The organism is Streptomyces sp. NPDC027962, from assembly GCF_055566095.1.
This window is the reverse complement of the sequence record NZ_JBVHTA010000013.1, coordinates 129,657-172,129: the sequence shown is the minus strand read 5'-3', so window position 1 is coordinate 172,129 and position 42,473 is coordinate 129,657. Positions and strand designations below refer to the sequence as shown.

At 70.6% G+C, this 42,473-nt stretch carries 39 protein-coding genes and 7 tRNA genes; 14 read left to right on the top strand and 32 right to left on the bottom strand.

Annotated elements, in window-relative coordinates; genetic code table 11:
* Positions 1–133: 133 nt before the first annotated feature.
* The 4 genes from ACZ4SA_RS15495 to ACZ4SA_RS15480 all read right to left on the bottom strand — a co-directional run bounded on the left by ACZ4SA_RS15495 (position 134) and on the right by ACZ4SA_RS15480 (position 4,320).
* Positions 134–1,489, bottom strand: coding sequence for a replication-associated recombination protein A (locus tag ACZ4SA_RS15495; protein ID WP_468274247.1), 1,356 nt, complete (start codon positions 1,487–1,489; stop codon positions 134–136).
* 42 nt (positions 1,490–1,531) lie between these two features.
* Entirely contained in the window at positions 1,532–2,164 is a 633-nt protein-coding gene (locus tag ACZ4SA_RS15490; RefSeq protein WP_468274245.1) for a vitamin K epoxide reductase family protein, read from the bottom strand.
* 169 nt (positions 2,165–2,333) lie between these two features.
* Complete coding sequence (hisS, locus tag ACZ4SA_RS15485; RefSeq protein ID WP_468274242.1) at positions 2,334–3,596, bottom strand: histidine--tRNA ligase; 1,263 nt, start codon at positions 3,594–3,596, stop codon at positions 2,334–2,336.
* A gap of 13 nt (positions 3,597–3,609) precedes the next feature.
* Entirely contained in the window at positions 3,610–4,320 is a 711-nt protein-coding gene (locus ACZ4SA_RS15480; protein WP_468274240.1) for an MBL fold metallo-hydrolase, read from the bottom strand.
* A gap of 162 nt (positions 4,321–4,482) precedes the next feature.
* Here ACZ4SA_RS15480 and ACZ4SA_RS15475 point away from each other — a divergent pair, with 162 nt between their 5' ends.
* Positions 4,483–5,262 carry a peptidylprolyl isomerase gene (locus ACZ4SA_RS15475; protein ID WP_468274237.1) on the top strand — a complete coding sequence of 260 codons (780 nt, stop codon included), beginning with the start codon at positions 4,483–4,485 and terminating at the stop codon, positions 5,260–5,262.
* Positions 5,263–5,435: 173 nt separating this feature from the next.
* The gene (locus ACZ4SA_RS15470; RefSeq protein WP_468274235.1) at positions 5,436–6,665 is read left to right on the top strand and encodes a DUF349 domain-containing protein; all 1,230 of its coding nucleotides are present in this window, start codon (positions 5,436–5,438) and stop codon (positions 6,663–6,665) included.
* Between the two features lie 75 nt (positions 6,666–6,740).
* Here ACZ4SA_RS15470 and ACZ4SA_RS15465 read toward each other — a convergent pair whose 3' ends face one another.
* The 15 genes from ACZ4SA_RS15465 to pgsA form a co-directional block, all read right to left on the bottom strand.
* Positions 6,741–9,224: a RelA/SpoT family protein gene (locus ACZ4SA_RS15465; RefSeq protein WP_468274233.1), complete on the bottom strand. Its 2,484-nt coding sequence runs from the start codon at positions 9,222–9,224 to the stop codon at positions 6,741–6,743.
* Between the two features lie 191 nt (positions 9,225–9,415).
* On the bottom strand, positions 9,416–9,958 hold the full coding sequence (locus ACZ4SA_RS15460; RefSeq protein WP_468274230.1) for an adenine phosphoribosyltransferase: 543 nt from the start codon (positions 9,956–9,958) through the stop codon (positions 9,416–9,418).
* A complete protein-coding gene (secF, locus tag ACZ4SA_RS15455) occupies positions 9,955–11,064 on the bottom strand; it encodes a protein translocase subunit SecF (RefSeq protein WP_468274227.1) in 1,110 nt (369 codons plus the stop codon). The genes ACZ4SA_RS15460 and secF overlap by 4 nt, the downstream gene beginning before the upstream one ends.
* 1 nt (position 11,065) lies before the next feature.
* Entirely contained in the window at positions 11,066–12,847 is a 1,782-nt protein-coding gene (gene secD, locus ACZ4SA_RS15450) for a protein translocase subunit SecD (RefSeq protein WP_468274225.1), read from the bottom strand.
* 150 nt (positions 12,848–12,997) lie between these two features.
* Positions 12,998–13,465, bottom strand: a complete 468-nt coding sequence (gene yajC / locus ACZ4SA_RS15445; protein WP_468274223.1) for a preprotein translocase subunit YajC — start codon at positions 13,463–13,465, stop codon at positions 12,998–13,000.
* Positions 13,466–13,638: 173 nt separating this feature from the next.
* Positions 13,639–14,709: a Holliday junction branch migration DNA helicase RuvB gene (ruvB, locus tag ACZ4SA_RS15440; protein ID WP_468274221.1), complete on the bottom strand. Its 1,071-nt coding sequence runs from the start codon at positions 14,707–14,709 to the stop codon at positions 13,639–13,641.
* A gap of 285 nt (positions 14,710–14,994) precedes the next feature.
* Positions 14,995–15,603, bottom strand: coding sequence for a Holliday junction branch migration protein RuvA (ruvA, locus tag ACZ4SA_RS15435; RefSeq protein WP_468274219.1), 609 nt, complete (start codon positions 15,601–15,603; stop codon positions 14,995–14,997).
* Positions 15,600–16,145, bottom strand: a complete 546-nt coding sequence (gene ruvC / locus ACZ4SA_RS15430) for a crossover junction endodeoxyribonuclease RuvC (RefSeq protein WP_468274216.1) — start codon at positions 16,143–16,145, stop codon at positions 15,600–15,602. The genes ruvA and ruvC overlap by 4 nt, the downstream gene beginning before the upstream one ends.
* Before the next feature lie 129 nt (positions 16,146–16,274).
* A complete protein-coding gene (locus ACZ4SA_RS15425) occupies positions 16,275–17,027 on the bottom strand; it encodes a YebC/PmpR family DNA-binding transcriptional regulator (RefSeq protein ID WP_468274213.1) in 753 nt (250 codons plus the stop codon).
* Between the two features lie 62 nt (positions 17,028–17,089).
* The gene (pdxT, locus tag ACZ4SA_RS15420) at positions 17,090–17,707 is read right to left on the bottom strand and encodes a pyridoxal 5'-phosphate synthase glutaminase subunit PdxT (RefSeq protein WP_468274210.1); all 618 of its coding nucleotides are present in this window, start codon (positions 17,705–17,707) and stop codon (positions 17,090–17,092) included.
* Positions 17,707–18,615: a pyridoxal 5'-phosphate synthase lyase subunit PdxS gene (pdxS, locus tag ACZ4SA_RS15415; RefSeq protein WP_403868095.1), complete on the bottom strand. Its 909-nt coding sequence runs from the start codon at positions 18,613–18,615 to the stop codon at positions 17,707–17,709. Before pdxS ends, pdxT begins: the two co-directional genes overlap by 1 nt.
* A 96-nt stretch (positions 18,616–18,711) precedes the next feature.
* Positions 18,712–19,206 carry a hypothetical protein gene (locus ACZ4SA_RS15410; protein WP_468274276.1) on the bottom strand — a complete coding sequence of 165 codons (495 nt, stop codon included), beginning with the start codon at positions 19,204–19,206 and terminating at the stop codon, positions 18,712–18,714.
* Positions 19,207–19,699: 493 nt separating this feature from the next.
* On the bottom strand, positions 19,700–20,863 hold the full coding sequence (locus ACZ4SA_RS15405) for a glycosyltransferase family 4 protein (protein ID WP_468274206.1): 1,164 nt from the start codon (positions 20,861–20,863) through the stop codon (positions 19,700–19,702).
* Entirely contained in the window at positions 20,860–21,756 is an 897-nt protein-coding gene (locus tag ACZ4SA_RS15400) for a phosphatidylinositol mannoside acyltransferase (protein ID WP_468274204.1), read from the bottom strand. Before ACZ4SA_RS15400 ends, ACZ4SA_RS15405 begins: the two co-directional genes overlap by 4 nt.
* Positions 21,756–22,421, bottom strand: a complete 666-nt coding sequence (gene pgsA, locus ACZ4SA_RS15395) for a phosphatidylinositol phosphate synthase (RefSeq protein ID WP_468274201.1) — start codon at positions 22,419–22,421, stop codon at positions 21,756–21,758. The genes ACZ4SA_RS15400 and pgsA overlap by 1 nt, the downstream gene beginning before the upstream one ends.
* A 268-nt stretch (positions 22,422–22,689) precedes the next feature.
* Here pgsA and ACZ4SA_RS15390 point away from each other — a divergent pair, with 268 nt between their 5' ends.
* Complete coding sequence (locus ACZ4SA_RS15390) at positions 22,690–24,897, top strand: elongation factor G-like protein EF-G2 (protein WP_468274198.1); 2,208 nt, start codon at positions 22,690–22,692, stop codon at positions 24,895–24,897.
* A gap of 178 nt (positions 24,898–25,075) precedes the next feature.
* Positions 25,076–26,731 carry a hypothetical protein gene (locus ACZ4SA_RS15385; RefSeq protein ID WP_468274195.1) on the top strand — a complete coding sequence of 552 codons (1,656 nt, stop codon included), beginning with the start codon at positions 25,076–25,078 and terminating at the stop codon, positions 26,729–26,731.
* A 3-nt stretch (positions 26,732–26,734) separates the two neighbouring features.
* Here ACZ4SA_RS15385 and ACZ4SA_RS15380 read toward each other — a convergent pair whose 3' ends face one another.
* The 4 genes from ACZ4SA_RS15380 to ACZ4SA_RS15365 form a co-directional block, all read right to left on the bottom strand.
* Entirely contained in the window at positions 26,735–27,295 is a 561-nt protein-coding gene (locus tag ACZ4SA_RS15380; protein WP_468274193.1) for an HIT family protein, read from the bottom strand.
* Between the two features lie 147 nt (positions 27,296–27,442).
* Positions 27,443–29,416 carry a threonine--tRNA ligase gene (gene thrS, locus ACZ4SA_RS15375; protein ID WP_468274191.1) on the bottom strand — a complete coding sequence of 658 codons (1,974 nt, stop codon included), beginning with the start codon at positions 29,414–29,416 and terminating at the stop codon, positions 27,443–27,445.
* A 93-nt stretch (positions 29,417–29,509) separates the two neighbouring features.
* Positions 29,510–30,766, bottom strand: coding sequence for a hypothetical protein (locus ACZ4SA_RS15370; RefSeq protein WP_468274189.1), 1,257 nt, complete (start codon positions 30,764–30,766; stop codon positions 29,510–29,512).
* Complete coding sequence (locus tag ACZ4SA_RS15365) at positions 30,766–31,332, bottom strand: DUF4365 domain-containing protein (protein ID WP_468274188.1); 567 nt, start codon at positions 31,330–31,332, stop codon at positions 30,766–30,768. Before ACZ4SA_RS15365 ends, ACZ4SA_RS15370 begins: the two co-directional genes overlap by 1 nt.
* A gap of 121 nt (positions 31,333–31,453) precedes the next feature.
* On the opposite strand from ACZ4SA_RS15365, the gene ACZ4SA_RS15360 reads away from it, so the two are divergent.
* On the top strand, positions 31,454–32,179 hold the full coding sequence (locus tag ACZ4SA_RS15360; protein ID WP_468274186.1) for an exonuclease domain-containing protein: 726 nt from the start codon (positions 31,454–31,456) through the stop codon (positions 32,177–32,179).
* Between the two features lie 58 nt (positions 32,180–32,237).
* Here the strand turns inward: ACZ4SA_RS15360 and ACZ4SA_RS15355 are convergent.
* A tRNA-Val gene (locus ACZ4SA_RS15355) sits at positions 32,238–32,309 on the bottom strand.
* 39 nt (positions 32,310–32,348) lie between these two features.
* Positions 32,349–32,813 carry an SRPBCC family protein gene (locus ACZ4SA_RS15350; RefSeq protein WP_468274183.1) on the bottom strand — a complete coding sequence of 155 codons (465 nt, stop codon included), beginning with the start codon at positions 32,811–32,813 and terminating at the stop codon, positions 32,349–32,351.
* 103 nt (positions 32,814–32,916) lie between these two features.
* On the opposite strand from ACZ4SA_RS15350, the gene ACZ4SA_RS15345 reads away from it, so the two are divergent.
* A complete protein-coding gene (locus ACZ4SA_RS15345) occupies positions 32,917–35,376 on the top strand; it encodes an SCO7613 C-terminal domain-containing membrane protein (RefSeq protein WP_468274180.1) in 2,460 nt (819 codons plus the stop codon).
* 59 nt (positions 35,377–35,435) lie between these two features.
* On the opposite strand, the gene ACZ4SA_RS15340 is transcribed toward ACZ4SA_RS15345, so the two are convergent.
* Both ACZ4SA_RS15340 and ACZ4SA_RS15335 read right to left on the bottom strand, forming a co-directional pair.
* Positions 35,436–35,507 (bottom strand) — tRNA-Val (locus ACZ4SA_RS15340).
* Between the two features lie 54 nt (positions 35,508–35,561).
* Complete coding sequence (locus ACZ4SA_RS15335) at positions 35,562–36,050, bottom strand: TIGR02611 family protein (protein WP_468274178.1); 489 nt, start codon at positions 36,048–36,050, stop codon at positions 35,562–35,564.
* A 190-nt stretch (positions 36,051–36,240) separates the two neighbouring features.
* Between ACZ4SA_RS15335 and ACZ4SA_RS15330 the strand changes: the two genes are divergently transcribed.
* Both ACZ4SA_RS15330 and ACZ4SA_RS15325 read left to right on the top strand, forming a co-directional pair.
* A complete protein-coding gene (locus ACZ4SA_RS15330; RefSeq protein ID WP_003959770.1) occupies positions 36,241–36,654 on the top strand; it encodes an SsgA family sporulation/cell division regulator in 414 nt (137 codons plus the stop codon).
* Between the two features lie 203 nt (positions 36,655–36,857).
* Positions 36,858–37,412, top strand: a complete 555-nt coding sequence (locus tag ACZ4SA_RS15325; RefSeq protein WP_468274176.1) for a CGNR zinc finger domain-containing protein — start codon at positions 36,858–36,860, stop codon at positions 37,410–37,412.
* A gap of 26 nt (positions 37,413–37,438) precedes the next feature.
* On the opposite strand, the gene ACZ4SA_RS15320 is transcribed toward ACZ4SA_RS15325, so the two are convergent.
* Both ACZ4SA_RS15320 and ACZ4SA_RS15315 read right to left on the bottom strand, forming a co-directional pair.
* Positions 37,439–37,645, bottom strand: coding sequence for a hypothetical protein (locus ACZ4SA_RS15320; protein ID WP_468274278.1), 207 nt, complete (start codon positions 37,643–37,645; stop codon positions 37,439–37,441).
* A gap of 131 nt (positions 37,646–37,776) precedes the next feature.
* Positions 37,777–38,229 (bottom strand): hypothetical protein, encoded by a 453-nt coding sequence (locus tag ACZ4SA_RS15315; RefSeq protein WP_468274274.1) that lies wholly within the window; start codon positions 38,227–38,229, stop codon positions 37,777–37,779.
* 179 nt (positions 38,230–38,408) lie between these two features.
* Here ACZ4SA_RS15315 and ACZ4SA_RS15310 point away from each other — a divergent pair, with 179 nt between their 5' ends.
* Positions 38,409–38,924 (top strand): DsbA family protein, encoded by a 516-nt coding sequence (locus ACZ4SA_RS15310; protein WP_468274174.1) that lies wholly within the window; start codon positions 38,409–38,411, stop codon positions 38,922–38,924.
* A 12-nt stretch (positions 38,925–38,936) separates the two neighbouring features.
* Here ACZ4SA_RS15310 and ACZ4SA_RS15305 read toward each other — a convergent pair whose 3' ends face one another.
* The 3 genes from ACZ4SA_RS15305 to ACZ4SA_RS15295 all read right to left on the bottom strand — a co-directional run bounded on the left by ACZ4SA_RS15305 (position 38,937) and on the right by ACZ4SA_RS15295 (position 41,727).
* Positions 38,937–39,776, bottom strand: coding sequence for a GNAT family N-acetyltransferase (locus ACZ4SA_RS15305; RefSeq protein ID WP_468274172.1), 840 nt, complete (start codon positions 39,774–39,776; stop codon positions 38,937–38,939).
* A gap of 62 nt (positions 39,777–39,838) precedes the next feature.
* Entirely contained in the window at positions 39,839–40,669 is an 831-nt protein-coding gene (locus ACZ4SA_RS15300) for an aminotransferase class IV (protein WP_468274271.1), read from the bottom strand.
* Positions 40,670–40,677: 8 nt separating this feature from the next.
* The gene (locus tag ACZ4SA_RS15295) at positions 40,678–41,727 is read right to left on the bottom strand and encodes a chorismate-binding protein (protein WP_468274170.1); all 1,050 of its coding nucleotides are present in this window, start codon (positions 41,725–41,727) and stop codon (positions 40,678–40,680) included.
* Between the two features lie 211 nt (positions 41,728–41,938).
* Here ACZ4SA_RS15295 and ACZ4SA_RS15290 point away from each other — a divergent pair.
* The 5 genes from ACZ4SA_RS15290 to ACZ4SA_RS15270 all read left to right on the top strand — a co-directional run bounded on the left by ACZ4SA_RS15290 (position 41,939) and on the right by ACZ4SA_RS15270 (position 42,397).
* Positions 41,939–42,011: transfer RNA gene (locus ACZ4SA_RS15290), tRNA-Gly, on the top strand.
* Positions 42,012–42,046: 35 nt separating this feature from the next.
* Positions 42,047–42,120, top strand: a tRNA-Cys gene (locus ACZ4SA_RS15285).
* A 1-nt stretch (position 42,121) separates the two neighbouring features.
* A tRNA-Val gene (locus tag ACZ4SA_RS15280) sits at positions 42,122–42,193 on the top strand.
* A gap of 20 nt (positions 42,194–42,213) precedes the next feature.
* Positions 42,214–42,285: transfer RNA gene (locus ACZ4SA_RS15275), tRNA-Val, on the top strand.
* Positions 42,286–42,325: 40 nt separating this feature from the next.
* A tRNA-Val gene (locus tag ACZ4SA_RS15270) sits at positions 42,326–42,397 on the top strand.
* Positions 42,398–42,473 lie beyond the last annotated feature (76 nt).

Sequence of the window (42,473 nt, the reverse complement as noted above, 5' to 3'; positions counted from 1 at the left end):
ACGCACACTCGCTGCGTTGTCGGAGTCATCCAAGTACGTCCAGTACGAGGATGATCCTCCGCCTTGCGATTGCACGCACCAGACGCCGCGGGCCCCGCCCTGCGGGCGGACGACGCTACTTTCGAAACACGCCCTAGCCGTCCTCGCCGCGCAGCCGCTCCCGTACCTTCTCCACCACGTCCGCGTACCGCGCCTCCGCGCCGTAACGCGTCGGCTCGTAGTAGCGCCTGCCGTGCACCGCGTCCGGCGCGTACCGCTGCGCGGCGATACCGCCCGGGACGTCGTGCGGATACACATATCCCTGGGCATGGCCGAGCTTGGCCGCGCCCTTGTAGTGGCCGTCGCGCAGGTGCGGCGGGACAGGGCCGGCCAGGCCGTTGCGCACGTCCTGCTGGGCGGCGGAGATCGCCGTCGTCGCCGCGTTCGACTTCGGAGCGAGCGCCAGCGCGATGGTGGCGTGGCTGAGGGTGAGCGCCGCCTCCGGGAAGCCGATCATGGCGACGGCCTGCGCCGCGGCCACGGCGGTCGGCAGGGCGGTCGGATCGGCGAGCCCGATGTCCTCGCTTGCCGAGATCATCAGCCGCCGGGCGATGAACCGCGGGTCCTCCCCCGCCTCGATCATCCGCGCCAGGTAGTGCAGCGCGGCGTCCACGTCGGAGCCGCGGATCGACTTGATGAGCGCGCTGGCGACGTCGTAGTGCTGGTCGCCGTCGCGGTCGTACTTCACCGCCGCGCGATCGACCGTCTCCTCCACGGTCTCGAGCGTGATCTCGCCCTCGCCCTTGTCGAGAGCCGCGCCCGCGGCGGCCTCCAGGGCCGTCAGTGCCCGGCGGGCGTCGCCGCCCGCGATGCGCAGCAGATGGGCCTCCGCGTCCTCGATGAGCGACACCGCGCCGCCCAGCCCCCGGTCCTCGGCGAGCGCACGCCGCAGCAGGCCGCGGACGTCGTCGTCGGTCAGTGACTCGAGAGTGAGCAGCAGGGAGCGGGAGAGCAGCGGGGAGATCACCGAGAAGTAGGGATTCTCCGTGGTGGCGGCGATCAGGGTCACCCAGCGGTTCTCGACCGCGGGCAGCAGGGAGTCCTGCTGGGCCTTGGAGAAACGGTGGATCTCGTCGAGGAAGAGGACGGTGTCCTTGCCGAAGCCGCCCGATGCGCGCCGGGCTCCGTCGATGACCGCGCGGACCTCCTTGACGCCGGCGGTGATCGCCGAGAGCTCAACGAAGCGCTTGTTGGTCGCCTTGGAGACCACATACGCCAGGGTGGTCTTGCCGGTGCCCGGCGGGCCCCAGAGGATCACGGAGGAGGCCCCGGCCGGTCCCGGCCCGCCCTCGCCGACGAGCCTGCGCAGCGGGGAGCCGGGCTTGAGCAGATGCTGCTGACCAACCACCTCGTCCAGGGTGCGCGGACGCATCCGGACGGCCAGGGGGCTGCTGGTCGGGTCCTTCTCCTGGCGTTCTTCGGCTGCGGCGGTAAACAGGTCGGGCTCCACGCTGTGCAGCCTATGTCAGCCCACTGACATCGCCGGGGCCGGTCAGCCGGTCCAGAAATCCCACCAGCGGGTCAGGATCAGCATCCCGATCACGCCCGTGTGCATCACGGGCAGGACCCAGGTGAACTCGTCGAGGAAGCCGCGCAGCCAGGCCGGGGCGCGCAGCAGCCCGTTGCGGATGTTGTGCGAGGTCACGTACCAGAACATGAAGATCGTGGCGACCCAGGCCAGACAGCACCACAGGCAGAGGGCGTTGATCTCGTACAGCGACTGGTACTGGAGCCAGGTGCAGAAGCCGACGCCGAACAGGCAGCCGGCGTTCAGACCGAGCCAGTACCAACGGCGGTAGCGGGCGCCCGCGAAGAGGGCCATGCCGATGGCGATCACCATGCCGTAGGTGACCAGGCCCAGCATCGGGTTGGGGAACCCGAAGACGGCGGCCTGGTCGCTCTCCATGATGTTGCCGCACGAGACAACGGGGTTGAGGCTGCACCCCGGTGTGAAGGAGGGGTCCTCCAGCAGCTTGAACTTGTCGATCGTGATGACCCACGCGGCGAGGAGCCCGGCGGCGCCGGTGACCACCAGCAGCCAGGCGAGACCCTTGCTGCCACCGACCGTGCGGGCGCCGGGCGCGCCGTGGTCGGTGGACATGTCGCTGGCCGCTGAACTCGTCATATCGCCGTTCCATCTCCGGGGCTGCTGAGGTCACGGTCATTGTGCCGCACCGGCACGGGTCCGCTCCGTTCGCTCCGGATAAGGAACACCCGAAAGCGGCGGCACAACGGCGCGGGAGGCCGGGGCAGTTGATCGCTCCGGGCCCCCGTCACCGCTGTGGCTGCCCGTGTCAGGCCAGCTTGGCCCGCATCTCGTCGACCACATCGGCCAGGGCCACGGGAGCCTGCTCACCGGACTCCATGTCCTTGAGCTGGACGACGCCGTCGGCGAGATCGCGCTCGCCGGCGACCATCGCGTACCGGGCGCCGCTGCGGTTGGCGTTCTTCATCGCGCCCTTGAGGCCCTTCCCGCCGTACGAGAAGTCCGCGGCGACGCCTGCCTTGCGCAGCTCGGTCACGACGCCGAACAGCACGCGCCGCGCCTCCTCGCCCAGCGGGACCGCGTACACGCTGGTGGCGGCCGGGATGTCGAGCTCGACGCCCTCCGCCTCCAAGGCCAGCACCGTGCGGTCCACGCCGAGCGCCCAGCCGACGGACGGCAGCGCCGGGCCACCGATCATCTCGGACAGGCCGTCGTAGCGGCCGCCGCCGCCCACCGCGGACTGCGAGCCGAGGCCGTCGTGGACGAACTCGAAGGTCGTGCGCGTGTAGTAGTCGAGACCGCGCACGAGCTTCTCGTCGTCCTGGAACGCGACGCCCGCCGCGCCCAGCAGCTCGCGCACCTGCTCGTGGTACGCCTTGCACGCGTCGCACAGGTAGTCGCGCAGCATCGGGGCGCCGGTCAGCTGCTTCTGCACCGCGTCGCGCTTGTCGTCGAGCACCCGTAGCGGGTTGATCTCGATACGGCGGCGGGTGTCGTCGTCGAGGTCGAGGTCGCGCAGGAAGGTCTGCAGCGCCTCGCGGTAGACGGGACGGCACTCCTTGTCGCCCAGGGAGTTCAGCAGGATGCGGAAGTTCCGCAGGCCCAGCGAGCGGTACGCCTGGTCGGCGAGGATGATCAACTCGGCGTCCAGTGCCGGGTCCTCCACGCCGATGGCCTCGGCACCGACCTGGGAGAAGTGCCGGTAGCGGCCCGCCTGCGGCCGTTCGTAGCGGTAGTACGAGCCCGAGTACCAGAGCTTCACGGGCAGGTTGCCGGCCTTGTGGAGGTTGGCCTCCAGCGCCGCGCGCAGGACGGACGCGGTGCCCTCGGGGCGCAGGGCGAGCTTGTCGCCGCCCTTGGTCTCGAAGGCGTACATCTCCTTGGTGACGATGTCGGTGGACTCACCGACACCGCGCGCGAAGAGTTCCACGTTCTCGAAGCCGGGCGTCTCGATGTAACCGTAGCCGGAGTTCTTCAGCGGGGTGGAGATCGCGTCGCGGACCGCGAGGTACGTCGCGGACCGCGGGGGGATCAGGTCGTACGTGCCCTTGGGGGCCTGGAAGGTACTCACGTGAGAAGTCTCGTCACATTCCTCGTCGGGGAGCGGGCGATACGCTCCCGAGGCCGGCGGCCACCTCGCGCAGATACGGGTTGGTGGCGCGCTCGCGGCCGATGGTCGTCTGGGGGCCGTGGCCGGACAGCACCACGGTCGAGTCGTCGAGCGGCAGGCACACCCGTGCCAGCGACCCGAGCATCTCGTCCATGTCGCCGCCGGGCAGGTCCGTACGTCCGATGGAGCCGGCGAACAGCAGGTCGCCCGAGAAGAAGACGGACGGAACGTCCGCCGACTCGGGCATCTGGAAGGTCACCGACCCCTTGGTATGGCCGGGCGCGTGCGAGACGGAGAAATCGAGACCGGCCAGACTCAGCGCCGCGCCGTCGGTGAGCTCCTTGACGTCGTCGGGCTCCCCGACGGTGATCTCGCCCATGAGCGGCATCCCGATGCTGCGGCCCAGCGCCTTCTCCGGGTCGCTCATCATGTAGCGGTCCGAAGGGTGGATCCAGGCCGGCACGTCGTGGGCCCCGCACACGGGGACAACGGAGGCGACGTGGTCGATGTGCCCGTGGGTGAGGACGACGGCGACAGGCTTGAGCCGATGCTTCTTCAGCGCGTCCTCGACACCCTCGGCGGCCTGGTGGCCCGGGTCGATGATCACGCACTCCTCGCCTGCGGCGGGGGCGACCAGATAGCAGTTGGTCCCCCAGGCCCCGGCGGGGAACCCGGCAATAAGCACGATCGTCCTCAGTTCGGTCGTCGTCGGACAGCTGCCTCACGTCGATTGCAGCAGATCAGAGCCTACCGGCGCTGCTCATCACACAGCCAACCCGTATACGGTACGGGCAGGCTCGGCGGTTATCACTACGCGACGTATTCGAACGTACAAGGAGAAGACCCGGTGGTCAGCAGCGATCAGCGGCGGCGGCAGCTCGCCAGGGAGAAGTTCGAGCGCCAGCAGCAGCGTCGGGAGCAGGCACGTCAGAAGGCCAGGCGGCGCAACGCGATCATCGCGTCGGCGCTCGCCGTGGTGCTCGCCGCGGGCGGTGGCGTGTACGCGATGGGCCTCGCCGGTGACACGAAGGACGACGCGGCACCCCTCGACGTACCACCGAGCGCCTCCCCCTCCGAGAGCAAAGCGCCCGAGCCTGCCATGTCGATCGACAAGAAGGCCAAGTACACGTACGCGCTGAAGACCAACCAGGGCGCGATCACGATCGCCATGGACGCCGCGAAGACGCCGCACACGGTGAACTCGTTCAAGTCGCTGGCGGACAAGGGCTACTTCGACGGCACGAAGTGTCACCGCCTGACCACACAGGGCATCTTCGTACTGCAGTGCGGCGACCCGAAGGGCGACGGCACCGGCGGCCCCGAGTACACGATCCCCGACGAGAACCTGGCCGGCCTCGGCAAGCCGGGCGCCGACGGCTCGGTCACGTACAAGGCGGGCACGGTGGCCATGGCCAACACCGGCCAGCCGAACTCGGGCGGCAGCCAGTTCTTCCTCGTCTACAAGGACAGCAAACTGCCCCCCACCTATACGCCGTTCGGCACCATGGACGCCAAGAGCCTGAAGGTCGTGCAGGGCGTGGGCAAGGCCGGGGCCCAGGGAGGCGCACCGGACGGGGCGCCCAAGAAGGCCGTCACCGTGCAGAAGGCCACGGTCACAAAGGTGTGAGCCGGGCAATTTCGGCCGCGCTGAGTGCGGACAGCCGGGCGGCCGGTCGCCTAGATTGGCGTTGTGCAGCGCGCTGCATTCGCGTTGTGAGGGGCGGGCGAGGCCCGTCCAGGAAACTGTGGACGATGCCCGGGGGGACAAAACCCTCGCCGGCATCAGGTTGAGGAGGCGCTGTGAGCAGCGACCCGTGGGGCCGTGTCGATGAGACGGGCACCGTGTACGTGCGAACGGCCGAGGGCGAGCAGGTCGTCGGATCGTGGCAGGCCGGGACTCCGGAGGAGGCTCTGGCCTACTTCGAGCGCAAGTACGAGGGCCTGGTGGTCGAGATCGGCCTCCTCGAGCGGCGGGTGAAGACGACCGACCTGTCGGCGAAGGACGCCCAGGCCGCCATCGACCATCTGCGTCAGCAGGTGGAGGAGCACCATGCGGTGGGTGACCTCGACGCGCTGCGGGTACGGCTCGACGCGCTGGTGGCGACGGTCGAGAAGCGTCGCGAGGAGCGCAAGGCCCAGAGGGCGAAGCAGAACGACGAGGCGCGGCAGGCCAAGGAGGAGCTGGTCACCGAGGCCGAGGAGCTGGCGCAGAGCGAGCAGTGGCGCGCCGCCGGCGAGCGGCTGCGCGCGCTGGTGGACACCTGGAAGGGCCTGCCGAGGCTCGACCGGAAGTCGGACGACGAGCTGTGGCACCGCTTCTCGCACGCGCGCTCCGCGTTCTCCAAGCGCCGCAAGGCGCACTTCGCCTCGCTGGACGCCCAGCGCGAGGAGGCGCGGCAGACCAAGGAGAAGCTGGTCGCCGAGGCCCAGGCGCTCTCCGGATCCACGGACTGGGGTGTCACCGCGGCCCGCTACCGCGACCTGATGACCCAGTGGAAGGCCGCGGGCCGTGCCCAGCGCGAGGCGGAGGACGACCTGTGGAACCGCTTCCGCGGCGCCCAGGACGTCTTCTTCGCGGCGCGCAGCGGGGTGTTCGCCGAGCGCGACGCAGAGCAGGCGGAGAACCTCAAGCTCAAGGAGGAGCTCGCCACCGAGGCCGAGAAGCTGGTGCCGGTGACCGATCTCAAGGCCGCCCGCGCCGCCTTCCGTTCGATCAACGAGCGCTGGGAGGCCATCGGCCATGTGCCTCGCGACGCCCGGCCCAAGGTCGAGGGCCGGATGCAGGCGGTGGAGCGGGCTCTTCAGGAGTCCGAGGAGAACGAGTGGCGCCGTACGAACCCGGAGGCGCGTGCGCGTGCCGAGGGTCTGACGGGTCAGCTGCAGGCGGCCGTCGACAAGCTGCGCGGGCAGATCGACACGGCCCGCGCACAGGGCAACAACGCCCGCGCCGACAAGCTGGCCAAGGAGCTCGAGGGCCGTCAGGCGCTGCTGGACCAGGCGGTGAAGGGTCTGCAGGAGTTCGGCGGCTAGTTCTTCGCCGTAGCTCGTGACGAAGGGGCCCCCGCCGGTGGCGGGGGCCCCTTCGTCACGAGCTACGGCGATCCGTCAGGGTCGTCGCGCCGAGGTCACGCGGTAGACGTCGTAGACGCCCTCCACGCCCCGAACGGCCTTCAGGACGTGGCCGAGGTGCTTGGGGTCGCCCATCTCGAAGGTGAAGCGCGAGGTGGCCACCCGGTCGCGGGAGGTCTGCACGGCCGCCGACAGGATGTTGACGTGCTGGTCGGACAGGACCCGGGTCACGTCGGACAGCAGGCGCGAGCGGTCGAGCGCCTCGACCTGGATGGCGACGAGGAAGACCGACGACTGCGTCGGGGCCCACTCGACGTCGAGGATCCGTTCGGGCTGCTGCGACAGCGAATCGACGTTGACGCAGTCCGCGCGGTGCACCGAGACGCCGCTGCCGCGGGTGACGAAGCCGATGATCGGGTCGCCCGGCACCGGCGTACAACAGCGGGCCAGCTTGACCCACACGTCCTCGACGCCCTTGACCACCACGCCTGGGTCGGCGTTCTTGCGGCGCTTGGTGCGGCTGCGCGAGGGCGGGATGGACTCGGCGATGTCCTCGTTGGCGGCTTCCTCGCCGCCGAGGGCCTGCACCAGTTTCTGCACGACGCCCTGTGCGGCGACATGTCCCTCGCCGATCGCCGCGTACAGGGACGAGATGTCGGGGTAGCGCATCTCGTGTGCCAGGGTGACCAGCGAGTCCCCGGTGAGGATGCGCTGGATCGGCAGGTTCTGCTTGCGCATGGCCCGCGCGATGGCGTCCTTGCCCTGCTCGATGGCCTCGTCGCGGCGCTCCTTGGAGAACCAGGCGCGGATCTTGTTGCGCGCCCGCGGCGACTTGACGAAGCCCAGCCAGTCGCGGGAGGGGCCCGCGCCCTCGGCCTTGGACGTGAAGACCTCGACCAGGTCGCCGTTGTCGAGGGTCGACTCGAGCGGTACGAGCCGGCCGTTGACCCGTGCGCCTATGGTGCGGTGGCCCACTTCGGTGTGCACCGCGTAGGCGAAGTCGACGGGCGTGGCGCCCGCGGGGAGCGCTATCACGTCGCCCTTGGGCGTGAAGACGAAGACCTCGTTGCGCGACAGGTCGAAGCGCAGGGACTCCAGGAACTCCCCGGGGTCCTCCGTCTCCTTCTGCCAGTCCAGCAACTGCCGCAGCCAGGCCATGTCGTTGACGGTGTCCTGCCCAGCGGTGCCCTTGCCGGCCTTGGGCACGTCCGTGCGGATCTTGGACGCGCCGGCGACGGTCTCCTGCTTGTACTTCCAGTGCGCCGCGATGCCGTACTCGGCGCGGCGGTGCATGTCGAAGGTGCGGATCTGCAGCTCGACCGGCTTGCCGTTGGGGCCGATGACCGTCGTGTGCAGCGACTGGTACATGTTGAACTTGGGCATCGCGATGTAGTCCTTGAACCGGCCGGGGACCGGATTCCATCGCGCGTGCACCGTGCCGAGGGCGGCGTAGCAGTCGCGGACCGTGTCGACGAGGACGCGGATGCCCACCAGGTCGTAGATCTCCGCGAAGTCACGGCCGCGGACGATCATCTTCTGATAGACGCTGTAGTAGTGCTTGGGGCGGCCGGTGACGGTGGCCTTGATGCGGGCGGCGCGCAGGTCGGACTGGACCTCGTCGGTCACTATGGCGAGATACTCGTCGCGCTTGGGCGCCCGTTCGGCGACGAGGCGGACGATCTCGTCGTACATCTTGGGGTAGAGGATCGCGAACGCGAGGTCCTCGAGCTCCCACTTGATGGTGTTCATGCCGAGGCGATGGGCCAGCGGCGCATAGATCTCGAGGGTCTCGCGGGCCTTCTTCTCCTGCTTCTCCCGCTTGAGATAGCGCATGGTGCGCATGTTGTGCAGGCGGTCGGCGAGCTTGATGACCAGGACCCTCGGGTCCTTGGCCATGGCGACGACCATCTTGCGGACGGTCTCCGCCTGCGCCGCCTCGCCGAACTTGACCTTGTCCAGCTTGGTGACGCCGTCGACCAGCAGCGCCACGGAGTCGCCGAAGTCGCGGCGCAGCTGCTCCAGGCCGTACTCGGTGTCCTCGACCGTGTCGTGCAGCAGTCCGGCCATCAGCGTCGCCGGGTCCATGCCGAGCTCGGCGAGGATGGTCGTGACCGCGAGCGGATGCGTGATGTACGGGTCGCCGCTCTTGCGCTTCTGGCCGCGGTGCCAGCGCTCGGCGACCTGGTAGGCGCGCTCGACCTGGCGGAGCGTGGACGTCTCGATCTTGGGGTCGTTGCTGCGCACGATCCGCAGCAGGGGCTCCAGCACCGGGTTGTACGGCGAGGAGCGCTGCACGCCCAGGCGCGCGAGACGGGCGCGCACACGGTTCGAGGAGCCGCCGCTGCGGGGCCCGGTGGGCGGCATGGGCTTGGGGGCGGTGACGGGGACCGGGCGCACTCGCTCGGGCACGGCGGGCTCCGCCCGCTGTGTCTGCTTCGGCTCGGGCGTGACAGGGGCTGCCGCGGCCTTTTCGGCCTTCTTGTCGGGCTGCGCGGCGGCGGGCTGGGCCTCGTCTGGCAAGAGCGCTCCTCGTGCGGGTCCGGGTCCCCGGTCAGGCCCCGGAAAGCCCATCGTATCGACCTTGGCCGTCCCGATCGCGTCCGGAGGGGAGGCTGCTCACAACGCGAGACGGGCACCCGGTTGTTCCCGGGTGCCCGTCTCGGCGGTCGGCAGACCTCGAACCGGTGGACAATCCACTGGTCAGGGCGGCGTCAGAGGGTGATCAGGGCCTCCATGGGCGCCCCGTCGAGCGCCGGCTCGAGCCGTGCCCGGCCGCCCAGGAATCCCAGTTCCATCAGGACCGCGACGCCCGCCACCTCGGCACCGGCCCTGCGGATCAGCTCCAGGGAAGCCTCCGCGGTACCGCCGGTGGCAAGGACGTCGTCGATGACCATGACGCGGTCGCCCGCGCTGAGGTCCTCGGCGTGCACCTCGATCTCCGCCGTGCCGTACTCCAGCTCGTACGCCTGCGACAGCGTCGCTCCGGGGAGCTTGCCCGCCTTGCGCACCGGGATGAACCCGATGCCGGCGCGGACGGCCACCGGCGCGGCCAGGATGAAACCGCGGGCCTCGAGGCCCACGATCTTCGTCGCACCGTGCCGGACGCAGTAGTCGGTCAGGACATCGGTCAGCGCGGTGAACGCAACCGGGTCCGCGAGCAGCGGCGTGATGTCCTTGAACATCACCCCCGGCTTCGGATAGTCGGCGACGTCGCGGATGCGGCTGAGCAGGAGCTCCTGGGTGGTGGCCGTCATCGGCGCCTTCCCGAGGGGCGGCCCCGGCCGCGGCCGCGGGGGCCGACGACCGCGGCGGCGGGAGCTGCGTCGCCCGGCTCCTCGTCGTGCGGCTCACCCACCCCGTCACCCTCGTCCTGCCCGCTCCCGCCCTTGGCGGCAGCGGCAGCGCGCTTGGCGAGCACCCGCTTCTTCAGGGCCTTCATCTGCGGGTCGCGTTCCTTGAGGTCGGCGACGAGCGGGGTGGCGATGAAGATCGACGAGTAGGCACCGGCCGCGAGACCGACGAACAGCGACAGAGAGATGTCGTTGAGCATGCCCGCACCGAGGAAACCGCCGCCGATGAAGAGCAGGCCGGCGACCGGCAGCAGCGCGACGACGGTGGTGTTGATGGAGCGCACCAGGGTGCTGTTGATGCTGCGGTTGGCGATCTCGCTGTAGGTGAAGCGGGTCTGCTTGGTGATGTCCTTCTGGCCCTCCTTGAGGCTGTCGAAGACGACCACCGTGTCGTACAGCGAGTAACCGAGGATCGTCAGCAGACCGATGACCGTACCGACGGTGACCTCGAACCCGACGAGGGAGTAGATACCGACCGTGATGGTGATGTCGTGGATCAGCGCGACCAGGGCCGCCACCGCCATGCGCCACTCGAAGGCGATGGCGAGGTAGATCACGACGAGGAGCATGAAGATGCCGAGGCCGGTCCAGGCCTTGTTGGCGATCTGCTCACCCCAGCTGGGTCCGACGAGCTCGGAAGCGATGGTGTTCGCGGGGATGCCGAGCTCCTGGGCGATGTCCTTGCCCACCTGATCGGCCTCACCGGGGCCCACACCGCTGATCTGGATGCGCAGACCACCGGTGCCCAGCTCCTGCACGATCGGGATGTGCTCGGAGACGGATCCCGCCGCCTCCGTGGCCCGGCTGACGCTGACGTCCGCCTTCGGCGTCGTGAAGACCGCGCCGCCCTTGAACTCGATGCCCATGTTCAGGCCCTGAACGGCGAGGGCGACGATCGCGGTGATCGTGATCAGGATGGAGACGCCGTACCAGAGCTTGCGCTTGCCGACGAAGTCGTACCCGACCTCGCCCTGGTAGAGCCTGGCGCCGAGATTGCCGAGTCGGGACATCTCACGCCTCCTTCGGGTCGGTCGTCGGGGCGGTGGTGCGGCGCGAACGCCGCAGCGGAGGCTTGGCGCCGAGCCGCTTCGGGTCGAGTCCGGACCACGGGTGGCCGTCGGAGAAGAACTTCCGGCGGGCCAGCATCGTCATCACCGGCTTGGTGAAGAGGAACACCACGACCACGTCGAGGAGGGTGGTGAGGCCCAGCGTGAACGCGAAGCCCTTGACCTTGCCGACGGTGACCGCGAAAAGCACCGCGGCGGCGAGGAACGACACGAAGTCGGAGACCAGGACGGTGCGGCGGGCACGCGGCCAGGCCCGCTCGACGGCCGGGCGCAGGGTGCGGCCTTCCCGGATCTCGTCCCGGATGCGTTCGAAGTAGACGATGAACGAGTCCGCCGTGATACCGATGGCGACGATCGCGCCGCAGACGGCCGGCAGGTTCAGCGCGAAGCCGATGGTAGGCCCGAGCAAGGTCATGATCGTGTACGTCAGGATCGCGGACGCGCCGAGGCTGAGCAGAGCGATCAGCGACAGACCGCGGTAGTAGACGACCAGGTAGATCACGACGAGGGCGAGACCGATCGCACCGGCGATCAGACCGGCCTTGAGCTGCTCGCCACCGAGGGCGGCAGTCACGGTGGTGACGCTGTCCTCCTCGAAGGACAGCGGCAGCGCGCCGTACGACAGGATGTTGCCCAGGTTCTGGGCGGACTCCTGGTCGAAGCTGCCGGTGATCTCGGCGCTGGCGCTCAGCGTCTGGTTGACCTGCGGGGCCGAGACCACTTCACCGTCGAGGACGATGGCGAACTGGTTCATCGGGGGCTGCTGCTGCGACAGACGGCTGGTGATCTTCTGGAACTTCTTGGCACCGGCGTCGGTGAAGTCCATCGTCACGATCCACATGCCGCGCTGCTGGTCGAGCTGGCCCTTGGCGTCGTCGACGTCCCTGCCGTCCACCTCGGCGGGACCAAGGATGTACTTCTCCCACTGGCCGGCGCTGTTCTCGCCGCAGGCAACGGTCGTGTCGGACGGCTTGACGTCGTCGCCGAGCTTGCCGCGGGCCTTGGGGTCGGTGCAGTCGAGAGCGGTGAACTGCTTCTCGAGCGCGCCGGTGGCGGGGTCGTCGGACGGCTTCGGCTCGGGGCTCTCACCCGGCTTGGGGCTCTCGGAGCCCTTCGGCTCCTCGGAGCCGGAAGGGCTCGGGCTCGCGGCGGGAGCCTTGAGGCCGTCGGTGACCGCGCGGCCCTGGGTGGTGGCGCTGGGCGAGGGGTTGCCGGACGGGGAGCCCGTCGGCGGGGTGGCCGTCTCCTTGCCCTTGTCCTCCTTCGCCTTGTCGCTGCCCGACGCACTCGGCGAGGGCTCCGGGGCGGCGGGGCCACCGGGTGCGACGGTCAGCACCGGCCGGAAGAACAGCTGGGCGGTGGTGCCGACCTGCTGCCGGGCCTGCTCCGAGTTCGTGCCCTTGGGGATGTTCACAATGATGTGGTTGTCACCCTGGGTCTGAACCTCGGCCTCGGAGACACCGAGACCGTTGACACGGCGCTCGATGATGCCGACCGCCGTGTTCATGTTTGTCTCGTTGACCGCGTCCTTCTGGCCGGGCAGGCTCTTGGCCTGGAGCGTGATGGACGTACCGCCCGCCAGGTCGATGCCCAGACGGGGCGTGAACTCGCCCGCTGCGAACATCCCGCCCGTGAGCGCGACCATGGCGATCAGGATCAGAGCCAGGGCACGCCCCGGCTTGCCCTGAGCCCCCGCGGGCCTTCGGCCCCTGTTCGGTGCTGCCACCTTCTCGTTTCTCCCTGTCCAACCGCCCACGGCGCCGGGTGTGCGCCCGTGACGGCCACGAAGTGTTGTGGGGACCTGCCCCCGCGATCAGTCGACACGCCACGGGACCGCCCGGCGCCTGCCCGGCGCCACCGCGGTCCCCGATCGTGACTACTTCGCGTCGGCCTCGCCGTCGGCCTTGCCGTCCTTGGGCTCGTCGGCCTTGTCGGTCTTCTTGCCGAGGTCGAGCTTGGCGTCGTCCGAGGAGACCGCGCCCTCGTCGACGTCCGCGGCGTCGGCGTCGGTCAGCGAGGAAGCGTCGTCCGGAACGGCCGGAGCGTCGGACTTGAGGTCGTCGTCGCCGTGGACGATGCGGTTGTACTCCTCGTCGGAGAGCACGGCGCCGATGGCGTTCTTCGCGAACACCAGGTGGACGCCGGGTGCGGCCTCGAGGAGGACCGTGTCGTCTGTGACCTCCTTGACGGTGGCATAAAGGCCCCCAATGGTCCGCACTCCGGTGCCGGGCTGCATCTGGTCGCGCATGTTGGCGGCAGCCTGCTGCTTCTTCTTGGCGGAGCGGGTCATCAGGAACATGGCCCCGATGAGCACGATGAAGGGGAGGAGGGTCAAGATATCCACGGGGGAATTCCTTCGCATGACCGCGTGAGCGAGCGGCCTGATCTACGGGGGTGGGCACGCCGACCTGTACGGGCGGCATCGGCGGAGTCTAAGCGAGTCCGCATCGATGGAACAACGCCCAGCATCCCACTGTGGTTCCTGGCCGGGCGAGTCTCCTCGCCGTCCCACCCCCGTCACGTCCCGAACAGACCCTGTTGTCCGCTTGCACCCTGCGCCTGCTGGGGCGGGGTCAAACCGAGGTGGGCCCACGCAGCGGGAGTGGCGATCCGGCCACGGGGTGTGCGTGCCAGCAGGCCCTCCCGTACGAGGAACGGCTCGGCGACCTCCTCGACGGTCTCGCGCTCCTCCCCCACCGCGACCGCGAGTGTCGACAAGCCGACCGGGCCGCCGCCGAACAGCTTCAGCAGCGCCTGGAGCACGGCGCGGTCGAGCCGGTCGAGACCACGGCTGTCCACCTCGTACACCTGCAGTGCCGCGGCGGCGATCTCCCGGTTGATCACTCCGTCGGCCTTCACCTGCGCGTAGTCCCGGACGCGGCGCAGCAGACGGTTGGCGATACGGGGCGTGCCGCGCGAACGGCCCGCGATCTCGGCGGCGCCGTCGGTGTCGACCTCCAGGTCGAGGAGCTGGGCTGAGCGGTGGATGACACGCTCGAGCTCGGCGGGCTCGTAGAACTCCATGTGCGCGGTGAAGCCGAAGCGGTCACGCAGCGGCGGCGGCAGCAGTCCGGCCCGCGTGGTGGCACCGACGAGGGTGAACGGGGGCAACTCCAGCGGGATGGCGGTGGCGCCCGGGCCCTTGCCGACGATCACGTCGACCCGGAAGTCCTCCATCGCCATGTACAGCATCTCCTCGGCGGGCCGGGACATGCGGTGGATCTCGTCCAGGAAGAGGACCTCGCCCTCCTGGAGGGAGGACAGGATCGCGGCCAGGTCGCCGGCGTGCTGGATGGCGGGGCCCGAGGTGATGCGGATCGGCGCGTTCATCTCCGACGCGATGATCATGGACAGGGTGGTCTTGCCGAGACCGGGCGCACCGGAGAGCAGGACGTGGTCGGCGGTGGCGCCACGGGCGAGTGCGGCCTTCAGCACGAGGTCCAGCTGCTCGCGGACGCGCTCCTGGCCGACGAACTCGGCGAGCGACTTGGGGCGCAGGGCCGCCTCGACGGCCTGGTCCTCGCCGTCGGCGGCACCGCCGACCAGCCGTGGTTCCGCCTCGGCGGTGGTCTCGTCGTCCCAGTTCACGTGGTGTCTGCCTTCTCGGTTCGTACGGTTGTCGGCGGGCGGGGGCGCGGCCGCTGCGTGGGGCGTGGTCCCCCACCCTCCCCCAACGGCCTGACGGCCGTGGGAGGCACCCCACCCCGATACCGGAGGCGGGCCCCGGACCCGGACCTGGCTTCGTGCAGTGCCCTCGATCTCCCCTACGGCCCGGCGGCCGCGGGAGGGACCCGGCGGGCTGCGTACGCGGCGTCGGAGGTGCGGGGCCCGGGTCGACGCTCCCCCGGCGCAAGGTCTCCCCGCGGGGACACCTCAGCGTGCCCGGTTCAGGGTCTGGAGCGCCGCCCGCAGCAGCGGCCCCACCTCCGGTGCCGCGCCCATCGTCTCCGCCTGCGGCGCCACCGCCGTGACCGCCTCGTCCGCCTCGCGCGTCGCATAGCCGAGGCCGATCAGCGCGGCGTGGAGCTGGTCGCGCCAGGACTGGCTGACCGGAGCACCGACCCCGGGGCTCGCGCCGAGCGGCTCGCCGAGGCGGTCCTTCAGCTCCAGCAGCAGCTTCTGGGCGCCCTTCCTGCCGATGCCGGGCACCGCGGTCAACGCCTTCTCGTCGCCGGTGGCGACGGCGATCCGCAGGGCGTCGGGGCTGTGCACCGCGAGCATGGCCTGGGCGAGCCGCGGCCCGACCCCGCTGGCGGTCTGCAGCAGCTCGAACACCTGGCGTTCGTCGTCGTCCGCGAAGCCGTACAGGGTGAGCGAGTCCTCCCGCACGACCAGCGAGGTGGCGAGCTTTGCGGCCTGGCCGATGCGCAGCTCCGACAGGGTGTTCGGTGTGCACTGGAGGGCCATGCCGATGCCGCCGACCTCGATCACGGCCGTGGTCGGGGCGAGCGCGGCGACGGGGCCGCTCACGAAGGCGATCATGCGGTGCGGCCTTTCGATGCGTACGTCGACGAGCGGTGCGCGGCGACGGCCTGCTGGAGTCGGTTCCGGGCGGGGGCCCGCCAGATGTGACAGATGGCGAGGGCCAGCGCGTCGGCGGCGTCGGCCGGCTTGGGCGGGGCGTCGAGCCGCAGCAGCCGCGTCACCATCGCCCCCACCTGTGCCTTGTCGGCCCGGCCGTTGCCGCTGACGGCGGCCTTGACCTCGCTCGGGGTGTGCAGGGCCACGGGGATGCCGCGGCGGGACGCGCAGAGCATGGCGACGGCGCTGGCCTGGGCCGTGCCCATCACCGTGCGGACGTTGTGCTGGCTGAAGACCCGCTCCACGGCGACGAATTGGGGCCGGTGCTCGTCGAGCCACTGCTCGATGCCCTGCTCGATGGCGACCAGCCGGATGCCCAGCTCGGCGTCGGCCGGGCTTCGCACGACCCCCACGCCGAGCATGGTCAGCGGCCGGCCTGCCACGCCCTCGACGACGCCCACGCCGCACCGGGTCAGCCCCGGGTCCACCCCCAGCACGCGCACGCCACCACATCCTTCGCTCAACTGTTTGTGCAGGCTATCGGCTGCCACTGACATCGCGCGCGACGCACGGACGGGCCGACCGGGAGCGTGTCCCCGTCGGCCCGTCGTGTACGCCGATTTGAGTGGGCGTCAGGCGTCGACCTTCTCCATGACCTCGTCCGAGACGTCGAAGTTGGCGAAGACGTTCTGCACGTCGTCGCTGTCCTCGAGCGCGTCGATGAGCTTGAAGATCTTGCGCGCGCCCTCCTCGTCCAGCTCGACCTGCATGGTCGGGACGAAGTTGGCCTCGGCGGAGTCGTAGTCGATGCCGCCGTCCTGGAGGGCGGTGCGGACCGCGACCAGGTCGGTGGCCTCGCTGAGCACCTCGAAGGAGTCACCGAGGTCGTTGACCTCCTCCGCGCCGGCGTCGAGGACGGCTCCGAGGACGTCGTCCTCGGTGAGCTCGCCCTTGGGGACGATGACGACACCCTTGCGGTTGAAGAGGTACGACACCGAGCCCGGGTCGGCCATGGACCCGCCGTTGCGGGTCATGGCGACGCGCACGTCGGAGGCGGCGCGGTTGCGGTTGTCGGTGAGGCACTCGATGAGCACCGCGACACCGTTCGGCCCGTAACCCTCGTACATGATGGTCTCGTAGTCGACGCCGCCGGCCTCGAGACCGCCACCTCGCTTGACCGCGGAGTCGATGTTCTTGTTCGGCACCGAGCTCTTCTTGGCCTTCTGGATGGCGTCGAAGAGGGTCGGGTTGCCGTCCACGTCCGCACCGCCGGTGCGGGCCGCAACCTCGATGTTCTTGATCAGCTTCGCGAAGAGCTTGCCGCGCTTGGCATCGATCACGGCCTTCTTGTGCTTCGTCGTAGCCCATTTAGAGTGGCCGGACATCTGCCTGTCTCCTTCGCGTAACCCTTTACTGAACGAACCCCAGAGATCCTACCGGGATCCCTTCAGGCCGCTGCGCGCACCATGTCCACGAAAAGGCCGTGGACGCGGTGGTCGCCGGTCAGTTCCGGGTGGAAGGAGGTCGCGAGGACGGTGCCCTGCCGCACGGCCACGATGTGGCCGCCGTACTCCGCGAGGACCTCGACCTCCGCGCCGACCGACTCGACCCACGGCGCGCGGATGAAGACGCCCTCCACGGGGGCACCCTCGACGCCCTTCAGTTCGACGGCCGCCTCGAAGGACTCGTTCTGCCGCCCGAAGGCATTACGACGGACGATCATGTCGATGCCGCCGAACGTCTCCTGGCCCGACCGCGGGTCGAGGATCTTGTCAGCGAGCATGATCAGCCCGGCGCAGGTGCCGTACACCGGCATGCCCGCGCGCAGCCGCTCGCGCAGCGGCTCCATCATGCCGAACAGAACCGCCAGCTTGGAGATGGTGGTGGACTCGCCACCCGGGATCACCAGGGCGTCGACCTCTGCCAGCTCCTCGGGGCGCCGGACCGGCCTGGCCACGGCATCGGCCGCGGCCAGGGCGATCAGATGCTCCCGTACGTCGCCCTGGAGCGCCAGGACGCCGATCACGGGGGAAGCCTCCGCCGAAGGCAGGTGGTGCGTGGTCATTACCAGCCTCGGTTGGCGTAGCGCTCGGCCTCGGGGAGCGTGTCGCAGTTGATGCCGACCATGGCCTCGCCCAGGTTGCGGGAGGCGTCCGCGATGATCTTCGGGTCGTCGAAGAAGGTCGTGGCCCGCACGATGGCCGCGGCACGCTTGGCCGGGTCGCCCGACTTGAAGATGCCGGAGCCGACGAAGACACCCTCGGCACCGAGCTGGCGCATCAGCGCGGCGTCCGCGGGGGTGGCCACACCGCCGGCGGAGAACAGCACGACCGGCAGCTTGCCGAGCTCGGAGACCTCCTTGACGAGCTCGTAGGGGGCGCGCAGCTCCTTTGCGGCGGCGTACAGCTCGTTGTTGTCGAAGCCGCGCAGCTTGGCGATCTCGTTCTTGATCTGACGCAGGTGGCGGACGGCCTCGACGACGTTGCCCGTGCCGGCCTCGCCCTTGGAGCGGATCATTGCCGCGCCCTCGGCGATACGGCGCAGGGCCTCACCCAGGTTGGTGGCGCCGCACACGAACGGGGTCGTGAACGCCCACTTGTCGCTGTGGTTGACCTCGTCGGCCGGGGTCAGCACCTCGGATTCGTCGATGTAGTCCACGCCGAGGCTCTGCAGCACCTGGGCCTCGACGAAGTGGCCGATGCGGGACTTGGCCATGACCGGGATGGAGACCGCTTCGATGATCTCCTCGATCATGTTCGGGTCGGACATCCGCGCCACGCCGCCGTCCTTGCGGATGTCGGCGGGCACGCGCTCCAGGGCCATGACGGCGACGGCGCCCGCGTCCTCGGCGATCTTCGCCTGCTCGGCGTCGACCACGTCCATGATCACGCCGCCCTTGAGCTGCTCGGCCATGCCGCGCTTCACGCGCGCGGTGCCGGTCTCGGGGGTCTGCGGGGTGGGGGTGCTGGACACGGGGACCTCACTTGATGACGACGTTGTGATGCGTCACCGATGGAACCCCCGCCGACCAGGCCACTGCAAGGGCCAATGGACACCCGGTGGATCGTTTTAGCCGGGCCTGTCCGCGAGCGCCGCCGGCGGCTCGTCGTCCATCTCGAAGGCCAGCGGGAACGGAGCATGGCCCGCGAGCCGGAACCAGCGGACCTTCCGGTGCCGCCGCAGCGCCCGCGCGGCGCGCACGGCGTCGTTGTGGAACCGCCGCGCCATGGGCACGCGGCGCACGGCCTGTGCGAGCTCCTCCGCGGCTTCCTCGCCGCCCGGAACCTGCCGCACCGCCTCGACCTGCTCGCTCTCCCCGAACACGGCCCGCAGCGCCGCGCTCAACTCGCTCTCCGCGACCTCTCGTTGCTCCTCCTCCGCCTGACGGGCGTCATGGGCGGCCTCGTACAGCACGATCGACGCGGCGGGATCGAGTACGCCGGAGGTGGCGAGCTCCTGCGCGACCGAGGCCCGCCGCAGCAACTGCGCGTCGAGGGCGGCACGGGCCGCGTCGATCCGGGCGTGCAACCGGTCGAGCCGGCCGGCGGTCCAGCTGAGGTACATGCCGATGGCGACGAGGGCGACGACGATCCAGATCAGGGTGCTCACGGGCGGTAAGGCTACCGGTGCGGTCCGCGGGTGCTGGCGTGGCCACTACCCGGGGCCGCTACCCCGCCCCCGGCCCCTCCGGCCTGGCGGCCGTGGGGGACCCCAGACCGGGGGCACCGCTGAGGCAGGGGCTTCGCGGAGCGAAATCGGGCCCGTCCGCGTCCACCCCTACGCCTGGCGGCGTGGGAGACACCCACGGGCCGCCCGGCGACAAGTGGAGAGGGAGGACGGACACGGCGCGAAGGGCGGTACCGGATCCGGGTGTTGCCCGGCCCGGGAACCGGCGCGGCGAGAGCCTCGACGCTGCTGCCGAGTGCGAGTGGGGCCGCCACGGCCACAAGACCGCAGAAGCCGGGCCGGGCCACCACGCCCGCCAAGCCGCAGGGGGCCGGGCCACCACGCCCGCAAGGCCGCAGAAGCCGCGGCGGGGAGCAAGCCCCCGCAGGCGTCATCCCGAGCGGGCCGGGCCGAAGCGCGCCCGGAAGCCCTGGCGTTCGTCCGTCGCGACCGACGCCGCCCCGTCCGTCACCGTCTCGTACACGGCCAGGATGTCCGCCCCCACCGTCGACCAGTCGAACCGCCGCACATGCGCGCTGCCCCGCACCCGCAGCTCTGCCCGGCGTTCGGGGTCCCGCAGCAGGCGGATCGCCGCGGCGGCCAGCGCGCCCGAGTCCTCGTTGGCGAACAGCTCGCCCGCCGCCCCCTGGTCGAGGACCTGGGCGAACGCGTCCAGGTCGGAGGCGAGCACCGGCGCGCCCGCCGACATCGCCTCGACGAGGATGATGCCGAAGCTCTCACCGCCGGTGTTGGGCGCCACGTACACGTCGACGCTGCGCAGCAGTCGCGCCTTGTCCTCGTCGCTGACCATGCCGAGGAACTCGACGCGCCGGCGCATGTCGACCGGCAGGGAGGCCACGGCCTCCTCCTCGTCGCCGCGTCCCGCGACGAGCAGCCGGGTGTCCGGGCACTCTTCCAGGATCGCGGGGAGTGCCTTCATCAGCACCGGCAGTCCCTTGCGGGGCTCGTCGATCCGGCCGATGAAGCCGATCGTGTTGCCCTGCCATTCCTTCTTCGCCTCCGCCTTCTCGAAGAAGGAGACGTCGACGCCGTTGGGGATGACGACGGCATCGCCGCCGAGATGCTCGACGAGGGTGCGCCGCGCGTACTCGCTGACCGCGATGCGGGCGCTGATCTTCTCCAGGGCGGGCTGCAGGATCGGATACGCGGCGATCATGGCCCGTGAGCGCGGGTTCGACGTGTGGAAGGTGGCCACGATCGGTCCCTGCGCCGCCCAGCAGGACAGCAGTCCCAGCGACGGCGAGGCGGGCTCATGGATGTGGATCACGTCGAAGGTGCCGTCGTGCAGCCACCGCCGCACCCGGGCCGCGGAGAGGAAGCCGAAGTTCAGGCGCGCCACGGAGCCGTTGTACGGGACGGGCACGGCCCGGCCCGCGGAGACGACGTACGGCGGCAACGGCGTCTCGTCGTCGGCCGGGGCCAGCACGGACACGTCGTGGCCGAGCCGGATCAGATGGTCGGCGAGATCCCTGATGTGGAACTGCACGCCCCCCGGCACATCCCAGGAGTACGGACAGACGATGCCGATCTTCACGTCCTGCGCTCCTCGAGATCGGCGAGCCACAGCCGCTGCAACATGTGCCAGTCCTCCGGGTGTTCGGCGATACCAGCGGCGTAGGCATCGGCCAGCGCCTGTGTCATGGAGGAGGTCTTCTCGGCGCGTGTACCTGTCTCAGGGACCTCGACGGGCGCGTGGACGCGCCCGTGCATCATCGGTTCCTCGCCGTACCAGAGAGTCACGGGCAGCAGCAGCGCCCCGGTCTGCTGTGCGAGCAGCGCCGGGCCCGCCGGCATGCGTGCGCTCTCGCCGAAGTACTTGACCTCGACGCCGGACGCCGACAGGTCGCGGTCGGCGACCAGACAGACCAGGCCCCCGGAGCGCAGCCGGCGCGCGAGGGTACCGAAGGCGGCGCCGCCCGAGTGCGGCAGCACCTCCATGCCGAGGCTCTCGCGGTAGGCGACGAACCGGTCGTACAGCGACTCGGGCCGCAGACGCTCGGCGACCGTCGTGAACGGCACGCCCAGGGACCTGGTCGCCCACACACCCGCGAGGTCCCAGTTGGCCAGGTGAGGCAGCGCGAGGATCACACCCCGCCCGGAGGCGAGGCCGTCGGTCAGGCGGTGCACGTCCTGGATCTCGACGCTGCGTGCGACCTGCTCCTGGCTCCAGGCGGGCAGCCGGAACGACTCCATCCAGTACCGCATGTACGAGCGCATTCCGGCCTTGGACAGTTCCGCGAGCCGCTCGGGACCCGCGTCGGGCACCACCCTGGCGAGGTTGGACTCCAGCCGCAGCACACCCTTGCCGCGCCGCTTCCAGGCGGTGTCGGCGATGGTCCGGCCGAGCCTGGCCGCAGCCGGCTCCGGCAGCTTCTTGACGGCGCTCCAGCCCAGTCCGTAGAGCGCGTCGGTCAGTTTGTCCCGCATCACGCTGCCCCCGCCCCGGGCTCTTGCGACGCGGCCGCGTCCGCCTCTGCCGACTCGCGCCGCACTGTCACCACCCGCTGCCCCAGTGTCACCAGGCTGCCGACGGCCACGATCCACAGCGCGATGGGCAGCAGGACGTTGATGCCGGGCACGCCGAATGCGTGCAGTCCGGCGAGCCCTGCGGCCACCAGCGAGATCACGAGCCGCTCAGCACGCTCGACGAGCCCGTTGACGGCGACCGGCAGGCCGATCGATTCTCCGCGCGCCTTGGTGTACGAGACGACCTGGCCACTCGCGAGACAGAAGATCGCGACCGCGCACAGCACGTTGTCGTCGCCCCCGCCCGCGTACCAGAGGGCGAACCCGCCGAAGATCGCTGCGTCGGCGACCCGGTCGAGCGTCGAGTCGAGGAAGGCGCCCCACCGGCTGGAAATCCCCGCTTGACGTGCCATGTTGCCGTCGACGAGGTCGGAGAAGACGAACAGCGTGATGACGATCGTGCCCCAGAAGAACTCCCCACGGGGGAAGAAGACCAGCGCTCCCGCCATCACTCCGGCCGTGCCGATGAGGGTGACCGCGTCCGGGCTGACCCCGCGGCGGAGCAGAAACGCGGCGAACGGTGTGAGGACACGCGTGAAAAATGCACGCGCGTACTTGTTCAGCATGGCCTTCCCGAGGGTCCGGTGTGCCGCGTGGCCCCTACGGCCACCGGCTGGCCCATCGTAGCCACGACCGCAGCACCGCAGCGCCGGGCACCCGTCCGGGGAGGCGGCGTCCGACGTATGGACGCACGGTGACGGGAGTGGAAAGCTCGAAAGACCACCGCGGGCATCGCCGGAGCTGCCCCGGACGACCCCTGAGGGAAGCCCTCACCGCTCCCCGCGCTCCCGCGGATCCCCCTCCTCGCCGTGCAATCGATCGGGAGGCAAGATCATGGGCGACAAGGCACATGCACACCCCGGAGCCGCCGGCAGAGCAGTAACGGCCGACCACCCCGCATCCGTACGGAATGTGGTGCTGGTCGGCCACAGCGGATCCGGCAAGACGACCCTGGTCGAGGCGCTGGCTCTGGCCGCGGGAGCGGTCAACCGGGCAGGCCGGGTCGAGGACGGCGCGACGCTCTCCGACCACGACGAGATCGAGCACCGCCAGCAACGCTCCGTACAGCTCTCCCTCGTCCCCCTGGAATGGGGCGGGTGCAAGATCAACCTGCTGGACACCCCCGGATACGCCGACTTCGTCGGTGAGCTCAGGGCCGGTCTGCGAGCCGCGGACGCGGCCCTCTTCGTCGTGTCCGCCGCACAGGAGGCCGATGCCGTGGCCGGCGCCACCCGCGCGGTCTGGGAGGAGTGCGCGGCGGTCGGCATGCCCCGCGCGATCGTCGTGACCCACCTGGAGACCGCGCGGACCGGCTTCGACGAACTCACCGCCGTCTGCGCCGGCATCTTCGGCGGCGACGACCCCGACGCCGTACTGCCGCTCTACCTGCCGCAGTACGGCCCACAGCACGCCGACGGGCACGCGCCGGTCACCGGCCTGGTCGGCCTGCTCAGCCAGACGATCTTCGACTACTCCTCGGGCGAACGGAAGGAAACCCCGCCGGACCCCGCCCAGACGCCCCGCATCGACGAGGCCCGCAACCGTCTGATCGAAGGGATCATCGCCGAGAGCGAGGACGAGACCCTCATGGACCGCTACCTCGGCGGTGAGGAGATCGACCTCAAAACCCTCATCGGCGACCTGGAGAAGGCCGTCGCCCGCGGCACCTTCCACCCGGTCCTCGCCGCCGCCCCCGCCGGCAACGGCTCCAAGCAGGGCCTCGGCACCGTCGAACTGCTGGAGCTCATCACCGGCGGCTTCCCCACGCCGCTCGAACCCCCGGCGCCCGCCGTCACCTCTCCCGACGGCCTGCCGCGCCCGCAGATCAGCTGCGACCCAGCCGGTCCCCTCGTCGCCGAGGTCGTCAAGACCGCCTCCGACCCCTACGTCGGCCGGATCTCGCTCGTCCGGGTCTTCTCAGGAACCATCCGCCCCGACGAGACGGTGCACGTGTCCGGGCACGGCCTTGCCGACCGCGGCCACGAGGACCACGACGTCGACGAACGCGTCGGCGCCCTGTCCGCCCCCTTCGGCAAACAGCAGCGCCCGCTCCCGCATGTGATCGCCGGCGACCTGGCCTGCGTCGCGAAGCTGTCCCGCGCCGAGACCGGAGACACGCTGTCCGCCAAGGACAACCCGCTCCTCATGGAGCCATGGGCCATGCCCGACCCACTGCTGCCGCTGGCCATCCAGGCCCACAGCAAGGCGGACGAGGACCGGCTCTCCCAGGGGCTCGCACGCCTGGTGGCCGAGGACCCCACCATGCGGCTCGAACAGAACCAGGCCACCCACCAGGTCGTCCTGTGGTGCCTGGGCGAGGCACACGCCGATGTCGCTCTCGAACGGCTGCGCAGCCGCTACGGCGTGCAGGTGGACGTCGTCCCGCACAAGGTGTCGCTGCGCGAGACCTTCGCCGACGGCTCCGCGGGCCGCGGCCGTCACGTCAAACAGTCCGGCGGGCACGGCCAGTACGCGATCTGCGAGATCGACGTGGAACCGCTGCCGCCCGGCTCCGGCATCGAGTTCGTCGACAAGGTCGTCGGCGGGGCGGTGCCGCGCCAGTTCATCCCGTCCGTGGAGAAGGGCGTACGCGCCCAGGCCGCCCGCGGTGTCGCGGCCGGCTACCCCCTCGTCGACGTACGGGTCACCCTCAGGGACGGCAAGGCCCACTCCGTGGACTCCTCCGACGCCGCCTTCCAGACCGCCGGCGCCCTCGCCCTGCGCGAAGCCGCCGCCGACGCCCGCATCAATCTGCTCGAGCCCGTCGCCGAACTGCAGGTGCTCGTCTCTGACGAGTACGTGGGAGCGGTGATGAGCGACCTGTCGGGCCGCCGCGGCAGAGTCGTCGGCACCGAACAGGTCAGCGGGTCTCGCACCCTGGTCCGAGCGGAGGTGCCGGAGATCGAGATCGGCAGGTACGCGGTGGACATCCGCTCCCTCTCCCACGGCACCGGGCAGTTCAGCCGCTGTTACGCACGCCATGAGGCCATGCCCCAGCAGGTCGCCGACAGAATGCGCGAACAGGCCGCGGCCACCGCCTAGTTGTGTCCGCCGCCCGCCCGGACCCTCCGCGGCGGGCGGCGGCCCCACGCCCACTGACGCGACGGCCACAGCCTCGATACGCTGGGCAACGAACCGGGCGGCCCAGTTCAGAAGGTGTGCCGGGCACGGTAGTTGGGAACAGGCCGCAGAGCGGAAGCGCGCGGCGATGGGGGCGGTAGTGGCGAACGACGCATTCGATTTCACCCCCGGGGCTCAGGTCCCGCTCATGGGGTCGGCCGGACAGACCGCGGCGACGCATGCGCTCGCGTCGGCCGCGTACCGGGACAGCGAGCTCAAGGAGATCCTCAAGGCCAACAGCGAGTGGCACAAATCCGAGGTGAAGCCGGGCAAGCTCTCGCTCCTGGAGCCCAATCTCGGAGAAGCCTTCGCCAGAGCCGTCCAGGTCCGCATGCTGGGCGGCGCCCGCGCGCCCCTGGTCCAGTCCTTCGGCACGGAGCCCCAGGCCGTCGTCGAGCACTGCCTCGCCGCCACCCGCCTGCGCCGCGAACGCGACAGCAGACTCACCACCGTCATGGGCCTGTGCGGACTGCTCTTCCTGCCGGGACTACTCCTGTGGCTGGGCGTCTTCCAGCTCCGCCGCACCCTCGCCGGCTCGCAGAACAGGACCGCCGGAGCGATCGGCAGCCTGCTGCTGGTGGCCATCGGGATCCTGGTCGTGCTCTTCCTCGTCCGCCTCCCCTTCGGCGGCTTCTGGGCGTACTACGTCCGGGCCATGCTCATCGCTCCGGTCATCGGCTGGTTCCTGGCCAAACGCATCTGCGAGTCCTCCGCCAAGGACATGCGTGCCCGCTGGGACGCTCTGCTGTCGGGCGGCGGCATCGGCGCCAAGGTGCCGGAGGCCGTCCCCGGGAACCCGGGCGACGCCGCCCGTGAGCAGCTCCGCCAGGGCCTCGAGAAACTCACCGCGGAGCAGCGGTCCAACGTCGTCTTCTACGCCGGCCCCAAGGGCATACTCGGCATGGGAACCCGCTGGGGCAGCTGGCAGATGGCGGAGGAACTCGTCTCCGACGACCCCGGCAAGGAGATCAACCAGTTCCGCAGCTGGGACGTCATCAGGGCCATCCACGACAAGCTCAAGCTCCTGGAGCGCGGCCCGCTCAACTCGGGCGGCTTCCCCGCGCCCTCGGTCACGCACTGGATCGTCTCCCCCGTCGGCGAGAACGCCGGCGCCGTCGCCCGGCCCGAGGGCCAGGAGGTCGAGACCTTCCAGATCAAGGGCCACGAGATACAGCGCATCTGCAACCACCAGCAGTTCGGCAGCGGAAACCGCCACTACCTGGGCGTGCAGTTCACCCTCTGGGACGGACAGCTGGTCATCACCATGATGATCACCGTGACCGTGCTCCACGAGACCCTGCGCCTCGAGGTCACCGGCCACGCACTCGGCCCGGTCCACTCCCTCTTCACCACGAAGCCGGAGCCCAAGACCGTCACGGTCAGCAAGACCTTCCGGTTCTGGGAGACCGTCGACCGCGTGCTGCCCCTCGTCGAGGCACGGGAGGTCGTACGGCTCGCCGCGCGCGCCCCGTTCACCTGGTATCCGCCGCTGCTCGACTACCTCGGCGGCAAGCTGGTGCTCCCCGAGCCCTTCGGCCTGCGGCACGCCTGGGCGGAGAAGCCGTGGCGGCACCGGTTCATGGCGGACGACGCCATGCGCGCGGCCACGCCCGTACTGCGCGTGGCCCACGCGGCCGCCATGAAAGTGCTCGAGGACAACGGCGTCGACACGGAACGCTTCAACAACCGCGCCTCCGTGGTCAGCACCTTCGTCCAGGACCCCAGCCCGCGCAAGGCGGACGTCTACGACGCGTAGGCCTTACGCGGGCCAGGCCTCCGCGAGCATTTTGCGGGTGTCGCCGAGCAGTTGCGGCAACACCTTGGTGTTGCCCACGACCGGCATGAAATTGGTGTCGCCGCCCCAGCGGGGCACGATGTGCTGGTGCAGGTGGGCGGCGATACCGGCACCGGCGGCGGAGCCCTGGTTGAGGCCCACATTGAATCCGTGCGCACCGGAGGCCGTACGCAGGGCTGTCATGGCGCGCTTGGTGAACTCGGCCAGCTCAAGGGTCTCGGCGTCATCCAGATCCGTGTAGTCGGCGACGTGCCGGAACGGAACGATCATGGTATGGCCGCCGTTGTACGGGTAGAGATTGAGCACGGCATACACGCGTTCGCCGCGGGCGATGACCAGACCGTCCTCGTCGGACTTCGCCGGGATCGAGCAGAACGGGCAGCCGTCGCCCGAGCCCGGGCCGGTGGGCTTGTTCTCACCCTGGATGTACGCCATCCGATGAGGCGTCCACAGTCGCTGGAACGCGTCCGGCGTCCCGACCCCGATCTGCTGCTCCGGCTGCTCTGTCGTCATGCGGGCCAGCATATTCGGCCTGGGTGGAGGCATGCTGCGAGGGGCGGCCCCGGGGAAGGGGCCGCCCCTCGCTCATCCCCGCGGAGGCGGGGAGCAAGGCACCTTGATCTTGTGCTGTTTCCGGATCCTGGGACCATCCCCGCTCACGCGGGGACCACGTCACACCTGCACGCGACGCTCGACCACATCAACGAGTTTGGCAAGCGCCTCGTCACGGGGAACCCCGTTCTCCTGCGAGCCGTCGCGGTAGCGGAAGGAGACCGTGCCGGCGTTCATGTCGTCGTCGCCGACGATGATCATGAACGGGACCTTCTGCCGCTGCTGGTTCCTGATCTTCTTCTGCATGCGGTCCGAGGACGAGTCCACCTCGACCCGCAGGCCCTTCTTCTTCGCCTCCGCGGCGAACTCCTGCAGGTACTCGACGTGCGCGTCACCGATCGGGATGCCCACCGCCTGCACCGGCGCCAGCCACGGCGGCATCGCACCCGCGTAGTGCTCCAGCAGCACCGCGAAGAACCGCTCGATGCTTCCGAACAGCGCGCGGTGGATCATCACCGGACGGTGCTTGGTGCCGTCCGGGCCGGTGTACTCGAGGTCGAAGCGCTCGGGCAGGTTGAAGTCGAGCTGCACGGTCGACATCTGCCAGGTGCGGCCGATCGCGTCCTTGGCCTGGACGGAGATCTTCGGGCCGTAGAAGGCGGCGCCGCCCGGGTCCGGGACCAGCGGCAGGCCCTGCTTCTCGGCCACCTGCCGCAGGGTCTCGGTGGCCTCCTCCCAGGCCTCGTCCGAGCCGACGAACTTGGTCTCGTCCTTGGTGGACAGCTCCAGGTAGAAGTCGGTCAGACCGTAGTCGCGCAGCAGGTTCAGCACGAAGGTCAGCGTCGAGTCGAGCTCGTCCGCCATCTGCTCCTTGGTGCAGTAGATGTGCGCGTCGTCCTGCGTGAAGCCGCGGGCACGGGTCAGGCCGTGCACGACGCCCGACTTCTCGTACCGGTACACGGTCCCGAACTCGAAGAGACGCAGGGGCAGTTCACGGTAGGACCGGCCCCGCGCGTCGAAGATCAGGTTGTGCATCGGGCAGTTCATGGGCTTGAGGTAGTAGTCCACGCCCTCGTCGAGCTGCATGGGCGGGTACATGCCCTCGGCGTACCAGTCCAGGTGACCCGAGGTCTCGAAGAGCTTCCCCTTCGTGGCGTGGGGGCTGTAGACGAACTCGTAGCCCTCCTCCTCGTGGCGCTTGCGCGAGTAGTCCTCCATGACCCGGCGGATGATGCCGCCCCGGGGGTGGAAGACCGCGAGGCCGGAGCCGATCTGTTCGGGGATGGAGAACAGGTCGAGCTCGTTGCCCAGCTTGCGGTGGTCGCGCTTCTCGGCCTCGGCGAGGAAGTCGAGGTGCGCCTTCAGCTCGTCCTTCGACGGCCATGCGGTGCCGTAGATGCGCTGGAGCATCGGGTTCTTCTCGCTGCCGCGCCAGTACGCGGCGGCGTTGCGCATCAGCTTGAACGCCGGGATGTTCCGGGTGGTGGGCAGGTGCGGGCCACGGCAGAGGTCCCGCCAGCACAGCTCGCCCGTCTTGGCGTCCAGGTTGTCGTAGATGGTCAGCTCGCCCGAGCCGACCTCCACGTCCGCGCCGTCCTCGCTCGAGGCCGAGCCCTTGAGGCCGATGAGCTCCAGCTTGTACGGCTCGTTTGCGAGCTCCTCGCGCGCGGCTTCGTCGGTGACGACGCGGCGCGAGAAGCGCTGGCCGCGCTTCTGGATCTCCTGCATTCGCTTCTCGATGGCCTTGAGGTCATCGGGGTGGAAGGGCTTCTCGACGTCGAAGTCGTAGTAGAAGCCGTCCTTGACCGGCGGGCCGATGCCGAGCTTCGCCTCGGGGAAGAGCTCCTGCACGGCCTGGGCCATGACGTGCGCGGTGGAGTGGCGCAGGATGCCCAGGCCGTCCTCGGAGGAGATCTCGACGGGCTCGACCTCGTCGCCGTCCTTCAGCTCGTACGCCAGGTCTTTGAGCTCGCCGGCCACTCGCGCGGCGACGACGGTGCGCTCGGGGAAGAGGTCGGCGGCCGTAGTGCCCGTCGTCACCACGCGCTCTTCCCGCTCGGAATCGCGTTGGATGATCACACGGACGTCTGACACCGGTCTCTCCTGACTGAAGGCGGATGCGTACCCGATTCGTGGTGTGTACGCACCCGGAATCGTACCGAGCCGGAGGGGCCACTTGCGAAACGGTCAAGGAGCCGGGGCGGGGCCCTGTCCGTCCTCCTCCTGCTCGCCCGCCTCCTCGAAGAAGTCCAGGTTCTCCTGGAGCGACTTCATCAGCCGGTCCCGCTCCGCCTCGTCCACGGCCACCGGCACCACGCCGGACGCGTCGGTGAGCCGCCGGAAGCCGCCCCGGCTCTCCAGCCGTCCGGCCACCCGGATCGGCAGTCCGGACAGGTGCGCATGGCCGGCCGTGCGGTACGCGTCCTCGTCCATCGCCACCCGGACGTGGGGGACGTCCGCGCCGGACAGGACCCGCAGCCGTACGGTGCCGGATCCGCGCGCTCCCGAGCGCCTCATCCGCACGACGGCGCCAGTGATACGTACAGGTACGGACGGCTCGTCCTGGAGGTAGCGGGCGCCCGCAGCGCGCAGAGCCGGGAGATCGCCCGGCGAGAACTCGACCGGTTCCATGCGTGCCGCACATCCCTGCGGCACCCCGGCGGCGGGCGACCACGCGAGCGCGATCCGGGCGCCCTCGCAGCCCCGTACCAGGGCGATGACGGCCTCGGTCAGCTCCCGGCTCACCCCGGCGTGGACCGCCGCGTCGAAGGCCTCCATCCCGCCGGTCGCGCGCTGGTAGTCGATGGCCTCCCGCGCCGCCTGAAGCGCGTGGCAGAGCCGTACCGCGAGGGCCCGTCCGGACTGGACGGGTACAAACGCGGTCAGGGTCCGGCCGCCCGGCGCGGGCCCGACGAGGACGCCTTCAAGGAGGGCCTGGGCCTGCCTGCGGTGCCGGGCGCCGTAGTAGCCGGCACGGCCCCGGGCGGCGAGCGCCCCCGCCAGCAGCATCTGCCGGGCGGCGGAGCGGAGCTGCTCCTGCACGGTCCACGGCGCCGTACCCGACGGACCCGACAGGGGCGTGTCGCGCCACCAGCGGATCTCGTCGCTGGGGACGGTGAGCCCCACGAGGACGTCCCTGGCGGACGGTGCGGCGCTGCGGACGAGGGCGGTGATCGCCTCGCCGAGCAGGTCCTCGCAGTCGGGGAAGGCCTTGCTCTCGGGCACGAGCAGGCTGGTGCCGCCGGTGGCGGGCCCTGGCGGGGTCCAGCGGGTGTAGCGGCCGGCGGCGCCGCCGCGGCGGCGCCAGCCGTGCCGGTCCAGCAGCGCACCGAGGACGACGGGGTCGACGTCGGCCGGGTCAGGTTCCGCCGATCCCAGCCAGGGACCAGAAGGCTCCTCGGTGCCCGGATGTGGGCGCACGTGGTCGTCGAAGGGCCGGTGCATCAGGGTCTCCCTCCCGCCCCGACACGCGTCATGATCTCGCAGAGCGCTCGGTCGTCGAAGATCCGCGAGGTCGGGATGCGCACGGTGGTCCTGCGCCTGCCGGTCACGGGTTGGCCGGCCAGGTTGGTCCAGTAGCAGCAGTGCCGCAGGTCGAGCCGGTCGTGACTGGCGCGCAGCCACTCGTCCTGCGTTCTGGGGACGAGCATCACGACAAGGATCTTGTGCACGGAGACCGGGGTGCGGGCGAGCTTCACCAGATGGTCGTTGTCGAGGGTGAAGGAGAATGCGGGCCCCGGCGGGTGCGGCGGGATCTGGTACGTGCACTTGAGCTGCACCTTGATGGTCACTTCGTCGTCGACCGTGTGTCCGGCCGAGCTGTGGCTGACATGCCAGTCGATGCCGTTGTCGGGAAACGGCTGGGAGAGCGAACACCCCGCCGCGGCCGCGACGGCATGCAGATAGCCCACCTGGAGCGTCTCCATACAGGCGGTGGTCGCGAGTGCTCCGCGCAGCGGGGCCGTCCGCTGGGGTAGCAGCCCTCCCGGCTCGGGCTGGGCGAGCGCCATGGCAATTTCCTTCCCCGTCACCTGTGTTGTCACCGGCCCGCGTACGGTGCAAACAGCCCGGGTATCACCGATTCGGGCAGGGGTTGTCGCCATCTGCCGCTTACGTGCGAGGAGTTCGGGGATGACGCACTGGTATGACGGCCCTCTGGCCGCATTTGACACAGAGACAACCGGAGTGGACGTAGAGGAGGACCGGATCGTGTCGGCGGCGGTCGTGGTCCAGGACGCGCCCGGCGGGCGGCCGAGGATCACCCGCTGGCTGGTGAATCCGGGGGTGCCCGTGCCGCCGGGAGCCGTCGAGGTCCACGGGCTGACCGACGACCATCTGCAGCGCAACGGCCGTTGGCCGGCGCCGGTGATGGAGGAGATAGCCAGGTTGCTGGCCGAGCAGTGCGCTGCCGCCCGCCCGCTGGTGGTGATGAACGCGCCGTTCGATCTGACTCTGCTGGACCGGGAGTTGAGGCGCCACCGCGCCTCGTCACTGAGCCGCTATCTGGACCGTTCGCCGCTGTGCGTGCTGGATCCGCGAGTGCTGGACAAGCATCTCGACCGCTACCGCAAGGGCCGGCGGACACTCGCCGACCTGTGCGTGCAGTACGAGGTGGTGCTGGACGGCGCCCATGACGCGGCGGCGGACGCGCTGGCGGCGCTCGAGGTCGTCCGAGCGGTCGGCCGGCGTTTCGCGGCGCGGATGGAGCGCCTCTCACCGGCGGAGCTGCACACGCTGCAGGCGGTGTGGCACGCGGCACAGGCGCGGGGGCTGCAGGCGTGGTTCGCGCGCAGCGGGACTCCGGAGGCTGTCGACCCGGCGTGGCCGCTGCGTCCGGACCTGCCGGCCGCGGCCTGAGTGCGGTCGGCGGGAATGAGCAAGGCCGGTCCGTCGATGACGGACCGGCCTCTCCCGGTGGGCGATACTGGGTTCGAACCAGTGACCTCTTCGGTGTGAACGAAGCGCTCTCCCACTGAGCTAATCGCCCGGGAACGCACTGAACCATACAGTGCGCTGCGGGCTTCCTTCAAACCGCGGGTTTCCTTCGAACTCCTTCCAGGTACGCTTCGAGCCCTCGCCGCCCGGCACGCATCATCAGCGCGTGGTTGGCGCGAAAGAGCGGCCGGCAGGGGACGGCCAGCCTTCTCATAAGAGGCCGGCGCACCACCACCTCCTGCTCGTAGAGCGCGAGGGTGCCGCGGCCGCCTGCCCGGACCGTCCATCGCGACCAGCCCTCGAGATCGCCCGACATGTCCATCTCCAGCACACCGGCCGCCGGGTCGCGGCGCCGGCCGCCGGCGGTGATGCGAAGGTCGTACGGCAGGACGGAGCGCAGGCGTGCCGTGCCCGACTCCCCGTCGACGGTGGCCACCTCGCGCACCTGCGGCCACCACAGGGGATAGTCCTCGGCCTTGGACAGCACTTCGTACACCGTTCCCGGCGCGGCAGGCAGATCCCAGATGGTGCGGAAGCGGTAGTGGCTCCAGTCCATGGGCCCAGTCTGCGCCCCTCGGACGGCCCTTGGAGGGGTACTCACACGGAACTGAGTATCCGCGCCCATGCCGCGGGCCGTGGCGGGGACCACACTTCCGGCCATGGACAACGTGCCACCACCGGCCGAGGAGCTGGGGATACTCGACCGCGAACTGCGGCAACTGGACGCCCGGCGGACGCAGTTGCTGGCCCGCAGGGCCTGGCTGCTCGCTGCGCTGCAACCACATGCCGCCCCGTCTGCGCCGCCGCCGGCCGGGTTCGGCCCTCCTTTCCCCGCTCCGGCCGGGTTCGGCCGGCCTTTCCCCGCCCCGGCCGGGCCGGACACCTCCCCGCCCGGCGTGCAGAACCTGCTGCTGACGCTCGGCGGCATCCTGCTGACCGTCGCGGCAATCGCCTTCACTCTGGTCAGTTGGGGCGCCATGGGCATCGGCGGCCGCTCCGCCGTGCTCGCCGCCGTGACGGTGGCGGCTCTCGGCACCCCGTACGCGCTGCTGCGCCGCGGGCTCGTCGCGACGGCCGAGTCGGTGGCCGTGCTGGGCCTGGTCCTGATGGTGCTCGACGTGTACGCCCTGCACCGCGCTGCGCTGCCGGAGACCGACCGGCTCATTTACGCGGCCTTCGCCTCGGCCGCGCTCGCCGCACTGTGGTCCGTGTACGGCCTGTCCCTGCCGCGCCTCCACACACCGCTGCCCGCGGCCGTGGTGGCCGCCCAGCTCCCGCTGCCGTTCTTGGCCCTAACCGCCGGCGCCGGCGCACCGCCCATGGAGTGGGCGCTGCTGCTGACCGCCGCGCTGGACGTCGCGGTCGTGGTGTGGACGCGGCCGGTCCCGGTGAGGGTCACCGCAGGCGTCGTCGCGGCGATGACGGGCGGCGGGGCGCTGCTGGTCGGCGGCTTCCGGTCGCTGGCGGCCGACTCCCCGTCGGCCGCCGCGAACCCGGCGGTGCTGCTGGTCGCGGCGGCGGCCGTCGCTCTGTTCGCGGCGTGGCGTGTCCCCGCTGCCGCCGGCGTCTCGGCAGTGGCGGGTCTCGCGGCGGTGGCTGGTGTCGGGGGCGTGGCCCGCGCGGCGGTTCCGGGCGGTTGGGCCGTCATCGGTTACCTGCTGTGCGGGACCGCGCTGTTGGCTGCCGTACGGGCTCCGGTGCCGCGGCGCCTGCTGCCGGGTCTGGCGGGCGCGTCAGGCCTGGTTCACGCGGCGTCGGCCCTGACGGCCCTGCCGTTGTCGGTTCTGGCGCTGGCGGGCCCGGTGACGGCATTGACGGACGTCTGGTCCGGTACGTCCCCGCTGCCGGATCCGGACTCCACGGCGACGACTCTGCTCCCGGCGCCTCTCGCTCTTCTGATCACCGCGACGGTCCTCGCGACGGCCGTCCGCCACCGGGGCGCGCCCTCCCCCGGCTCCCGGCCGCCGTCCGCGAGCGGAGGGTGGCCGGTGCGAACCGACCGGCTGCGCACTGCCGCCCGCTGCGGTGCCGTCGTGCTGGTGTGGGCGGCGCTCGTCGCCGTGCCGGTCGTGTTCGGCTTCGCTCACTCCGCCGCCGTCGTCTGGCAGCTGGCGCCGACCCTGGGCCTGCTCGGCGCCGCCGCGTCGCGACAGCCCGGTGCCCGGACGTCGACCGCTCTGGCGTGCGCGCTCACCGGATCGGTGAGCGTGGCGATGCTTTCGCTCGCGACCCGCCCCGCGACCTTCACCGTCCTCGGTGTGCTGGTGGCAGCCCTCGCAGTGGCCGCAGTACGGACCCGTGGCCCGCTGCAGGCCCTGCTCGCCTGCACCGCGACGATCTACGCGACGGCCTTCGCCGGAGCCGCCGCCGCGGCCCTCGAGCTACCCGCGCACAGGGCCGCGCCGCTGCTCCTCGCCGTCCCGGCGCTCACGGCGCTCCTCGGCGCCCGGCTGCGGCGCCACCCGGCAGCCCTCCCCATCGAGATCACCGGCACGACGGCCGGCCTCGTCGCGCTGCCGCTCGCGGCGGGCCACCTGCCCACGCTCGCCCTGGTCCTCGCGCTGTGCGGTGTCATCGCCGCAGGCACGGCCGTGCGGGCCGAGCGGCGCCCCGTCGCCGGGTATCTGGCGGTCGTGCTGTTCGTCCTGGCGACGTGGGTGCGGCTGGCCGCCTCGGACATCGCGTCGCCGGAGGCCTACTCGCTGCCCGTCACGGTTGCCGCGCTGGCGGTCGGTGTGCTGCGCCGCCGCAAGGACCCGCAGGCCTCGTCCTGGACGGCGTACGGGCCGGGCCTGGCGGCGACGCTCGTGCCGAGCCTCGTCGCCGCGTGGGGCGACGCGCACTGGCTGCGCCCGCTGCTGCTGGGGCTCGCGGCGCTCGCCGTCACGCTCGCCGGCGCCAGGCTGCGGCTGCAGGCGCTGCTGGTGCTCGGCGGCGCGGTCCTGGCCCTGGACGCTCTGCACGAGCTCGCCCCCTATGTGGTGCAGGTCGTCGGCGCCCTGCCCCGCTGGCTGCCGCCGGCCCTGGTCGGTCTGCTGCTCCTCGCCGTGGGGGCGACCTACGAGCAGCGTCTGCGGGACGCCCGCAAGCTGCGGGAAAGCCTCAGCCGCATGCGGTGACGGGGTGGAAACCCCGCAGGCCCCGGAGACGTGTCGGTCTCCGGGGCCTGCGGTCCGGGTGGGCGATACTGGGTTCGAACCAGTGACCTCTTCGGTGTGAACGAAGCGCTCTCCCACTGAGCTAATCGCCCGGGCGCAGCGCAAACATTACCGCATGTCAGCGGGTTCTCAGGACCACTTCGGCGTCACTCGTCGATCTTCCACGGCATGGTGAGCCCGAACTTCCAGAGGTAGATACCGACCAGCACCGTGATGATCACAAGGCCGATCGTGGTGAGGATGATGTTCCGGCGTCGCACCTTCGGGTCGAGCGCCCGCTGGGCGGCCTCGGTGACCTTGCGCTTGGTCCAGCGCAGCACCAGCTGGGCCCAGACGAACTCCGTCGCCCAGATCGCCATACCGCCGAAGATCACGACCCAGCCCGGTCCGGGCAGCACCAGCATCGAGACACCGGCGCCGACGACGGCGAAGCCGACGATGAAGACCCCGACCTGCCAGCTCACATGCAGTGTCCTGGACCGCTTGATGAAGTGCGGCGCCCTCGAGCCGAGCGCCGGTTCCTCCTTCGCCCCTTCCGGGAGCGGCTCGGCCGCTCCGTCCGTCACGTCCCCCGTCGCGGGGCGGGCCGTCGTCGCCGCGACGGCCTCTTCCCGCTCGTCACTCTCCGCGTTCATAAATCCAAACCTACCGGATTGAACGCGATCACCGGAATGGCCGTATAGCGCAAAGTAATACACCGCCGTACGAGCGACCTGAACGACCCCAAAACGGTCAGAGGGGTTTACAACGGCACCGTAGGTGGCATGTCGATTTCGCCGACGTGCGAATCCCCGAGCGCACACTGAGCGAAAGGCCCTGGCGCTTATGAACACCACGGTCAGCTGCGAGCTGCACCTGCGCCTCGTTGTATCGAGCGAGTCATCACTGCCTGTACCCGCGGGCCTGCGGTATGACACGGCCGATCCTTATGCCGTGCACGCCACCTTCCACACCGGAGCCGAGGAGACGGTCGAGTGGGTATTCGCCCGCGATCTTCTCGCCGAGGGTCTGCACCGGCCCACCGGCACGGGCGACGTACGAGTCTGGCCGTCCCGCAGCCACGGTCAGGGCGTCGTCTGCATCGCGCTGAGCTCCCCGGAGGGCGAAGCCCTGCTCGAGGCCCCGGCGCGGGCCCTGGAGTCGTTCCTCAAGCGGACGGACGCCGCGGTGCCACCCGGCACCGAGCATCGACACTTCGATCTCGATACGGAGCTGTCGCACATTCTGGCCGAAAGCTGAGCCGAAGTCCGGCCGGCGGAAAACTGCACGGCGCCGTCCGACTCGGGGAGACGGCGCCGCGCGGACAACCACATATGGCGATCACGGGCGCCGTCGTCGCGGAATCCACCGCGGCGACGACGCCCGTGCTCTCTCGACACGAACCGATAGAGTTCAGCGCAATTCGGCGGGCACCGGCCCGCATCCGGCCAGGGAGCGAATTCGTGCTGATCCCCCACGACACCCGTATCGCCCTCGACACCGTCGTCGATCTGGTGAACACCGCACCTGAGGGCGATCGGGACGACGGACTGACGGACGTCGAGGCGCTGTACGACTTCGTGCGGAGCCACGACGTCAGCGGTGTCGGGGATCTGACCCAGCGGGACCTCAAGGCGGTGCACGGCGTGCGTGCGCTGTTCGCGTCGGTGTTCGCGGCGCCCGACAGCAGGACCGCCGCCGAGGTGATCAACCGCCTGGTGGCCGCGGCGGGTACGACGCCGCAGCTCACGGACCACGACGGCTACGACTGGCATGTGCACTACTTCGCGCCGGGCGCTTCGGTCGCCGACCACCTGGCGGCGGACTGCGGGATGGCGCTGGCCTTCATCGTCGTCGCGGGCGAACAGGAACGGCTGCGGCGCTGCGAGGCGCCGGACTGTGGGCGCGCGTTCGTGGACCTGTCACGCAACCGCTCCCGCCGCTACTGCGACAGCCGTACGTGCGGCAACCGCCTGCACGTCGCCGCGTACCGGGCGCGCCGCAAGGCCGCGGGCTGACCTGAGCGTGCTGCCTCACCGCGGCGTCACAGCCAGAAGAGGTCATGCACGGCGGCCATCAGCAGCAGGACACCGATCACCCCGAGGAAGATCATCAGGGGCGGCTGGGAGAGCGCGAAAAGACATCCGCGCGGCTCCTGGGTCGGTACGGGGGGCTGCCCCCGGGAGGTATCGAGCATCTCGGGGGTGATGATGACGCAGCCCGCATCCCGGTGATCGACCAACACACCCACCGGGCAGGGTCGTTCATCACATCCCGTGCCACGGATCGGTGCGGGGACGCCGGAGCCCGGCCCGGTGCCGGGACGCCAGAGCCCGGTGCGGGGACGCCGGAGCCCGGCCCGGGGTCGGGGTCGGGGTCGGGTCAGATGCCGTGCTTCTTGAGGATCGCCTCGATGTCGCTGAAGTCGTCGTCCGTGCCGGCTGCCTTCGGGCGGCCGGCTTTCGGGTCGGCGGCGGCCGTCGGTCCGGACCGGCCGAGCGAGGGCCGGGACGCGGTGGGCTCGACCGCCTCGCGCCGGGCGGCAGCGGCAGCGGCCTTGCGCTCCTTGCGGCTCGTGCCCGTACGCCGCTCCACGGCCCGTGTCGTCATGAACAGCAGCCACGCGCCGCCGAGGAGCCCGAAGCCGACCCAGGCGGTCGGGCTGAAGGCCGTGCCGGCCACCCAGGCGACCGCGCCGGTCAGCACCAGGCCGAGCGGCACGAGGGAGTAGGCGGCGACACGCGCCGCCGTGAGGAAGCGCCTGCGGTAGGCCGTGATCGCGGCGATGCCCAGGCCCGCCGCGGACACCGCGGAACAAATGGTCTCGGCCAGCATCCGGTCCTCCAGGGCATAGCGCGGTACGAACGGTGTGTCCCCTCCATCCTGCACCGCCCCGCCCGGTCCGGGCCATGGTGCGATGCCCCCGCCCGGAACATCTGGGGGAGATCTCCGGGGTCCTCTCCTACCCGGGTCCCGGTCGGGGCGCGGGGCGCCCGGGCTGGGAGACTGGCCGCATGAGCGACTCCACGACCGGCTCCCCCGTCGTCCTCGACGTCTGGTGCGAGCTCCAGTGCCCCGACTGCCGCAGCGCCCTGCGCGCCCTGCGCGCCCTGCGCGCCCGCTACGGCGACCGGCTCGAGCTGCGGCTGCGGCACTTCCCCCTCGACAAGCACAAGCAGGCCTTCGCCGCCGCGCAGGCCGCCGAGGAGGCCGCCGTGCAGGGCAAGGACTGGGCGTACGTGGAGGCCGTCCTGGCGCGCACCGAGGATCTGGCGGCGAAGGGCGAGCCGTTCCTGCTGGAGGTGGCTCGCGAACTGGGCCTGGACGCCGAGGAGTTCGACACCGCGCTGATCGACGGACGGCACATCCTGATCGTCGACGCCGACCATGCGGAGGGCAAGGCGATCGGCGTGACCGGCACACCGACGTACGTCATCGACGGGCAGCGGCTCGACGGCGGCAAGAGCCAGGAGGGGCTGCGGGCCCGGATCGAGGAGATCGCGGACCGGCTGCTCGCCGGGCAGGAGTGAGCCAGGGCAGGGCTACAGGAGCCGTTTGACGAAGTTGCGGTGGGTGGTGCGGTAGCCGAGGGACTCGTAGAGGGCGAGTGCGGGGGTGTTGCCCTCGAAGACGTGCAGGGCGATCCGCGGGTGGCCGGTCCGTGCCGCGATCCGCTCGGCGAGCAGCATCAGGGCGCGTCCGTAGCCCCGGCCGCGGTGGTCCGGTGCGACCTCGACGTCGAAGACGTACGCACCCTGTCGGCCGGGGCGCACCTCGGTCTCCGATACCCAGACATGACCGACCACGGTGTTCTCGGTGAGCAGGCAGTGGATGTGGGTGCCGGGAGTCGCGCGGCCGTCGGGGAGGAGCCGCACGTGGACCGCCTCGGAGCGGGCGAGGGCCTCCGCCTCGGGCACACCGCGGGAGATCCAGTCCTGGGCGAACTGCTGCACCGCGTGCGATCGCCAGTGGTCGAACTCCTCCTCCGCCATGGGCCGGCTGCCGACCCCGTCGGGCAGGGACAGCCGGGGGCCGAGGGGCTCCTTGAGCATGTTGCGGCCCCGCTCGGTGTAGCCGAGCGCGGCGGCCATGCGCAGCGCGCGGGCCGCGTCGGCCGGGATGGAGGCACGTACCTCCGTGCAGTTCCAGCCGCGCAGCACCTCTTCGGCCGCGAGGGCGGCGACGGTGCCGCGGCCACGTCCGCGGTCCGCGTCGTCGATGCGCAGTGACCGTACCTGGCCGACCGGGCGGCCGGCGCCGGGGTCCGTGGCGAGTTCGACCGCCCCGACGGGCCTGCCGTTGACGCAGACGTCGTAGGTGCGTGCGGTGGCGCCGGTGTCGTCGCGCTGAATCGGCCCGGTGGGCCGCAGGGTTGTGGTCATCGAGGAGTTTCTACCTGCCCCGCGGCTGTCCGACACCAGGTTTTTCGACGGCCCCGGGTCGTTTACAGGGACTTGGGGTCGCGGTCCGCCGCCGCACGCTCCTCGAAGACGCGCATCGCCTTCGTGGTCACGGGCCCCGGCGCCCCGGGGGTGTCACGGCCGTCGACGCGCCGCACCGCCTGGACGTCGCGGAGCGTGGAGGTCAGGAAGATCTCCTCCGCGCTGTGAAGCACGTCCATGGGCAGGTCCGTTTCCTTGGCGCCCGTCCACTCGACGGTCAGCGCGCGGGTGATGCCGGCGAGGCACCCGGAGGAGACCGGCGGGGTGTGCAGTTCGCCGTCGAGGACGACGAAGACGTTGGAGCCGGTGCCTTCGCAGAGCTGCCCGACCGTGTTGGCGAACAGGGCTTCGGAGGCGCCCCGGTCGTGCGCCCTCGCGAGCGCCACCACGTTCTCCGCGTACGAGGTCGTCTTCAGCCCGGTCAGCGCACCGCGTTCGTTGCGGGTCCAGGGAACGGTGACCACCGCGGTGGCGTCGGGGCGTCGGACGCTCTCGCCCACGGCGACGACGAGCGTCGGGCCGTCGGTGCCGCGGTCGGAGCCCAGGGGCGAGAGCCCGCCGGTGTAGGTGATGCGCAGCCGTCCGAGCGGCATCGGGTTGGCGGCCAGTACGGCGGTGCAGGCGTGGCGCACCTCGTCGAGGTCGGGTTCGGTGAGCCCGAGGCCTCTGGCCGAGCGGGCCAGCCGTTCCAGGTGGCGGGTGAGGGCGAAGGGCTCCCCGTCCACCGCCTTCACGGTCTCGAAGATGCCGTCGCCCACGGTCATTCCGTGGTCGAGCACGGAGACCCGGGCGTCCTCCAGGTCCGTGAGCGCGCCGTTGACCCAAACCTTCATGGCGACCTTCATCGAGTTGTCCTTCCACTTGCCGCGTACGCGCCCGACGCTACCGCCAGCAGCCGGGATGCCTTCAGTTCCGTCTCGGCCCACTCGCGTTCCGGGTCGGAGCCCCAGGTGATTCCGGCGCCGGTGCCGAAGCGCAGGGTGCTGTCCGTACGGTCGATCCAGAAGGTGCGTATGCCGACCGCCAGCTCCGCCGTGCCCCGGTCGGCGTCGACCCAGCCGATACCGCCGCAGTACGGTCCGCGAGGTGCGGTCTCGAGAGCCTTGATGATGTTCAGCGCGCTGGACTTGGGGGCGCCCGTGACGGATCCCGGCGGGAAGGTGGCCGCGAGCAGCTCGCGCCATCCCGCTCCCGGCGCGAGGGTGCCGCGCACGGTGGAGACCAGGTGCACCAGGCCGGGATGGGGCTCGATCGCGCAGAGGGCGGGGACGGTGACGCTGCCGGCGGCGCAGACGCGACCCAGATCGTTACGGACGAGGTCCACGATCATGACGTTCTCCGCGTGGTCCTTCTCCAGCAGGTCGTCGGCGGTACGGCCCGTCCCCTTGATCGGACCCGACTCGACGGTGTCCGCATCGCGGCGCAGATACAGCTCGGGCGAGGCCGTGGCGATCTCCACGCCGTGCGCGGGCAGCCGGATCGTTCCTGCGTAGGGCGCCGGGTTGCCTCGCGCCAGCAGGGCAGTCAGCTCGTCGACGTCCGCCGCGGCCGGGTCGGGCAGCGGTGCGGACAGGACTCGGCACAGATTGGCCTGGTAGACCTCGCCCGCCGCGATGTGCTCGCGGATACGCCGCACGCCGGCGGTGTAGCCGGCGCGGTCCAGCGAGCTCGTCCAGTCCTCCGCGGCCGGCCCCCGCCACCGCCCGGGCACGGGCTCCGGGACCGGCTCGCTCCGGACGTCCCCGAAGCGGGCACACGTCAGCCGGCCCTCGAAGTCTGCCGCGACGGCCCAGAAGCCGGTGGAGTCGAGGGCTGCGGGGTCGCTGGTGACATCCCGGAGGCCGGTGGCGACAAGGGAACCGAAGCGGGCCAGAGGAGCAAGGTCATGCACGTTGTTGAGTCTATGACCGGCAGGGATGAGGTGCGGACGAGCGTCCGGTGAGCCGTCGGCGGGCTGCGGGTGAACCGCCGGTGGGCCGCTGCCCGGCTGCCACGGAGCGAACACACGTCGGCAAGCTGCACAAACGCGTTTTTGTACTGGCCCGGGAATCCGCTAGAGTTCAACTCGTCGCCGGGACGCGCAAGCGGATCGGAACCGACAAGCGGACGTGGCTCAGTTGGTAGAGCATCACCTTGCCAAGGTGAGGGTCGCGAGTTCGAATCTCGTCGTCCGCTCGAGAAGGGGGATCTTCCCGAACCCCTGCACTCCGGGTGGAGTGGCCGAGAGGCGAGGCAACGGCCTGCAAAGCCGTCTACACGGGTTCAAATCCCGTCTCCACCTCCAAGGACGATTAGCTCAGCGGGAGAGCGCTTCCCTGACACGGAAGAGGTCACTGGTTCAATCCCAGTATCGTCCACTGGATCCGCGAGGATTCGAGCGCGATTAGCTCAGCGGGAGAGCGCTTCCCTGACACGGAAGAGGTCACTGGTTCAATCCCAGTATCGCGCACGCAGTACGCAGTAACCCGTTACACATAGCAGGTCACCCTGCGCGATTAGCTCAGCGGGAGAGCGCTTCCCTGACACGGAAGAGGTCACTGGTTCAATCCCAGTATCGCGCACCGTCCGAAGCCCCCGGTCGTATCGACGACCGGGGGCTTCGTCGTCCACCCGCCGCTCAAGAACTCACGACGGGGA

What these genes read in the sequence shown, in the direction of transcription:
- ACZ4SA_RS15490 (WP_468274245.1), bottom strand. Translation starts at nt 2,164, where the DNA reads ATGACGAGTTCAGCGGCCAGCGACATGTCCACCGACCACGGCGCGCCC.
- ACZ4SA_RS15460 (WP_468274230.1), bottom strand. Translation starts at nt 9,958, where the DNA reads ATGACGGCCACCACCCAGGAGCTCCTGCTCAGCCGCATCCGCGACGTC.
- secF (WP_468274227.1), bottom strand. Translation starts at nt 11,064, where the DNA reads ATGTCCCGACTCGGCAATCTCGGCGCCAGGCTCTACCAGGGCGAGGTC.
- ruvA (WP_468274219.1), bottom strand. Translation starts at nt 15,603, where the DNA reads ATGATCGCCTTCGTGAGCGGCCCCGTCGCCGCGCTCGCCCCGACCACG.
- ACZ4SA_RS15425 (WP_468274213.1), bottom strand. Translation starts at nt 17,027, where the DNA reads ATGTCCGGCCACTCTAAATGGGCTACGACGAAGCACAAGAAGGCCGTG.
- pdxT (WP_468274210.1), bottom strand. Translation starts at nt 17,707, where the DNA reads ATGACCACGCACCACCTGCCTTCGGCGGAGGCTTCCCCCGTGATCGGC.
- ACZ4SA_RS15410 (WP_468274276.1), bottom strand. Translation starts at nt 19,206, where the DNA reads ATGTACCTCAGCTGGACCGCCGGCCGGCTCGACCGGTTGCACGCCCGG.
- ACZ4SA_RS15400 (WP_468274204.1), bottom strand. Translation starts at nt 21,756, where the DNA reads ATGCGGGACAAACTGACCGACGCGCTCTACGGACTGGGCTGGAGCGCC.
- pgsA (WP_468274201.1), bottom strand. Translation starts at nt 22,421, where the DNA reads ATGCTGAACAAGTACGCGCGTGCATTTTTCACGCGTGTCCTCACACCG.
- ACZ4SA_RS15390 (WP_468274198.1), top strand. Translation starts at nt 22,690, where the DNA reads ATGGGCGACAAGGCACATGCACACCCCGGAGCCGCCGGCAGAGCAGTA.
- ACZ4SA_RS15380 (WP_468274193.1), bottom strand. Translation starts at nt 27,295, where the DNA reads ATGCTGGCCCGCATGACGACAGAGCAGCCGGAGCAGCAGATCGGGGTC.
- ACZ4SA_RS15370 (WP_468274189.1), bottom strand. Translation starts at nt 30,766, where the DNA reads ATGCACCGGCCCTTCGACGACCACGTGCGCCCACATCCGGGCACCGAG.
- ACZ4SA_RS15365 (WP_468274188.1), bottom strand. Translation starts at nt 31,332, where the DNA reads ATGGCGCTCGCCCAGCCCGAGCCGGGAGGGCTGCTACCCCAGCGGACG.
- ACZ4SA_RS15360 (WP_468274186.1), top strand. Translation starts at nt 31,454, where the DNA reads ATGACGCACTGGTATGACGGCCCTCTGGCCGCATTTGACACAGAGACA.
- ACZ4SA_RS15350 (WP_468274183.1), bottom strand. Translation starts at nt 32,813, where the DNA reads ATGGACTGGAGCCACTACCGCTTCCGCACCATCTGGGATCTGCCTGCC.
- ACZ4SA_RS15345 (WP_468274180.1), top strand. Translation starts at nt 32,917, where the DNA reads ATGGACAACGTGCCACCACCGGCCGAGGAGCTGGGGATACTCGACCGC.
- ACZ4SA_RS15335 (WP_468274178.1), bottom strand. Translation starts at nt 36,050, where the DNA reads ATGAACGCGGAGAGTGACGAGCGGGAAGAGGCCGTCGCGGCGACGACG.
- ACZ4SA_RS15330 (WP_003959770.1), top strand. Translation starts at nt 36,241, where the DNA reads ATGAACACCACGGTCAGCTGCGAGCTGCACCTGCGCCTCGTTGTATCG.
- ACZ4SA_RS15315 (WP_468274274.1), bottom strand. Translation starts at nt 38,229, where the DNA reads ATGCTGGCCGAGACCATTTGTTCCGCGGTGTCCGCGGCGGGCCTGGGC.
- ACZ4SA_RS15310 (WP_468274174.1), top strand. Translation starts at nt 38,409, where the DNA reads ATGAGCGACTCCACGACCGGCTCCCCCGTCGTCCTCGACGTCTGGTGC.
- ACZ4SA_RS15305 (WP_468274172.1), bottom strand. Translation starts at nt 39,776, where the DNA reads ATGACCACAACCCTGCGGCCCACCGGGCCGATTCAGCGCGACGACACC.
- ACZ4SA_RS15300 (WP_468274271.1), bottom strand. Translation starts at nt 40,669, where the DNA reads ATGAAGGTTTGGGTCAACGGCGCGCTCACGGACCTGGAGGACGCCCGG.